The organism is Mesorhizobium sp. M0185 (assembly GCF_040322175.1).
Classification (GTDB): domain Bacteria; phylum Pseudomonadota; class Alphaproteobacteria; order Rhizobiales; family Rhizobiaceae; genus Mesorhizobium.
Genome location: NZ_JAMYSY010000045.1, coordinates 1 through 50,324, shown reverse-complemented (window position 1 = coordinate 50,324; position 50,324 = coordinate 1). Strand labels below are relative to the sequence as shown.

Below are 50,324 nucleotides of genomic sequence, written 5' to 3'. Positions count from 1 at the left end.
ACGCCGGCCAAATCCCACGTGCTCCCCCACGCGGTCCGCGGCCGGCCGGTCGACCAGGGCCCGTCCATCGTGGTATACCCCCCCCGACTGAGACCTCGGCCCCCGCCAGTTGGCGCGGCCGGACAAAGCAAACCTCCGTACGCTCAAAGAGAGCGACCGGCCAGACAAGGAAGCGGACCGACCGATGTTGCGATTCCTGCTCACGCGCATAGCGTCGGCGATCCCGGTCCTCGCCATTCTGAGCCTGGTCACCTTCGCCATCATCCAGGCGCCGCCGGGCGACTATGCCGACTACATTCGCTCGCAGTTGATCAATCAGGGCGGGGCCTCATTCGCCGAAGCCGACGCGCAGGCCAAGGCCTATCGGATAGAACATGGTCTCGATAAGCCGCTGCCCGTCCAGTATCTCAACTGGATCGGCGGCATCATCACCCGCGGCGATTTCGGCTATAGCCTCTATTACAATAAGCCGGTGGCCGATGTGGTGGGCGAGCGGCTGCCGCGCACGCTGCTCCTGGCGCTGGTGTGCCATCTGTTGGCCTCGGTCCTCGGTATCACCTTCGGCATATGGGCGGCGACCAGGCAGTACAGCTGGATCGACAGTACGCTGTCAGCGATTTCCTTCCTCGGCATGACGGTGCCGCGCTTCCTGATGGCGCTGATCATCGTCTATCTGCTGGTCTTCCAGTTCAACGTCTCCGAGATCGGCAGCTTCTTTTCGCCGCAATTTGGCGGGGCGCCGTGGTCTTGGGCGAAGTTCGTCGATCTCGTCCGGCATGTCTGGCCGGTTGTCGCCATCGCCACCTTCGGCGGGCTCGCCTACAACATGCGGGTGATGCGCGGCAATCTGCTCGACACGCTGAACGCGCAATATGTCGAGACCGCTCGCGCCAAGGGCCTCAGCGGCGGTGCGGTCGTGATGCGCCATGCGGTGCCCAATGCGCTGCATCCGCTGGTCATGTATCAGGGCGTGGTGCTGCCCTATATGCTGACCGGCGAGATCGAGACCGCGATCATCTTTGCCCTGCCGACCGTCGGCCCGGCGATCGTTGGCTCGATGGCGGTCGGCGACGTCTATGTCACGGCGACATTCATGATGGTGCTGTCGGCGACGCTGATCGTCGGCAACATCATCGCCGACATGCTGCTCGTCATGCTCGATCCGCGTGTGCGCCAATATGCAGGGTCCTGAGATGCTTGCTTTCGAGCCCTCGCTGCCGCCACTTGCCGAGGAACCGGCCAAGATCAAGCCGCGCGGCAATGAGAGTTACATCGCACTCGTCTGGCGCCGCCTGAAACGGTCCTGGACCGGCATGGCCGGGCTCATCCTGGTCGCGTTTCTGGTGCTGCTGGCGGTGTTTGCCGACTTCTTCGCACCGATGGATCCCAAGGTGACCGATGTCGGCTTCGCCCCGCCGCAGATGATGAGCTTCCATGACATGGACGGCAACTTCGTCTTCCAGCCACGCGTCTATGCCCTGGCGGATTCGGAAGACCTCGACCCGGTTACCTTCCAACCCGTCGTCGGGCCGGACTACGACCATCCGCGGCTGCTCGGCTTCTTCGTCAAGGGAGCGGAGTACAGACTGCTCGGCCTGCTTCCCGCGAACCGGCACTTCTTCGGCTCGACCGACGGCCAGCCGGTGCACTTCCTTGGCACCGACAAATTCGGTCGCGATGTGCTGGCTCGTGCGATCTATGGTTCGCGCATCTCGTTGATGATCGCATTGACCGTGGTCTTCATCGTCACCGTGATCGGCACGACGGTCGGCATGGTGTCGGGCTATTTCGGCGGCACATTCGACGTCTGGGTCCAGCGCTTCGTCGAACTGGTGCTCGCGTTTCCGCAATTGCCGCTTTATCTGGCGCTGACCTCGCTGGTTCCGGTGACGGCGCCGACGAATGTCTTCCTGGCCTTCGTGATCGTCGTCATGTCGGCGCTCGGCTGGGCGCAGATGTCGCGCGAGGTGCGCGGCAAGACCCTGGCACTGGCGCGGATCGATTACGTTCGTGCGGCGATGGCGGTCGGCGCCACAGATGGCCGCATCATCATGCAACACATTTTTCCAAACGTGATGAGCCACGTGATCGTTGCGGTCACGTTGGCAATCCCCAGCGTGGTCCTGCTCGAATCCTTCCTCGGTTTTCTCGGCTTCGCGGTGAAGCCGCCGCTGATCTCCTGGGGCCTGATGCTGCAAGACACCGCGACCTATTCGGTCATCGGCACTTATCCCTGGATCCTTTCGCCGGTCGGCTTCGTGCTTGTCACCGTCTTCGCGTTCAACGCGCTTGGGGATGGACTGCGCGATGCGGTCGATCCTTATTGAGCATGACATGATGCAACACGCGCTCGTCAAATCCTTCGCACCGCCTGTCCGGCTCGACCATGACGGCCGTTCGGAAAACCCGGTCATTGATGCCCGCAACATCGCCGTCGATTTCAAGGTCGAACACGGCATGATCGAAGCCGTCAAGGACATCTCCTTCCAGCTCTATCGCGGCGAGACGATCGCCATTGTCGGCGAGTCGGGATCGGGCAAGTCGGTGACGGCGCGCACCGTCATGGGACTGTTGTCGAAGCGCGCAGTCGTGTCGCCGAAATCGACTGTCGAATACAACGGGGCCAACATCCTGAAATTTTCCGAGCGTGCGCGGCGCAAACTGCGCGGCGACCGCATCTCGATGATCTTTCAGGAGCCGATGAGTTCGCTTAACCCGATCTACACGATCGGCAGCCAGATCGTCGAGGCGATACGGGTGCATCGCAAGATGAGCCGCAGGCAGGCCGAAGCAAGAGCGCTCGAGCTGCTGCAGCAGGTACAGATTCCTGAGCCCCAGGCGCGGCTGAAACAATACCCGCACCAGCTTTCCGGCGGCCAACGCCAGCGTGTGATGATCGCCATGGCGCTGGCCAACGATCCCGATGTGCTGATCGCCGATGAGCCGACGACGGCGCTCGACGTCACGGTTCAGGCGCAGATCCTCAATCTCATCCGAAACCTGCAGAAGAAACTGCGCATGGCGGTGATCCTGATCACGCATGACCTGACCGTGGTGCGGCAGTTCTCCGACTATGTCTACGTCATGCAGCATGGGGAGATGCGCGAGCACAATGTGACGGAGAAGCTGTTCACCAATCCACAGCATCCCTACACCTGTCACCTGCTTGCCTCCGAGCCGCGCGGCCAGGCAAATCCGTTGCCGGAAGGCGCCGACGTTATTCTTGAAGCTAGGAATGTGCGCGTCTCCTTCATGCTGCGGCATGGCACGTTCATGAGGCCGGACCTGCGCGAACTCGTTGCCGTCGACAGCCTCAGCCTGACCCTTCGACGGCACGAGACGCTGGGTCTCGTTGGCGAATCCGGATCGGGCAAGACCACCTTCGGCGAGGCGTTGCTCAGGCTCAACACCACGGACAGCGGTGAGATCTATTTCGATAGCCAGCCGATCCATGGCTGTTCGCGGGCGCAGATGCGGCCGTTGCGGTCGCGCATGCAGGTCGTCTTCCAGGATCCGTTCTCGTCGCTCAACCCGCGCATGACGATCGGCCAGATCATCGAGGAAGGGCTGGTCGTCAACCGCATGGGCGCCACCAGGAACGATCGGATCGAGCGGGTGCGCGAGGCGCTGATCAGCGCCGGCATGCCCGGCGATATCCTGTCGCGCTTCCCGCACGAGTTTTCCGGCGGCCAGCGCCAGCGTATTGCGATTGCCCGCGCCGTCGCGCTCGAACCGGAATTCATCGTACTCGACGAGCCGACATCGGCGCTGGATCTCTCGGTCCAGGCGCAGATCATCGAATTGTTGCGCAAGCTGCAGCGCGAACGGGGCCTGAGCTACATCTTCATCTCGCACGACCTCAAGGTCGTGCGAGCGCTGTGCCACCGCGTCATCGTCATGCAGCACGGCAAGATCGTCGAAGAGGGGCCGGTCGACGAAGTCCTGTCCCATCCCAAGACCGCTTACACCGAACGGCTGGTCAAAGCCGCTTTCGAGGTAGCCTAATTGCTTATGCCGGAGGTTGTTGTGGCAAGAAATCCCAAGGTCGCTTTCATCGGAGCTGGCTCGACGGTGTTCATGAGGAACATCGTCGGCGACATATTGCAGCGTCCGGCTTTATCCGGCTCGACGATCGCGCTGATGGACATCAATCCGCAACGGCTCGAGGAAAGCGCAATCGTCGTCGGCAAGCTGATCTCGACGCTTGGCGTAAAGGCCAAAGCCGAAACCTATTCGGACCAGCGCAAGGCGCTGGCGGGCGCCGATTTCGTCGTCGTCGCCTTCCAGATCGGCGGCTACGAGCCCTGCACCGTAACTGATTTCGAAGTTCCGAAGAAATACGGGCTGCGCCAGACCATCGCCGATACGCTCGGTGTCGGCGGCATCATGCGAGGCTTGAGAACCGTGCCGCATCTCTGGAAGATCTGCGAGGACATGCTCGCGGTCTGCCCGCAGGCGATCATGCTGCAATATGTCAACCCGATGGCGATCAACACCTGGGCGATCGCGGAGAAATACCCTGACATCAAGCAGGTCGGCCTCTGCCATTCGGTGCAAGGCACGGCGATGGAACTGGCGCATGATCTCGACATTCCCTACGAGGAGATTCGCTACCGCTCGGCCGGCATCAATCACATGGCCTTCTACCTGAAGTTCGAGCATCGCCAGCCGGACGGCTCCTACCGCAATCTCTATCCGGATCTGCTGCGCGCCTACAGCGAAGGGCGGGCGCCGAAGCCTGGATGGAATCCGCGCTGCCCGAACAAGGTGCGCTACGAGATGCTGAAGCGCCTCGGTTACTTCGTCACCGAGAGCTCCGAACATTTCGCGGAATACACGCCCTATTTCATCAAGGACGGGCGCGAGGATCTGATCGAGAAATTCAGTATCCCGCTCGACGAATACCCGAAGCGCTGCATCGAGCAGATCGAACGCTGGAAGGGGCAAGCGGAAGCCTATCGCTCGGCTGACAAGATCGAAGTGGAGCAGTCGAAGGAATATGCGTCCTCGATCATGAACTCGGTCTGGACCGGTGAGCCGTCGGTGATCTACGGCAACGTCCGCAACAATGGCTGCATCACGTCATTGCCGTATAATTGCGCAGCCGAGGTGCCATGCCTCGTCGACGCCTCCGGCATTCAACCCACGTTCATTGGCGACCTGCCGGTGCAGCTCACCGCGCTGATCCGCACCAATATCAACGTCCAGGAGCTGACGGTCCAGGCGCTGATGACCGAGAACCGCGAGCACATCTACCACGCGGCGATGATGGACCCGCACACGGCGGCCGAGCTCGACCTCGACCAGATATGGTCGCTGGTCGATGATTTGCTGGTTGCGCATGGCGATTGGCTGCCGGCCTGGGCGCGTGGAGCGCGCAGCGTTCGGGCGGCCTGAGGCGCAGGGCTGTCTGTTTCACTCACCTATGCCGACCATAGGGCCGGCTTTGAAAGCGGAGCGGCGTTGCCGGCAGATGTTTCGAAATCAAAGAGTTTCTGCGTTACGAGAGCAGCCGCTCCCCTTGCCCAGGAATTGTCCTCCCAGTCCAGCAGCATTGGTGGTGCCGCGCGAAAGGTATTTTTCCCAAGCGTCAGCCGCATTGGGCCAAACAGCGCATCGCCAAACGACACGGCTTCACCGCCGACGACAATGACCTCCGGGTCGGTGATGTTGACAAGATTGGCGAGATGCCGGCCGATGCCATGTCCGGCTTCTTCGAGAATGGCGACGGCTCGCGGTTCGCGGTCTGCCAAGGCTGCCATAAGGCTGACTTTGCTATCCGTTTCGTCGTGCCCGGTGGCTTCGCGCCAGGTGCGCAGGATCGCCGGCTCGGCGTAATAGGCCATCAAGCAGCCGCGTTTTCCGCACTCGCAAAGGCGGCCGTTCTCTTCATAAGAGCTGTGGCCGAACTTGCCGGCGGCACCGTTCGCGCCGCGATAGAGTTTGCCATCGAAGACGAGCGCGCAGCCGATTCCGACGCCGATCGCCAGCACAGCCATATTGCGGTGCTGGCGTCCGAGGCCGAAGAGTTGCTGGGCAATGGCATAGGCATTGGTGTCGTCCTCAAGCCACACGGGGACGTCTACCAGTTCGGCCAGCATCGGGCCAAGGGGAACGTTGTCCCAGTTGTAGCGATTGCTGCGGATACACACAGCCTTCTGGTTGTCTATGACGCCAGGCATTGAAACGCCGATCCCGGCAAGCTTGGCAGCGGGCCGATCGACAATGGAAATCAGCTCCGGTACCGCCTTGGCCAAGGTCGCTATGATATGGTCGGGATCGCTGTCCGAGAGCTTGACGCGCAGAGACCCCAGCGGATTGGTCGCAAGATCGGTGACCACGCATTCGACCGATCCGACCATCAGCTTGAAACCTATGGCAAGGCCGTTGGCATAGTTGATATCCACCGGGATAGGGCGGCGCCCAGCCGATCCCACGACTGTCTTGCCTTCGATCAGCAGGCCATCCTCGATGAGGTCGGCCACGACGAAGGTGACCGCTGCCGGACTAAGGCCGGTAACTGACGCTATGTCGGCCCGGCTGCGCGCTCCTTGCTGCCGCAAGAGATTGAGGATCAGTCTGCGGTTCATCGCCCGAGTCGTGCTCGGGTCACCCTTGAGCTTCACGGATCTGCTTTCTTAATTTTGTAAATTAATTATTGCCTCTCGAGAAAACATATGCGTAAGTTTGCCCGACTGTTCAACACCCGAACCGGGGGTCAGCGAAATTAATCCGGTTAGCAATGTCACCGCGCTCTGAAGCAGCGGGCAAGCATGTTCCCTTGCCCGGGAGGTGAGCCGTGCCGTTGAGAAGAACAACCGCGCCGGCCGGTGTGCCAGTAGAGAATTGACAACACGGGAGGAGTAACAATGACGTTCAAGTGGATTGAAAAGCCGTCGACGCGGCGCAATTTCCTGAAGGGAGCCGGGGGCATTTCTGCTGGAGCTCTCGCGGGCTTCCCGATGCCGGCACTCAGCCAGTCGAGCGAAGTCACCATCATTTCAGACGAAAACAATGCCGATGCCCTGCGGATCTTGCGGCGCATCGCGGCCGATTTCGAGAAGCAGTCCGGCACCAAGGTTGTGATCAACAATATGGATCACGAGGCCCACAAGACCGCGATCCGCAACTACCTTGTCGCCGGCGCGCCGGATGTCTGCTTCTGGTTCTCCGGAAACCGCATGCGCGCCTTCGTCACCCGCGGCCTGTTCGACGACATCTCGGATCTGTTCGAGAAGGAAAAGTACAAGGACGTGCTGGGTGCCACGACCGGTGCCGTCACTGTCGACGGCAAGCAGTATGGCCTGCCGACTGGCGGCACGATGTGGGGCATGTTCTATCGCAAGGACGTCTTTGCCGAGCACGGACTGACGGTGCCGGCGACCTGGGACGAATTCCTTGCTTACGGCCAGAAGTCCAAGGCTGCCGGCCTTATTCCCGTCAGCATCGGCACCAAGGAACTCTGGCCGGCGGCCGGATGGTTCGACCAGATGAACCTGCGGATCAACGGTCTCGACAAGCATTTTGCCTTGATGAACGGCAAGATGGCTTACACCGACCCGGCGCTGACGCCTGTTTTCGACCACTGGGAAGAGCTGATCAAGCAGGGTTTCTTCACCCCGGATCAGACGTCGTTCGGCTGGCAGGAGGCCGGCGCCTTCCTCGCCCAGAAGAAGGCCGGCATGATGAACCTCGGTGCCTTCGTGAAAGCTACTTTCCCTGAGCAGGATCTCGAGCAGCTGACATTCGCCCCTTTCCCGAAGATTGACGGCGCCCTCGACCGCTACGAAGAATTCTCGGTCAATTCGGTCCACATCCCGGCCAACGCCAAGAACAAGGCGGGTGCCCGCGAGTTCCTCGCCTTCTTCTACCAGCCGGAAAATTTCGGCCCCTATCTGGAACCCGGCGGCAACGTTCCGCCGCGCAACGACCTTCCGGCCAGCAAGGACCCGCTGGTCAACGCGGCTGTGGAAAGCCTGAAGACGGTGGCCGGCACGTCGCAATATTACGACCGCGATACTGATCCCGACATGGCCCAGGCCGGCCTGGTCGGCTTCCAGGAATTCATGGCCAAGCCGGATCGCCGGGACGCCATTCTTCAGCGTCTCGAGGGAACCCGTCGCCGGATCTTCAAGATCTAGCGCCTCCCAGCGGAGGGGAGCGGGGTTCGTGCTCTGCTCCCCGATGCATTCCGTGAATGAGGTCTCCCAAAATGACGAAGCTTTGGCGCCGCCATCGCTGGTGGCTGACACCGACACTTCTGATTCTGCCAGCCGCTGTGCTGTTTTCCGTCGTCATTCTGGCCTCTGCGGTCGAGAGCCTATGGATCAGCCTGCACGAATGGGACGGCTTCAGCCCGATGGTCTGGATCGGCCTTGGCAACTACCGCGAATTGTTCGCCGATCCACAGTTCTATGTTTCGCTGAAGAACAATCTGATCTGGTTGGTAATGTTCATGCTGGCGCCGCCGGTCGGCCTCGCCATTGCGCTGCTCGTCAACCAGAAAATCCGCGGCATGCGCCTGCTCAAATCGCTGTTCTTCATTCCGCTGGTGCTGGCTTCGGTTGCCGTCGGCGTGGTCTTCACCTGGGTCTATACGCCGGAATTCGGACTTCTCGCCCTGATCTTCCGCACCTTCGGCGCGACCGCCCCGGCAGTGCTGTCGGATGAAAATTTCGTCACCTTCGCCGTCGTGATCGCAGCGTTGTGGCCGCAGATCGCCTTCTGCATGGTGCTCTATCTCGCCGGCCTCAACAATCTCAGCGAGGACCTGATCGGCGCCGGGCGGGTCGACGGCGCCAGGGGCTGGAACATGCTGCGCCACATCGTGTTGCCGCAGCTGACGCAGGTCACCTTTATCGCCATCGCCGTCACTGTCGTCGGCGCACTGCGTTCCTTCGACATGGTCTCGGTGATGACCAGCGGCGGCCCCTTCGGTTCGTCCGAGGTGCTTGCCTATCAGATGTTCGAGCAGTCCATATTTTCCTACCGCTTCGGCTATGGCGCGGCCATTGCCTCGGTGCTGTTCGTGATCATGGCGGTCTTCATCGCCTGGTACCTGACGCGGATGATCCGCGCCGATGAAAGAGGCGGCTGATGTTTCCCCGCCCGATTCCCGAGACTGCTATTTGGCAGCGTGGCCTCTATGTCGTGCTGGTGGTCGGCATCCTGATTGTCTGGCTGGCGCCGCTCTTTGCCATCATCCTTACCTCGTTCCGCTCTACGCAGGATGTCATGGGCGGCAATCTGTGGGGCTGGCCGACCCAATTCGGCCTGGTCGACAACTACACGGCGGTCTTCACCCAGACGCCGATGGCCCGCTACTTCCTCAACAGCCTGACGATCACCATCCCCTCGGTGATGGGCGTTCTCATCTTGAGCACGGTCGCGGGGTTCGTGCTCGCCCGTTACCGTTTTCGCGGCAACATGCTCGTCTTCGCCCTGTTCGTCGGCGGAAACTTCCTGCCGCACCAGATCATGATGATCCCGGTGCGCGATCTCATGGTGCGGCTCAACCTCTACGACACGATGGCCGCCCTGATCATCTTCCACATCGCCTTCCAGACCGGGTTTGCGACACTGTTCATGCGCAACTTCATCGCCGCGTTGCCGGGAGAACTGTTTCAGGCCGCCAGAGCCGAGGGCGCGACACCGTTTCAGACATTGGTACATGTCGTGGTGCCGCTGGTGCGGCCGGCTCTTGCGGCGCTGGCGATCCTGCTCTTCACCTTCATCTGGAACGATTATTTCTGGGCGGTCGTGCTCACCATCAGCGATACCGTCAAACCGGTAACCGCTGGCCTGGCCAACCTGCGCGGCGAATGGGTTTCGGCCTGGAACCTGATCTCGGCCGGCACCATCGTCGTGGCTTTGCCGCCGGTTGCCATGTTCTTCCTAATGCAGAAGCACTTCATCACCGGCCTCACCATGGGAGCGGTCAAGGGATGAGCGACCATGGCTTCAAGGCGTCGCCCACCCGATCCGAAACTGATTTCGCAAGCAGGGCTCCATGACCAGTCTTGAACTCCGGCAGATACAAAAGAATTATGGCAGCTACCACGCGCTGCGCGGCATCGATCTCAGCGTCGAACAGGGCGAGTTCATTGTCACCGTCGGGCCGTCCGGCTGTGGCAAGTCAACGCTGTTGAAGATCATCGCCGGGCTTGAAACCGTCTCGACCGGTAAGATTCTGATCAACGGCCGTGATGTCACCACCACCGAGCCGGGTGAGCGCGGCATTGCCATGGTCTTCCAGTCCTATGCGCTTTACCCGCATATGACCGTCGCCGAGAACATGGGTTTCGGCCTGCGCATGGCGCATCGCCCCAAGGCCGAGATCGATGCCGCCGTGCTGCGAGCCGCCAAGATCCTTCGCATTACCGACCAGCTCGACAAGCGGCCGAAACAGCTTTCCGGCGGCCAGCGTCAGCGTGTGGCGATCGGCCGTGCGATAACCCGCTCGCCCGACGTGTTCCTGTTCGACGAACCATTGTCCAACCTCGACGCAGCGCTGCGCACGCAGATGCGCGTCGAGCTTTCCGATCTGCACGCCAGGCTCGGCGCCACCATGGTCTATGTCACGCACGACCAGACCGAGGCGATGACAATGGCGAGCCGTATCGTCGTGCTCAATCGCGGCTCGGTCGAGCAGGTGGGCGCTCCGCTCGAACTCTATCGCAATCCGGCCAACCTTTTCGTCGCGGGCTTCCTCGGCGCACCCCGGATGAATTTTTTCGAAGTGACCGTCGCCGCTGTCTCCGGCGGCGCCGCCACGCTGTCGACCGCCGGTCTTTCTCCTTTGACTGTCGAACTGACGGAAGCGGCATCCGTACAGGTCGGCGATAGGGTGACGATGGGGATTCGGCCGGAGAGCATCAGCTTGGCCGCGGAAGGGACAGCGAGTTTTGCCGCACGGGTGCGGCTGGTCGAGCATCTCGGCCGCGAGACCATCCTCTATGCCGACGCCGGCCCGCTGCAATGCGTCAGTTCTGAAAGCGGCAGCGGCAACGTCACCGTCCAGATCGGCCATGCGAGTGCCGTCGCTGCCGATGCGACCGTCGGCTTCAAGGTCGAGCCGCGTGACGTCTATCTCTTTTCCTCTGTCGATGAGCGGACAATCAGTGCCCGCAAATCCACCATCACCGACTGATCTGCAGGAGTATCCTTCGTGAACAAGACTTCAAGAGGCCGCGCCCTGTCGGTCTGGCGCACGATCCAGACCGACCGCTTTCTGGTCGGCGCGCCGCACTACCCCGAACATGTGGACGAGAGTTACTGGGACAACGACGCCCGGCGCATGGCCGAGGCCGGCTTCAACGTCGCCCGCCTCGGCGAATTCGCCTGGCACATTTTCGAACCGCGTGAAGGCACCTTCGATTTCGACCTGTTCGACCGGGCAATCGAGGGCCTCGCGCGTCACGGCGTCAACACGATCCTGTGCACGCCGACCGCCACCCCGCCGCGCTGGCTGACCGCAAAGCATCCGGAAATCCTGCGGCTTGATGGAAATGGCCGGTCGATGGGCCACGGCTCGCGCCAGTATGCCGACACCAGCAGCCCGGTGTTTCGCGACTATAGCCGCAAGATTACCAGGGCGATGGTGGACCACTACCGCGACAACGCAAATGTCATTGGCTGGCAGACCGACAACGAACTCAACACCAGCATGCCGGAATCCTACTCGCCGTCGGCATTGAAGGAATTCCAGGCTTATCTCCAGGAAACCTACCAGACGATAGACAGGCTGAACTTCGCCTGGGGTGGCGACTTCTGGGCGACGGCTTACGGCGATTTCAGCGAAATTGTCTTCCCGCTGGAATTCTCACCGTCCTTTCCCGGTCCCGGTCACCTCCAGGACTACCACCGTTTTCTCGCCTTTTCGACAGCACGGTTCCAGCACGACCAGGTCGAGATCCTGAGAAAAGCGAATGCCGGTTGGTTCATCTTCCACAATCTCGGCGGATTGCGTGACATCGACTTTCGCGGCCAATTCTCCACCGATCTCGACTTCGTCGGCTACGACATCTATCCGTTCCTCTATGACGAGTTCTTTCGCCTCGGCAATCACGCCAAGATCCAGGCGCTGCATCTCGACATCTGCAGGGGATTTTCCGGCAACTACATAGTGCCGGAACAACAGTCGGGCTTTGGCGCCCAGCCGGGCTTCTGCACGCTGACGCCGGAGCCGGGCGAAATGCGACGCATGGCGATGTCGTCGGTTGCGCGTGGCGCCGATGGGATCATGTTCTTCCGCTGGCGTCCCGCACATTTCGGCGCCGAGATATACTGGATGGGCATCATCGATCACGATGATGTCGCTCGCCGCCGCTATGACGAAGCCAGGCAGTTCGCCACCGAGATGACGGCGCTTAAAGACAAGATCCTAGGCACCCATGTGCGGATGGATGTCGGCATCGCCGGCTCGGACTTCGACAATCAGGAAGCCCACAAGACCTTCCCCATCGGCCTGCCAAGTCCGCAGGATGATGCAACCTTGCTGCATCAGTATTGCTATGACCGCGGCATCGCCTGCGGCTTCATCCACCCGGAAGACGATCTGTCGAAGCTCAAGGTGTTCTACGTGCCGCATTGGGTGATCTGGAAGGACAGCTGGACCGAGCGGCTGCAAGTCTTTGCCGAAAATGGCGGTACCGTCATCATCGGCGCGCGCACGGGAACCCGCGACGAAAACAACCACGTCATCCGCGAGACAGCGCCGGGCCAGTCGCTCTCGAAGCTGACCGGCGTTCGCGTCGAGGATTTCGGGCGGCTGGCGGCACCTGGGGCCAATGGCCTGTTCAATACCATGTCGCGCTCCGGCGGGCTCGTCATTCCTCCCGACAGACCGGCCGAATCCAGCCGCCGTATCCGTCGTTTCACCGTCGGAAACCACGAGTTCGATGCCGGTTATTTCTATGAGAACCTTGCAGTCGAACCGGAAGTCGAAATTGTAGGGGTTTGGTCGAACCGCTACGCGGCAGGAACGCCTGCAATTACCTCCCGCGCCGTCGGCAAGGGCCGTGTGCTCTATGTCGGCACTTATCTAACCCCGGAGCTGACAGCTCAACTCGCTACGCGCACTTTCGTGGATGCGAATGTGGAGCCTCTGGTTCCGGATCTGCCGGACGGCGTCGAGGTCACGATGCGCGAGAATGACGAACGCCGGCTGTTGTTCGTGCAAAACATCAAAGACACGCCCGTTACGGTAACCGGCGTTCCCTTCGGCAGCAACTTGCTCGATAGCGAAGGGCCTGTCCCCGGAGTGTTGACGCTGGACGGCTATGGCTGCGCTGTCCTCGAATTGATCTGAGCATTGTAGCGGACGTTAGCCATACGAAACCTGAGTACTCTTTGATCCTGGAATTCGACCGCCATCGGCAGCACGCCGGGCATCGATCCATATCGAACCGGCGCTTTGAACGTGCGCAAGGAACGGCCGGCGAACTGCTGTTGCTCCCATTCAACGACGGCAGTTCCACTACCGGCGCGACCATCGGAGCCGATGGCGGCATCTCGTTTCATCCTTGTGAGCGCCATGAATTTCGGCATTTCCGTCCGAACCGAGGCCTTCCGCAGCCGGATCGCCGATTTCGTCGAGCGCGAAATCCTGCCGCTCGAGGCTGACAAGGCTTGCTATGACGGCCATGGCAATATTGCGCTGCCGCTGCTTGAAACGCTGCGGGGCAAGGCGAAAGCAGCCGGCCTGTGATGCCTGCAGCTGAAACCCGAGACCGGCGGGGCCGGCCTTTCCAAGGTGGATATGGCCGTCTGCTATGAAGAGATGAACCGCTCGATCTTCGGTCCGGTCGTGTTCAATTCCGCGGCCCCCGACGATGGCAACATGATGGTGCTGGAGCGACTGGGAACGCCGGAGCAGAAGCAAAGATGGCTGAAGCCGATCGTCGAGGGCAAGGTGCGTTCGGCCTTCGCAATGACGGAACCGCATCCGGGCGGCGGCTCCGACCCGTCGATGATCATGACCAGAGCCGAACGGCGCGGCGACAGATATGTCGTCAAAGGCCGCAAATGGTTCATCACCGGCGCGCAAGAGGCGAGCCACTTCATTCTCATTGCGCGCACTTCGGACGATCCGCGTCACGGCCTTTCGGCCTTGCTGTTCCACAAGGACCAGCCGGGCTGGCGGATCGTGCGGCGCATCGAGATCATGGGACCGGAAGAACATGGCGGCCATTGCGAGCTGGAGTTCGACGGCCTGGAAGTCCCGGTCGAGGACGTGCTTGCCGGCGAAGGCAGCGGCCTCATGGTTACCCAGGTCCGGCTCGGTCCGGCGCGGCTCACCCATTGCATGCGTTGGCTCGGGCTTGCCAAGCGCTGCATCGAGATCGCGCGCGCCTATGCCGCCGAGCGTAGCGGTTTCGGGCAGCTTTTGGCCGACCATGAGAGTATCCAGCTGATGCTCGGCGACCTTGCCATGCGCATCGAGATCGGGCGGCTGCTGGTGATGAAGGCGGCCTGGGAGCTCGATCGCGGCGGCTTTGCCCGCAAGGAGGTCTCCATGGCCAAGATCCAGGTCGCCAATGTGCTGCATGAAGCCGCCGACGTGGCGATCCAGATCAACGGCGCCCGCGGCTATTCGAAAGACACTGTACTCGAATGGATCTACCGCTACGCCCGCCAGGCTCGCCTGGTCGACGGCGCCGACGAGGTCCACAAGATGGTGCTCAACCGCTTTCTCAACGAGGAAGGTGCGGGCTTCTGGCGCTGGCATGTCGAAGCCGGCAGACAAGACGAAACAGGTCGCGGCGGGAACCGCTGAGCCGGCAATGAGGATGGATTTCGATCCAGTACGCCTGGAGGATTTTCTGAGAGCGCATTTTGGCGATGGCCAAATGTCGCTTGAGCGGATCGTCGGCGGCCAATCCAACCCGACCTATTTCGTCGACTATGGCGGCCGCCGCATGGTTCTGCGCAAGAAACCTCCGGGACCGATCCTGCGCGGCGCTCATGCGGTCGATCGCGAGTACCGGGTGATCGAGGCGCTAGCGTCGACAAAGGTGCCGGTGCCGCGGCCGGTGCTCTATCACGACGGCGACGAGCCGCTCGGCACGCCGTTCTATCTGATGCAGCGGCTCGACGGCCGGGTGTTCCACGATGGCTCGTTGCCGGGACTGGCGCCGGACGAGCGGCGCGGCATCTATTTCGGCATGGCCGAGGCGCTGGCAAAGCTGCACGCAGTCCGGCCGGAAGAGGTTGGGCTCGGCGACTATGGCCGTCCCGGGAACTATTTTGAGCGACAGATCGCGCGCTGGACCAGACAGTTGCGGGAATCGCCGAGCGAGCGCATTGCCGCGCTCGAAGCCGTCGCCGAATGGCTGCCGCGACATCTTCCGCCAGATGACGGCCACGTTTCGATCGCGCATGGCGATTTCCGTCTCGGCAATCTCATCTTCCATCCCGAGCGGCCCGAGGTGATCGGCATACTCGACTGGGAGTTATCGACCCTCGGCCATCCGCTTGCTGATCTCGGCTTCTGCTCGATGCCCTGGCATTCCTCATCGGACGAATATGGCGGCATCCTCGGCCTTGATCAGGCAGCGCTCGGGATTCCGACACAGCGCGAATTCCTCGATCATTACTTCGCCCACGCCGTGCCGACGGCGCCGCTGCAGCGGTTCCATCTGGTGTTTGCCATGTTCCGCTTTGCCGTGATCTTCGTCGGCATCGCCGACCGCGTGCTGGCCGGCAGCGCGGTTGCGGCCGATGCGGCGGATGTGGCACCGCTGGCCGGCTGTTTTGCTCTACGCGCCATGGAAGTCATCGACGGCGCGCGGCCCTGGTGACGCGAGGCTGGCGGTCGGCTGAGCGAGTTGCAGCGATACGCGTTCAGTTCATGCGGACTTCCGGTTCGGCAAGCAGTGGAATCTCCAGGCCACGCCGCAAGCCGGTCGCCACGACCGACACCCTGAATTTTCCGGCGAGTGCCTTGTCGAAGATGGCGCCGACGATGATGTCGGCATCGTTGTCGACCTCCTCGCGGATGCGGGTAGCGGCTTCGTCGACCTCGAACAGCGTCATGTCCATGCCGCCCGATATCGAGACAAGGACGCCCTTGGCGCCCATCATCGAAGCTTCGTCGAGCAGCGGGTTGGCGATTGCCGCTTCCGCTGCCTTCTTGGCGCGGCCTTCTCCGGCGGCTTCGCCGGTTCCCATCATGGCGCGGCCCATGTCGCGCATCACCGACTTCACATCGGCGAAGTCGAGATTGATCAGGCCTTCCTTGACGATCAGATCGGTGATGCAGCCGACACCCGCATAGAGGACCCGGTCGGCCATGGCGAAGGCGTCGGCGAACGTGGTTCTGGCGTCGGCGATCCTGAACAGGTTCTGGTTGGGAATGACGATGACGGTATCGGCGCTTTCGCGCAGGCGCTCGATGCCCTCATCGGCAGCGTACATGCGGCGCCTGCCTTCGAAGACGAATGGCTTGGTGACGACGGCAACGGTCAGTATTCCGGCTGCCCGCGCTGCCTGCGCTATAACAGGCGCGGCACCGGTGCCGGTTCCGCCTCCCATGCCGGCGGTCACGAAGCACATGTGCGTTCCAGCAAGGTGATCCATGATCTCGTCGATGGATTCCACGGCCGCGGCACGGCCGACCTCGGGCAGGGACCCGGCGCCGAGACCTTCGGTGATATGAGCGCCCAACTGGATCAGCCTCGTTGCCTTCGACATGGCAAGGGCCTGGGCATCGGTGTTGGCGACGATGAATTCCGCGCCCTGCAGGCCTTCGGCGATCATGTTGTTGACGGCGTTGCCGCCGCCGCCGCCGACCCCGACGACGGTGATCTTGGGCCTCATCTCCGAGATTACCGGCCTCGTCGCGGTGTTCATTGCCGTTCTCCCTGGATACGCCGAGTGGTCGCTGGAAGCTTGTCCCGGGCGCACTGCGAAAACTTTGAACCGGGCAGTGCGAATCAGGACAGCCCAGCACGAAGGGAATCAGAGCGCGGAGCGGGCTGCAAGTGCGCGATGTGCCTCATAGGCGACTTGCGTCTGAAAATTCACGCAATGCGCCTTGATACAGTGCAGATCGCGGCGCGGGGCGCCGCACGCTACAACTTCGGCGCGAGGCACTGCGCGACATGGTCGGCAATTGTCAGGCAGGAGGTCAGGCCCGGGCTTTCGATGCCGAACAGGTTGACCAGGCTATCCACGCCGTGCACCGCCACGTCCTGGACGACGAAGTCGGCGTTGGCCGCACCGGGACCGGACAGTTTTGGCCGGATGCCGCTATAGGCGGGCTGCAGGCTGCCATCGGCCAGGGCCGGCCAGTATTTGCGGATCTCGCTGTAGAAGCGTTCGCCACGAGCCGGATCGACGCGATAGTCGAGTTGATCGGTCCATTCGACGTCCGGCCCGAAGCGGGTGACGCCGTTGAGGTCGAGCGTCAGATGAACACCGAGCCCGCCGGGTTCGGGCACCGGATAGACCAATCGCGAGAACGGCGCACGGCCGGCCACCGAAAAATAATTGCCCTTGGCATAATGGAGCTTTGGCACGAATTGCTGATTGAGCCCTTCAAGCGAACCGGCAAGGGCTGCGGCGCCAAGCCCGGCGGCATTGACGAAACGCGGAGTGGCGATCTCGAAGCGCTCGCCGCCGGCAGCGTCCACCGTCTCGAGCACGACGCGGCCTGCTTCGATGCGGCCGGAGGCGATGCGCGTGTTGAGACTAAGTGCCGCCCCGTGCTCCTCGGCGTCGCCCAACAGGGCGAGCATCAGGGCATGGCTGTCGATGATGCCGGTGGCGGGCGACAGCAGCGCCGCCGTGCACTTAAGGCTGGGCTCCAGCGTATGCGCCTCGGCTTCGCTCAAGCGCAACAGGTCGCCGGCGCCGCAAGTGCGTGCATTGGCCCGGATTGAGGCGAGCACCGGCTCCTGTTCGGCATTTGTGGCAACGATGAGCTTGCCGCAGCGCGCGTGTGGGACCGCCCGCTCCTCGCAATAGCGATAGAGTCTTTCCCGGCCGGCCACGCAGAACCGGGCTTTCAGCGATCCAACCGGATAGTGGAGGCCGGCATGGATGACCTCGGAATTGCGCGAACTTGTCCCGGTGCCGATAGCGTTCTCGGCTTCCAGGACCAGCGTATCGATGCCGCGCTGCGCCATCTCTCGCGCGATCGCCAGGCCAACAACGCCGGCGCCGGCGACAATGCAGTCGACATGGTCCACGGTTAGGTCAAGCCGAAGTTCTGCATGCGTCCATCCATCCGCTGGCCCTGTCGAAAGCGCTTGACACTATACCGTTCGAGAAAGATGCATCAAACGGCATAACGCACGGGGACCTGCTGAGCCGGACCGGCGGCAGGATTGTTCCGCGTCAGCATCAGGAGCCGTCATGGACGCAAGACCGAATTCACCCGAAGCCCGCGACATAAGCTTTCACATGCATGGCTATACGAATGCGCGCAAGCATCAGGAGTCGGGGCCGCTCGTCATCGAGAAGGGCGACGGCATCTATGTCGAGGACCTTGCCGGCAACCGCTATATCGAGGCGATGGCGGGGCTCTGGAGCGTCGCGGTCGGCTTTTCGGAGAAGCGGCTGGTCGATGCGGCAGTACGGCAAATGTCGAAGCTGCCTTACTATCACGATTTCGGCTCCAAATCGCATTCGCCGCTGATCGATCTCGCCGAGAGACTGGTGCAGATGGCGCCGGTGCCGATGAGCAAGGCGTATTTCAGCAATTCCGGCTCCGAGGCCAACGATACGGCCATGAAGATGATCTGGTACCGGTCGAATGCGCTCGGCCAGCCGGCGCGCAAGAAGATCATCAGCCGCAAGAAGGGCTATCACGGCGTCACCATCGCCTCGGCAAGCCTGACCGGACTGCCCAACAACCACACTTCCTTTGACCTGCCGATTGCCAATGTGCTGTATACCTCGACGCCGCACCATTGGCGCGAGGCGCTGCCGGGTGAAAGCGAGGAGCTGTTTTCGACGCGGCTTGCCGACGAACTGGAAAAGCTGATCCTCGCCGAAGGACCGGAAACCATCGCCGCCTTTTTCGGCGAACCGATCATGGGCGCCGGCGGCGTCATCGTACCGCCGGCGGGCTACTGGGAGAAGATACAGGCGGTCCTGTCGAGATACGACATCCTGCTCATCGCCGACGAGGTGATCTGCGGCTTTGGCCGAACTGGTGAGATGTTCGGCTCGCAGACCTTCGGCATCAGGCCCGACATCATGGTGTTATCGAAACAGATCTCTTCGTCCTACCTGCCGATCTCAGCCCTGCTGATCAATGACAAGGTATTCGAGCCGATCGCCGACGAAAGCAACCGTATCGGCACCTTCGGCCACGGTTTCACCGGCGGCGGCCATCCTGTTGCGGCAGCGGTCGCGCTCGAGAACCTGAAGCTGATCGAGGAGCGCGACCTTGTCGGCAATGCGCGTGCGGTCGGCGCGCATATGCTGAAGCGGCTGCGCACGCTCGCTTCGCACCCGCTTGTCGGCGAGGTGCGCGGCATCGGCCTGATTTCGGCGGTCGAACTGGTCGGCGACAAGGCGAACAAGGCGCCGTGGGGGAAGACCAGTGAACTGGGCGGGCTCGTCAACGGCTTCATGCAGCAGAACGGCGTCATCTCGCGCAATATGGGCGATGCGCTGGCTTTCTGCCCGCCGCTGATCATCACCGAGCCGCAGGTCGACCAGGTGATCGACGCGTTTGAACGGTCGCTCGAGGCTGCCGCCAAGCAGATCCGATCGCAGAGCTGAATAGGCAAAGTCGATTTTTGAAACCTGAAAACAAAAACGCCTCGGCGACGGCTGGCAGAAGGTTACCCTCCACACCCGTTGCTGCCGTTTAGTCTCCGTGCTTTGTTTTCGCAGATGAGCCGCTGAATCCTTCCAGTTCCTCGCCGATTCCTGAAAGTGCGTTGACGATCGTCGCCTCGACGTCGCCACGCTGTTTCTGGGGAATCAAGCCAAGTCCTTTTTGTATCGCTTCACGCCAATGTTTCCCCCTGTCCCACGCTTCCGAAAACGCGACGGCGAGATCGTCCTGGCGACGGGTAGCTTCCAGTGCCTCGACCAGAAGTGCTGCCTGGCGGAAATCCTTTTCCCGCTTGCCCACGCCGTTTGCGTTGTTCTGTCGGCGCGAGGCAACGATCAGCTTGTGAACCGCATATCGTCCGGGCGACGGTACCACGACAGGCACTCCCGATCGATGCAGCAGCACAGTTCTGATTGGTTCGTGGATCAGGAAATCGAGAAACCGAAGAGGCTGCGCGGATGCACCGCCCAAAGACGGCATCGAGGTTGCATGATCGGCGTAGTCATCGCTGCCCGTGTTCGGTGTAAGGAACTCGACCTTGTATCGGACTGCGTTCTCGAATTGCGTCGCGTGTCCGGGATCTGATCTGTAAGGGATTTCCCTGAAGGTTGGGTCGATCTCCCTCAAGATTTCGAGGATGGGCGGCAGGCTGTCCTCGACCGCGGCCGACACGGAATGGAATAGGGCGAAGTCTGCATCGCCCGTCTGCAACGCTGCACCGGGCAGCTTCACGCCCAGATAGCCCGCGTAGGACTGAAAGGCGACTGTGCCGACCAGGACGCCGCGTAAGCGGAAGATGCCAGCCTTCCCCAGCGCCTCGACGACATCCCCGGTGAACCTTTCGGGTTCTGTCAGCCCTGCCTCGCGCACGAGCGTGGATACCAACTTCCTGCGGGCGCGAAGGTCGTCCTTGATCTGACGGAAGGATTCGACGCGTTTTGCAATCTCGGGATCGCTGTCAGGCCCGACATACCGTCGCGTTTTCGTCGGTTGCGTTTCCTCGAAATACCAGTATACCTTGCCCTTGACGGGCACCTTGACGAGATTGCCCGTCGTAGGGAAATCGGTTTCGAAGGCTGCGTCCAAGGATCGCTGGACGAGTTCCGCATACATCGTGCGGTAAACGAGGTCGACCGTCTTCATGTCGGGCGGCTCCGGTTATAAGAAAAATGCGGTTCTCTTATAGCGGCATGACCTCAAGGGACGCAAGCGGGTGTTATAAGAAAATCGCGAAAACCTTATAATGCCGCAGGAGAGGGTCAGGAATCCTTGTCGCCGGCGTGCAGCCAAATCAGAATGGGTTTTGCTCATTCAGATAAACAAAGCCATCACGAAAACGCTGCTTGGATGTGGCGCTCGACCTCACCGCGTCTGCGAACGGCCCGAGCCTGTGATAGGCGTTTTTGGTCGACGCGCTATTTTGGCGACCGCATCCGGCACGACCACCAGCTTGCCAACGAAATCCTTGGCGATGAAATCGGCCTGGGCGCGATGGAAATCGGACAGCTTGTAGACGCCGCCGACCAGCGGCCGGATCTTCTTCTCCTCGATGTAGCGCACGATGCGGCGGAAATCCGCCCGTGTGCCCTGGCTCGAGCCATGCAGTTGCAGCTGTTTCAGATACATGGTGCGCAGGTCGAGCTGCACGACCGGGCCGGCGATCGCGCCGGCCGTGGTGTAGCGGCCTTCGGGCCTCAAGATGCGCAAGAGGTCATTGAAGATGGCGCCGCCGACCAGATCGGCGACCACGTCGATTGGCCGCCCGCCGGTCGCCGCGCTGACGGCGGCCGGCAGATCGGCAACGCCACGGGTGATCACCGCCTCGGCGCCGATCTCACGCACGGCCTGTTCCTTGCCCTTGCCGGCAACCGCATAGGGAATGGCGCCGCGCGCCCGCGCCAGCTGCACGATGCCGGAGCCGACGCCGCCAGAGGCGCCGGTGACAAGCACACGCTCGCCGGCTTTCAATGCGGCGCGTTCCAACATCTGCTCGCCGGTGAGATAGGCGCAGCAGAAAGTGGCAAGCTCGACATCGCTCAGATCGGTGTCGACGACATGGGCGTTTTCGGACGGTACTGCCTGGTATTCGGCATAGCCGCCGTCGCGGCCATGGCCCATATAGTCGATGTCGGCGAGTGAATCGTCGTCGCGATTGTAGATGGAGAAATCGACCATCACCCGCTCGCCGATGCGGGCCGGCGACACGCCGTCGCCGACGGCAATGATGTTGCCGACCGTGTCGGTGCCCTGGATGCGCGGGAAGCTCAGCGTATTGCCCTGACGACGCCAGGTCGACACAGCGGCGGCATCCTCCTCCGTGCCATAGGCGCCCTGGCGCACCCAGACATCGGTGTTGTTCATGCCGCAAGCGGTGACCTTGACCAGCACCTCGCCCCGGGCGGGCGAGGGCACTTTCACGTCGGTGCGATAGACGAGCTTTTCCGGCCCGCCGTGCCCGATCAGCTGCACGGCGGCCATGGTGGCGGGGAGGGTTTTGGTCATGGCATTCATGTCGGCTCTTCAGATGTTTGCAAACACGCTCTTCACCGCGTCGGCCGTCTTCGACACGACGATATCAGCCTCTTCCCGCGTCAGGCAGAGCGGCGGCGCGAAACCGAGAATGTCGCCCTGCGGCATGGCGCGGCCGATGACGCCGCTTGCCGCAAGCGCGGTCGCGACCTGCGGTCCGATCTTTTGCGAGGCGTCGAAGAATACGCGGTCGTCCCGGTCGGCGACGAACTCGATCGCCGCCAGCATGCCGTCGCCGCGCACCTCGCCGACGTTTTTGTGGCCGCCGACGGCTTTCGTCAGCTCGGCGCGGAGATAGGCGCCGGTCTCGCCGGCGTTCCGCACCAGGTCCATCTCGTCGATCAGTTCCAGGTTGGCGACGCCGGCGGCGACGCAGATCGGGTGCGCCGAATAGGTCCAGCCATGGCCGAGCGAGCCGAGCTTGTCGGAGCCTTGGACGAGCACCTGCCAGACCTTGTCTGAGACTATGACGCCGGAGAGCGGCGCATAGGCCGAGGTCAGGCCCTTGGCGATGGTGATCAGGTCAGGCTTGATGCCGTAATGGTCGGAGCCGAACATGGTGCCCAGCCGGCCAAAGCCGGTGACGACCTCGTCGGCAACCAGAAGCACGTCGTACTTCTTCAGCACCGCCTGGATCTTCTCCCAGTAGCCGGCCGGCGGCGGCACGATGCCGCCGGTGCCGAGGATAGGCTCACCGATGAACGCGGCGACCGTCTCCGGCCCTTCGGCGAGAATCATCTCCTCGAGCTTGTCGGCACAGTATTGCGAAAACTGCTCCTCGCTCAGCGAGCGGTCGGCGCGGCGGAAATAGTAGGGCGCCTCGGTGTGCAGGACCGGCGCACGCGGCAGATCGAAGGCGTTGTGGAACAGGTCGAGGCCGGTCAGCGATCCGGTCATGATCCCGGAGCCGTGATAACCGCGCCAGCGCGAGATGATCTTCTTCTTCTCGGGCCGGCCGAGCACATTGTTGTAGTACCAGATCAGCTTAATGTTGGTTTCGTTGGCATCGGAACCGGAGAGGCCGAAATAGACCCTCGACATGCCCTCGGGCGCGCGGTCGATGATCATCTTGGAAAGCGTGATCGATGCCTCGGTGCCGTGCCCGACATAGGCGTGGTAATAGGCGAGGTTCTTGGCCTGCGCGGCGATGGCGTCGGCTATCTTCTGGCGGCCATAGCCGACATTGACGCAGTAGAGCCCGGCGAAGGCATCGATGCTCTTGCGCCCATTATTGTCCCAGATGGTGACGCCTTCGCCGCCGGCGATCACGCGGGTCGGTGATTCACCCCGCGCATGCGTTCCCATATGGGTCGAGGGATGGAAGAAATGATCGCGATCCCAGGCGGCGAGTTCGTTTGACTGGTCGAGCATTTTTTTAACTCCTAAGGGAAAGTGTCGGGCGCGGCTTACGCTACGTCGAGGCAGAGATATTTGAGATCGGTAAAGGCTTCGAGCCCGTGACGCGAGCCCTCGCGGCCCATGCCGGACTGTTTGACGCCGCCGAAGGGGATCGGCGCGCCGGTGATCTTCACGCGGTTGATGGCGACCATGCCATAGTCGAGCGCGCGGCCCATGCGCAATTGCCGGCCGCCGTTTTCAGTGACGACATAGGCGACGAGCCCGTATTCTGTCGCATTGGCGCGGGCGACAACTTCCTCTTCGCTGTCGAAAGGCGTCACTGCCGCAACCGGACCGAAGGTCTCCTCGCGCATGATCAGCGCGTCGTCTCCAACGTCGGCGAGCAGGGTCGGCTGGTAGAACAGCGGCCCAGCCACATGGCGGCCACCGCCGGTGAGGCAGCGCGCGCCACCAGCCAGCGCATCGGCGACCTGCTCTTCGATCTTCTTGACGCCGCGCTCGTGCATCAACGGCCCGATGTCGGTGTCGTCAGCCAGGCCATTGCCGGTCCGCAACGTCTCGATGCGCTTGGTGAAGGCGGCGCAAAAACGGTCGTAGATCGGGCGCTGGACATAGATGCGGTTGGCGGCGAGGCAGTCCTGGCCGGAGGTCGCGAATTTAGCGTCGACGGCGATGGTCACAGCCTTGTCGAGATCGGCGTCGGCGAAGACGATCAGAGGCGCATGACCGCCAAGCTCCATCACAAGACGCTTCATCGTCGGCGCACTTTGCGCGGCGATCAGCCTGCCGATCTCGGTCGAGCCGGTGAAGCTCATGGCGCGAACGCGCGGGTCTTCGCACATCCGCCCGACGATGATCGAAGCCCTGCCGGAGAGGACGTTGAACACGCCAGCCGGCAGGCCGGCACGTTCGCCAAGCTCGGCCAACGCCAGTGCAGACAGCGGCGTTTCCGAGGAAGGATGCGCGACGATGGTGCAGCCGGCGGCGAGGGCGGCCGCCGCCTTGCGGGTCAGCATGGCCGCGGGAAAATTCCACGGCGTGACGACGCCGACGACACCAAGCGGTTCGCGTCGCACCACCATCTCGGCATTTGGCAGATGGCTGGTGAAGCCTTCGGCGTTGAGACGTTTGGCCTCCTCGGCATACCATTCGACAAAAGAGGCGGCATAGTCGATCTCGCCGCGCGATTCCTTCAGCGGCTTGCCTTGCTCTAGCGTCATCAGCAGGGCCAGGTCATTTTTGGCGGCGACGATCAGATCGAACCATTTTCGCAAGATTTTCGACCGTTCCTGCGGCAGCAATGCGCGCCAGGCAGGAAGGGCGCGCGATGCCGCATCGATCGCCAATGTGGTCTGCCGGGCATCGAGCGCGGCAACGAAAGCGACGGTGGATCCGGTGGCCGGATCGGTCACCTCGAAACTCTCCGCCGTCTCGCTCGCCGTCCAGTGGCCAGCGACATAGGCGAGTTCGCGCAGCAGCCGCCGATCGGCGAGGCGATCAAGTGCTTCATGGCGGTGCGAGCGGGCAAAATGTGCGGACATCATCGGGCTCCCGGTTCGGGTGATGCCGCAAGACTATCTCTGCCGCGCAAACAGAGAGGCTGTTTGCGTGCCTGCACGTAGAGAGATTGTCTCTATTGCCCTGCCCAGCCAGACGATCTCTCCGGTATCAGGAAGATGCCGGCAACAGGTCCGCCACCGGCAGTACACTCTCCTCCTTCACCGTCTTGGTGACGATATAGGTGAAATAGCGGTCGATGCCGATCTCGCGCTCGAGCAGAGTGTCGACCAGCCGCTGATAGGCGTCGATGTCGCGCGCCATCACCTTCAGCAGGTAATCGACGCCGCCGCCGACAGACCAGCAGGCGACGATCTCGGGGATGTCGCGGATGACGCGCTCGAAACGGTCGAAATCGGCCTGGCGGTGGCTAGCCAGCGTCACCTCCATCAGCACGGTGGCGACCGGTGCGATGGCGCGCATGGCGATCCTGGCATGATAGCCGCAGACGATGCCGGCTTTTTCCAGCTTGCGCAGTCGCATCCAGCAAGGCGTCGGCGACAGGCCGACCTTCTCGGCCAACGCCAGCTTGGTGATGCGCCCGTCGCGCTGGATGGCGTCGAGGATTTTCAGGTCGATCGGATCGAGTTTCGCTGCAGCCATGATCGTCCACTTCTAGTGCCGGACACCATGACGGCGCATTATTTCGATTGTCAATTGCACTGATTTCGATCTCTAATAAGTCATGACATTTTGGCGACCAGATCCCGCTCTTATCCGGCGGCCGGCCTATCAATCGCTCGCCGACCAGTTGGCGCGCGCCATCCATGACGGGCGCCTGGCCAATGGCGCGCGCTTGCCGACGCACCGGCAGTTGGCTGACGATCTGCAACTTTCCGTGCAGACGGTCAGCCGCGCCTATGAGGAGCTGATCCGCCGCGGGCTGGTGTCCGGTGAGGTCGGCCGCGGCAGCTTCGTGCAGACGCAGCGCCGCGAGCCGGAGCCGCCCTATCTGCCGGAGCGGCTGGGCGAGGTCATCGATCTCTCCATCCTGAAGCCGGTCTGCGAACCGATGCATCTGGAGCGGCTGAGACAGGCGCTGGGCTGGCTCGCCGAAAACCTGCCGTCGAGCTCGGCGCTGTCGTTCAGGCCGAACATGGTGTTCCCGCGCCACCGCGCGGTGGGTGTCGAGTGGCTACGCCTCTGTGGCCTCGACGCGTCGCCGCAGAACATCAGCCTGACCAACGGCGCCACCGCAGGGATGACAGTGGCGCTGATGAGCGTGGCGCCGCCGGGTTCGACCGTCGCCACCGAGGCGATCGGCCACCACACGCTGATCCCGCTGGCGCGTTATCTCGGCTTCAACCTTGAGGGTTTGCCGATCGACGACAATGGGCTGATCCCGGAAGCGCTGGACGAGGCCTGCCGGCTGTCGGACATCCGCGCCGTGTTCGTGCAGCCGTCGGTGATCAACCCTACGGCCACCCTGATGGATGCCGGCCGGCGCGAACAGATTGCCGCCGTTGCGCGCAGGCATGACATCGCCATTATCGAAAACGACGTCCTCGGCCCGTTGGTCGAGGACCGGCCGCCGCCGGTAGCCGCCTTCGCGCCCGAGCGCACGCTCTACGTCACCTCCTTCACCAAGATCGTGGTGCCGGGCCTGCGCATCGGCTATCTCGCGGCGCCCGATCGTTATGTCGCCGCGGTCGCCAACCGCCATCTCGTCTCGAACTGGATGGCGACGCCGCTGGTGGCCGAGATCGCCACCAAATGGGTGGCCGACGGCACCGCGATGGAACTCGTGCGATGGCAGCGTATGGCTTTGCGGCGGCGTCTGGACATCGCCGCCGAGGTGCTCGCCGGAGTGGACTATCGGGCTCATCGCGACGGGCTGCATGTCTGGCTGCAACTGCCCGATGATCGCGGCGAGGAAAGCTTTGTTTCCCAGGCCCGCCTGCAGGGCGTGGCGATCGCGCCCGGTACGTCGTTTCGCATTTCGCAGACGCCTTGGCATCCAGCTGTCCGGATTTCGCTTGGCTCGACCACGGAGGGGGAACTGCGTGCCGGTCTCGGCGTTGTCACCAAGCTTCTGCTCGGCGATCCCGAGCATCTCCTGCTTGCGATCTAGACGGCGAATGGCGCGAAATTGTGCGGAATCCGAAATATTGTCATGATATTATTTTCTTGATTGACATGATTTGCCGCGATCCGCATCGTTAAAGGCAAGCTTCTCCAGCACGGGAAATCCATTGTCGGCGCCCATCATCAAGATCGACGGCATTTCAAAAAGCTTCGGCACCTTCAAGGTGCTGGACGGCCTCTCGATGCAAGTCATGCCCGGCGAGAAGCTGGCACTGATCGGCCCGTCGGGTTCGGGCAAGACGACGATCCTGCGCATCCTGATGACGCTGGAGCGTATCGACAGCGGCCACATCCAAGTCGACGGCGAACAGTTGTACCACATGGAGCGTAACGGCCGGCTGCTGACGGCCGATGAACGGCATTTGGCAAAGATGCGCCAGAAGATCGGCATGGTCTTCCAACTGTTCAATCTGTTTCCGCACAAATGCGTCATCGACAATGTGACGCTGGCACCGATGCTGACCAAAGGCGTGCCGCGGGCCGCCGCCGAAAAGCGGGCGATGGAACTGCTCGACATGGTCGGCATGGTCGACAAGGCCAAGGCGATGCCGGCGCAGCTTTCAGGCGGCCAGAAGCAGCGCGTCGCGATTGCGCGGGCGCTGGCGCTGTCGCCGAAGATCATGCTGTTCGACGAGGTCACCTCGGCGCTCGACCCGGAACTCGTCGACGAGGTGCTCAACGTCATGCGCAAGCTCGCGGCCGAGACCGACATGACCATGCTGCTGGTCACCCACGAGATGGGTTTCGCCCATGACTTCGCCGACCGGGTGCTGTTCTTCGATCGCGGCAGAATAGTCGAGGAGGGCAAGCCCGACGAGATTTTCCGCCATCCCAAACAGGAGCGCACGCAAGGTTTCCTGAAGAAGATCATTGCGGCCGGACATCGGGTCTGACTGCCATGCGAGGCGGCGACGCCTCAAGCAAGCCAAGAAGACAGACAAACAAGGAGTTGGGAACAATGAAGAAATTTGCCATTTTGGCCGGCGTCGCCGGTATCGCGCTGACGGCGGTGCTGGCCGCCTCGACGGCCGGCTCGGCCGACGACAGCAAGCTCGAAGAGCTCAAGGCGCAAGGCTTTGCCCGCGTCGCCATCGCCAACGAGCCGCCCTATACGGCGGTCGCTGCCGACGGCAAGGTTTCGGGTGCGGCGCCTGACGTTGCCCGTGAAATCTTCAAGCGCCTTGGCGTCAACGATATCGTCGCCTCGATCTCGGAATATGGCGCGATGATTCCCGGCCTGCAGGCCGGCCGTTTCGACGTCGTCACTGCCGGCCTGTTCATGAAGCCGGAACGTTGTGCTGCGGTCGCCTATTCGGAACCGGTGCTGTGCGACGCCGAGGCGATGCTGGTGAAGAAGGGCAACCCGAAGGGCTTCAAGAGCTACGAGGACGTCGCGAAGGACGCGAGCGCCACGATCGGCGCGCCGGGTGGCGGCACCGAAGAGAAGCTTGCGCTCACCGCAGGTGTGCCGCGCGAGCGCGTCATCGTCGTGCCGGACGGCCAGAGCGGCCTGAAGATGCTGCAGGACGGCCGCATCGATGCTTATTCGCTGCCCGTGCTGTCGATCAACGACCTGGTCAAGAAAGCCAATGATCCGAACCTCGAAGTCATCGCGCCGGTGGTCGGTGCGCCGGTCTATTGCGACGGCGCGGCCTTCAAGAAGGGCGACGAAGCGCTGCGCGACGCCTATGATGTCGAGCTGGCGAAACTGAAGAAGTCCGGCGAGTTCGCCAAGATCATCGAGCCTTACGGCTTCTCGGCGGCGGCGGCAATGTCGACGAGCCGCGACAAGCTCTGCTCGGCGAAGTAGGTGCGTTCTTCCTTCTCCCCGTTCACGGGGAGAAGGTGGCCCGAAGGGCCGGATGAGGGGCGGCGCCATACTCCGGTTGGTTCGCGCTGCCCCTCATCTGCCTGCCGGCATCTTCTCCCCGTGAACGGGGAGAAGGACGCTGGAACCAACGTGTCGCTAGACATTCAACGCGGAAACTTTCGACCCAATGACCCAATGGTCCGGCTATTTCGGCCTGATATTGCAAGGAGCGCTTGTCACCATCGAGCTGACGCTGATGGGGTCGGTGCTGGCCTTGGTCATGGCCTTTCTTGCCGGGCTCGGGCGGCTGTCGCGGTTTTTCGTGCTACGCGCGCTGGCCACCGCCTATATCGAGTTCTTCCGCGGCACCTCGATTTTCGTGCAGCTGTTCTGGGCTTATTTCGTGCTGCCTTTTGCCGGCATTTCGTTGACGCCGCTGCAGGCCGGGGTGCTGGCGCTGGGCCTCAATGTCGGCGCCTATGCGGCGGAAGTGGTGCGTGGCGCCATCAAGTCTATCGGCCGCGAACAATATGAGGCCTGCACCGCCCTCAATCTCGGCCGCTGGCAAGCCATGCACCATATCATCTTGCCGCAGGCGCTTCTGGTGATGCTGCCAACCTTCGGCAACAACGCCATTGAATTGCTCAAGGCCACCGCCGTCGTTTCGCTAATCTCGCTCGCCGACCTGACCTTCCAGGCGCAGGTGGTGCGCTCGCAGACCGGCAATACTCTGGTGCCGTTCAGCACCATCCTCGTCATCTATTTCGTCCTGGCGCTGCTCATCTCATGGGGCGTGCGGTCGCTGGAACGCCGCATGGCTCGTGGCCTCGACGGGGTGCGCGTATGATGGACCGGGCCTGATAATGGAATGGGATTGGGATTTTGTCCGGCAGATCCTGCCGACGCTGATCGAGGGGGTGAAGATCACCATCCTGGCGACGCTGCTTGGCTCGGTGCTGGCGGCCATCGTTGGGTTGGGCATCGCATTGGCGCGCCGGTCGCCGAACAGGGCTCTGTCGCGCACCGTCGGTTTCCTTGCCGAGTTCATCCGTGGCACGCCGCTGTTGGTGCAGCTCTATTTCATCTTCTACGTGCTGCCGGATTTTGGCATCCTGTTGCCGCCGCTTGTCGCGGGCGTCATCGGTCTCGGGCTGCATTACGGCACTTACACGGCCGAGGTCTACCGCGCCGGCATCGATAATGTTCCGCGCGGCCAGTGGGAAGCGGCCAAGGCCTGCAATCTGAACGCCACCCAGACCTGGACGCACATCATCATTCCGCAGGCGATCCCGCCGATGATCCCGGCGCTTGCCAATTATTTCATCGCCATGTTCAAAGAGACGCCGCTGCTGTCGGCGATCACCGTGCTCGAACTGATGAACCAGGCCAAGAGCGTCGCCAATACCTATTATCGGTATATCGAACCGATCACCTTGGTCGGCGCCTTCTTCCTCGCCATCAGCCTGTTCTCGGTGGTGCTGCTGCGCTGGCTGGAACACCGTTATGGGCGGATCGAAAGATGAGCGCTGCACCCGAAATCCGCCTGCGCCCGGCCCGGCCGCCGCTCGATGCGCGTCCGCTGGAAAAGCGGGTCGGCCTGATCATCCTTGCCACCGACCATACGAGCGAACCGGATTTTCACCGCATGGTGGCAAGCGATCGTATCGGCGTCTATGTCGCGCGCATCCCCTACGCCAACCCGACGACGCCGGACAATTTGCGCAAGATGCAGCCGTCACTGACGGCGGCCGCGGCCCTGATCCTGCCCGACGAGCCGCTCGATGCGATCTGCTATTCCTGCACCTCAGCTTCCGTCGTGATCGGCGATGCCGAAATCGAGGCGGCGGTGCAGGCCGCCAAGCCCGGCGTGCCGGTGGTCACGCCGCCGATGGCCGGGGTGCGCGGCCTGAAGGCGCTGGGCGCCAAGACGATCAGCATCCTCACGCCCTATACGGTCGAGACCAGCCGGCCGATGGCGGCCTATTTCACCGAGCATGGTTTCGAGATCGCTAGCTTCACTTGCCTCGGCTTCGAGGATGATCGCGAGATGGCGCGGATTGCGCCGAAATCCTTGGTCGATCTGGCTCGCGAGGCGATGGCCGAACACTCGGACGCGCTGTTTGTCTCCTGCACGGCACTGCGGTCCGCGGCGGCAGTTGTCGGCATGGAAGAAGCCATCGGCCGTCCTGTCGTCACCAGCAACCAGGCGACAGCCTGGAATTGCCTGCGGCTTTGCGACGACGACGAGCCGCGCCCTGAATTCGGCCGTCTGATGACGCTGCCGCTGAACTGATTGATAAGCCATGACCACGTCCAGGATAAGCCTCTCCGATATCCACGCCGCGCGCGAGCGCATCGCAGACAAGGTCGAGCGTACGCCGACCGTCACTTCCCGGAGTCTTTCCCAGCACTTGGACGCTCCTGTTTATCTCAAGCTCGAACACCGGCAGACCACCGGCGCCTTCAAGCTGCGCGGTGCCTCGAACGCTATCGCTTCGCTGACAGAAGAGGAGAAGGCGCGCGGCGTCGTCGCTGCCTCGACCGGCAACCACGGCCGGGCGCTGGCTTATGCCGCTCGACTGCAAGGTATCGACGCGACGATCTGCATGTCGCGGCTGGTGCCGCAGAACAAGCTGGACGAGATCCGTCGGCTCGGCGCCGAGATCCGCATCGTCGGCAACAGCCAGGACGATGCGCAGCGGGAGGTCGAACGGCTGGTCGCGGAAGAGGGGCTGATCATGCTGCCGCCCTTCGACCATCCTGCCATTGTCGCCGGGCAAGGCACGCTCGGGCTGGAGATCATCGAACAGGTTCCGGACGCCGCCTTGGTGCTGGTGCCGCTTTCCGGCGGTGGGCTGGCGGCTGGCGTAGCTGCTGCCGTGAAGGGCGTCAGCCCGGCGACGAAGGTGATGGGCGTTTCAATGGCGCGCGGTGCGGCGATGAAGGCGAGCCTCGACGCCGGACATCCGGTTTTGGTCGAGGAACTGCCGACACTGGCCGATTCCCTCGGCGGCGGCATAGGCCTCGACAACCGGCTGACCTTTTCCATGTGCCGCGACCTGCTCGACGATGTGATCCTGCTCAGCGAGGGCGAGATCGCCACCGGCATCCGCCATGCCTATGAACAGGAGCGCGAGATCGTCGAAGGCGCCGGCGCGGTCGGCATCGCAGCCGTGCTTGCCGGCAAGGTCAGGGCGAGCGGCCCGACGGTGCTCGTGCTGTCCGGCCGCAACATCGATATGACACTGCACCGCAAGATCATCTGCGGCGAAGCAATTGCGGAGAGCGCAGCATGAGCCGGATGACGATCCTCACCGAAGCTGAATTGCGCAAGATCGTGAAGCTCGATCTTGATGCCATCGCCTGCGTCGAGAACGCGTTTCGGGCGCTCGCTACCTTGCCGGTGGCGATGCCGCCGATCCTGCGGCTGGACATTCCAGAGCATCGCGGCGAGGTCGACGTCAAGACCGCCTATGTACCGGGTATCGACGGTTTTGCTATCAAGATCAGCCCTGGCTTTTTCGATAATCCCAAGCTCGGCCTGCCCAGCGTCAACGGCATGATGGTGCTGCTGTCGGCGAAAACCGGATTGGTCGAGGCGCTGCTGCTCGACAATGGCTATCTCACCGACATCCGCACGGCCGCCGCCGGTGCGGTCGCCGCCAAACATCTGTCGCGGCCGGGTTCCTCCGTTGCCGCGATCTTCGGCGCCGGTGTTCAGGCCGGACTGCAGCTCGAAGCGCTGATGCTGGTGCGGCCGATCACCGAGGCTCGCGTCTGGGCAAGGGATGCCGCCAAGGCCGAGGCCGCGGCCGACGCATTGTCCGAAAGACTGGGCATCGCCGTTCACGCCGAGCCCGACGCGGCAAAGGCTGCGGCCGATGCCGACATCATCGTCACCACGACGCCGTCGACCGAGCCGCTGATCAAGGCCGGCTTCGTTTCCGCCGGCCAGCATATCACTGCCATGGGCTCGGATGCCGAGCACAAGAACGAGATCGCGCCGGCGATCCTGCGCATGGCCGATCTCTACGTCGCCGATAGCGCCAAACAGACGCGCCGGCTGGGCGAACTGCACCATGCTATCGCGGCGGGCGTGATGGCGTCCGATGCCGAAATCACCGAGCTTGGCCACATCATCGCCGGCGAAAGGCATGGCCGGCGCTCGGACAGCGACATCACCATTGCCGACCTGACCGGCACCGGCGTGCAGGACACGGCGATCGCCACGCTCGCCCGCGACCGTGCGCGTGCAGCCAAGACCGGTACGATTTTCGAAAGCTGATGCTGGCCGCAAGGCCCAACAAACGAGGACCAAGAACAATGCAGCCCAATTTGAAATTCTCGCGCGGCGAATATGCGAAGCGCCTCGCCAAAACGCGGAAGGTCATGGAGGCCAAGGGCGTCGATCTATTGATCGTCAGCGATCCGTCCAACATGGCCTGGCTGACCGGCTACGACGGCTGGTCGTTCTACGTGCACCAGGCTGTCATCGTGCCGCCGTCGGGCGAGCCGGTGTGGTACGGGCGCGGCCAGGACGCCAACGGCGCCAAGCGCACCGCCTATCTCGCGCACGACAACATCATCGGCTATGCCGACCACTATGTGCAGTCGACCGAGCGCCATCCGATGGATTTTCTGTCCAGCGTGCTCTCCGATCGCGGCTGGGGCAAGCTCAGCATCGGCGTCGAGATGGACAATTACTGGTTCTCGGCCGCTGCCTTCGCAGCGCTGCAGAAGCACTTACCCAATGCCCGCTTCGTCGACGCCACGGCACTCGTCAACTGGCAGCGCGCGGTGAAGAGCCCGACCGAAATCGACTACATGCGCAAGGCCGCCCGCATCGTCGAAGCGATGCACCAGCGCATCGTCGATAAGATCGAGGTCGGCATGCGCAAATGCGACCTGGTCGCCGAGATCTACGATGCCGGCACGCGCGGCGTCGACGGCATCGGCGGCGACTATCCGGCGATCGTGCCGCTGCTGCCGTCAGGCGCCGACGCATCGGCGCCGCATCTGACCTGGGACGACCGGCCGATGAAATCGGGCGAGGGCACCTTCTTCGAGATCGCCGGCTGCTACAACCGCTATCACTGCCCGCTGTCGCGGACCGTGTTCCTTGGTAAACCGACGCCGGAATTCCTCGATGCAGAAAAGGCGACGCTGGAAGGCATGGAGGCGGGACTTGCCGCCGCCAAGCCCGGCAACACATGCGAGGACATCGCCAACGCCTTCTTCGCGGTGCTGAAGCGGTACGGCATCGTCAAGGACAACCGCACCGGGTACCCGATCGGGCTTTCCTATCCGCCTGACTGGGGCGAGCGCACGATGAGCCTGCGTCCAGGCGACCGCACCGAGTTGAAGCCCGGTATGACCTTCCATTTCATGACCGGCTTGTGGCTTGAGACGATGGGGCTGGAAATCACCGAATCCATCCTGATCACCGAGACGGGCGTCGAGTGCCTGGCGAATGTGCCGCGCAAACTGGTGGTGAAGAATTGAGTCCGATGTCCAGCCTTCGCCCGTCACCGATCACGCCGACCGTCGATTTCGAGCGCGACGGCGTGCAGCACGGTTTCCTGCGCCTGCCTTACAGCCGCGACGATTCCGCCTGGGGGTCGGTGATGATCCCGATCTGCGTCATCCGCAACGGCAAGGGGCCGAGCGCATTGCTCACCGGCGGCAATCATGGCGACGAGTACGAGGGGCCGCTGGCGCTCTATGACCTCGCCCGTACGCTCGACCCGAAGCAAGTCAGCGGCACGATCATCATCGTGCCGGCGATGAACTATCCGGCGTTCCGCGCCGGCACGCGCACCTCGCCGATCGACAAGGGCAATCTCAACCGCAGCTTTCCCGGCCGGCCCGACGGCACGGTGACCGAGAAGATCGCTGATTATTTCCAGCGCGAGCTTCTGCCCCGTACAGACATCGCGCTCGACTTCCACTCCGGCGGCAAGACGCTCGACTTCGTGCCGTTCTGCGCCGCCCACATCCGGCCCGACAAGGTGCTGGAAGCGAAGGGTTTCGCTGCGGTTGAAGCCTTCTCCGCACCATGGTCGATGAAAATGCTGGAGATCGACGCGGTCGGCATGTTCGACACTGCCGCCGAAGAGATGGGCAAGCTGTTCATCACCACAGAGCTTGGCGGCGGCGGGACTTCGCGCGCGGAAACGGTACGGATCGCACGTCGCGGCGTGCTCAATGTGCTGCGCCATGCCGGCATCGTCGCCGGCGCGGTCGAGATGCAGCCAACCCGCTGGCTCGACATGCCGTCCGGCGATTGCTTCTCGTTCGCCGAGGACGACGGGATGATCGAAACCATGATCGATCTCGGCGAGCCGGTGGCAGAGAACCAGGTGCTGGCACGTATCCATTCCATAGGCCGCACCGGCGGCGCTCCGCAGGAGATCCGGGCCAAAATGTCCGGTCTGTTGGCGGCGCGGCATTTTCCGGGGCTGGTCAAGGCCGGCGACTGCGCTGCCGTGGTCGCCGTGCTGGTCGATTGACGGTTAGGAAGCCGATGTCGGGAACGGCTCGGTCCTGCCTTTGGGGCGATCGCCGATCGCAAAGACGGCGCTCGCCTCGCTGACGATCGAGACATGATCCTTGGCGGCTGTTCCGGCCGCCGCACTGTCGCCGCGCATGATTGCGGTGACGATGGCGTCATGTTCTTGCCAGGACTGGGCCAGCCGCCCGGGCAGCATGAATTGCGCGCGCCGGAACGGCGCCAGGCGGCCGCGGGTCATGACGGTCAGTTCATAAATGTGCTTGCTGTGGGCGCCGCGATAGAGCCGGGTGTGGAATTCGGTGTTGAAAAGCTCATACTCTTCTTCGGCACCGAGCTGCACGAAGCGCGCCGAGGCCTGGTGCTCGGCCTCCAGCGTGCGGCGCTCGCCAGCGGTCATGCGCTCGGCCGAGAACCGCGCGCAGATCGCTTCAAGCTCGGCCATGCTTTCGAACATCGAGGCGAGGTGCTCCTGCGTCACCACGGCGACGGTGGCGCCGCGGTTCGGCCGCCTTTCGACCAGCCCCATGGCGCTGAGCCGGCTGAGCGCTTCCCTGATCGGCGTGCGTGAGACGTCGAAGCGGGCGGCGAGCGAGGCCTCGTCGAGCTTTTCGCCCGGGCGCAGGAAACCGGTGACGATCCGGTCGCTGATCGCCCTCACCATCTGATCGACGGTCGTGCCCGACCTGATCAAATTGCGCTTTCCCGACACCTCTCCTCCGTCCAGTCTTTTCGCTAGAGCCGTAAGCCACTCACCGGCTTCGATTCCTCCGCATCTCTGTATGCCTATGTTTTAGCCTTCATGTCAAATTGGCGATTTTGGAGGCAAAAAGTGTATGCAATTGCTCCGGCTTTGTGCAGTCCACATCGGAACACTCATTGATATTACTGAATAAATCTCATTTCTGAAACTGGCATGCTGATTGCATACACTTCTTTCATTGAGGTGTTAACCGGCCCCAAAGGCCCCACAGAGGGAGCATTCAATGTCCAAGAGATTCATGCTTAGCCGCCGCGACCTGCTCAAAACCTCCGCCGCCGGAGCGGCGCTCGGCCTTGCGTCCGCATCGTTTCCGATCAGCAGGGCCTTCGCCGCGACGGCCACCGTCGGCTTCATCTATGTCGGGCCAAAGGACGACTACGGCTACAACCAGGCGCATGCCGAAGGGGCCGCCACGCTGAAGGGGATCGAAGGAATTTCCGTCGTCGAGGAGGAGAACGTGCCGGAGACGGTCGACGTTCAGAAGACGATGGAATCGATGATCAATCTCGACGGTGCGTCGCTGATCTTCCCGACCTCGTTCGGCTATTTCGATCCGCACATGCTCGCCATGTGCGCGAAATTCCCCGACGTGCAGTTCCGCCATTGTGGTGGCATGTGGAACAAGGACAAGCATCCGATGAATGCCGGTTCCTATTTCGGCTATATCGGCATGGGCCAGTATCTGAACGGCGTCGTCGCCGGTCACACCAGCAAAACCAAGAAGCTCGGCTTCGTCGCGGCAAAGCCGATCCCGCAGGTGCTGCTCAACATCAATTCCTTCCTGCTCGGCGCGCGCTCGGTCGACCCGACCATCACCTGCCAGGTGATCTTCACCGGCGAGTGGTCGCTAGCGGTCAAGGAGGCCGAGGCCACCAATGCGCTGGTCGACCAGGGTGCCGACGTCATCACCTGCCATGTCGATAGCCCCAAGGTGGTGGTCGAGACGGCGGCCGGGCGTGGCGCCTTCGTCTGCGGCTATCATGCCAACCAGAGCCCGCTGGCGCCGGAAAAATACCTGACCGGCGCGGAATGGAACTGGGCCAAGGTCTACAAGATGTTCGTCGACGATCTGGTGGCCGGCACGCCGCTGCCCAATTTCACGCGCGGTGGCCTGGCCGACGGCTTCGTCAAGATGAGCCCGCTCGGCCCCGCTGTCGGCGAGGCCGCCCGCAAGCAGTTCGACGGCACGCTGGCCGAAATGATGAAAGGCGGCTTTTCCGTCATCAAGGGTCCGCTGAAGAGCAACAAGGGCGTCGTCGTCGCGACCGAAGGCCAGGCCTTCGCCGAGACCGCGCTCGAACTCGAAAGCATGGACTACCTGGTCGAGGGCGTCGTCGGTTCGACCGCCTGAACCGGATCGGAGACGGGGCCATGGCAGACACTGTCAGCACTGCGGGCGCACCGGCGCTGTTTGGCGCCAGGAATTATCCGGCGGCGCTCGAATGGGCGGCGCGGCGGGCGGAAGCCTTCGTCATACCGCTCGCGGCGCTGATCGTCGGCATGGCGCTGTTCAGCGTGTTCATCGCGCTGGTCGGCAAATCGCCGGTGCAACTCTACGAGACGATGTGGCGCGGCGGCTTCGGCTCGTGGTTCTCGATCCAGAACTCGCTGTCGCGGGCAGCACCGCTCTTATTGGCAGCGCTCTGCGTGGCGCTGCCGGCCCGGCTCGGCCTCGTCGTCATCGGCGGCGAAGGCGCGATCGTGCTGGGCGGCGTCGCCGCCGCCGCCATCGGCGTCGCGGCGAATGGCGCGCCGGCTTTTGTGGTCATCCTGCTGATGGGCGTGGCGGGCGCGGTCGCCGGCGGCATCTGGATAGGTGCCGTCGGCGCACTCCGCCACTACCGCGCCGTCAACGAAACCATCTCCAGTCTGCTGATGGCCTATATCGCCATCGCGCTGATGAACCATCTGGTCGAAGGGCCGCTGCGCGATCCGGCTTCGCTCAACAAACCCTCGACCGAGCCGCTGGCGGATGCCTACCGCATCGGCAACATTCCAGGCATGGACGTGCACTGGGGCCTCGTCGTCGGCATTCTCGCTTGCGTCCTGTCCTGGCTGTTGATCGAAAAGACGCGCTGGGGGTTTGCCGCCCGCATCGCCGGCGGCAATGTCAGGGCAGCTCAGGTGCAAGGGCTTGCCGTCGGGCCGCTGATCGTCGGCTTCACCGGGCTCGCTGGCGGCTTCGCCGGGCTGGCCGGCATGCTGGAGGTCGGCGCCGTGCAAGGCAGCGCCAACGCCTCGCTCGCCGCCGGCTATGGGTATACCGGCATCCTCGTCGCCTTCCTCGCCCGCCACAATCCGCTCGCCATCATCCCGGTCGCTTTCCTGCTCGGCGGTATCGGCGCTTCCGGCGGGCTGATCCAGCGCCGCATGGACCTGCCCGACGCCACCGTGCTGGTGCTGCAAGGCATGCTCTTCGTCGTCATCCTGTTCAGCGAAACCTTTTACGGCCGCTTCAAGGTCTTCAATCCCGATCTGTGGAAGAGAGGCTCCTGATGGACGCGACCGAGATCGGCCTGTGGGGCGTGCCGCTCGCCATTCTCGGCGGCGCCATCCGCGTTTCGACGCCCTTCATCTTCGTCTCGCTCGGCGAAGCCATCACCGAACGCTCCGGCCGCATCAATCTTGGCCTCGAAGGCACGCTGGTCTTCGGTGCGATGACTGCCTACGCCGTCGCGGTGATGACCGGCTCGCCATGGCTCGGCCTGCTGGCTGCCGCAGGTGCCGGTCTTTGCTTCGGGCTGTTCCACGGCTGGATCTGCAAATTCCGCGGGGTGAACGACATCGCCATCGGCATCGCGCTGATGCTGTTCGGCTCCGGTCTCGCCTTCTTCTTCGGCAAGCCGTTCATCCAGCCCTCGGCACCAGACCTGCCGGCCATCGCCTTCGGTGGCTGGTCGGATATCCCGCAGGTGCAGGCGGCGCTCAACGTCAATGTGCTGTTCCTGATCGGGGCCGCACTTGCGCTGTTCCTGTGGTGGGCCTTCCGCAACACCCGCGCCGGCCTGATCGTGCGCGTCGTCGGCGACAGCTCCGATGCGGCGCGCGCCATGGGCCTCAATCCCAACACCGTGCGCCTGCTTGCGACAGGTGTCGGCGGTGCGCTCGCTGGCATCGGCGGCGCCTATCTGTCGCTTTATTACCCCGGCAGCTGGACCGAACGCATCTCGTCGGGGCAGGGCCTGATGGCGGTGGCGCTGGTCATCTTCGCGCGCTGGAATCCGCTCGGCTGCTTTGCCGCGGCACTGTTGTTCGGCGGTGCGGGCGCGCTGGGCCCGGCGTTGCAGTCGGTCGGGGTGACGCAGGGCTACTATCTCTTCTACGCCGCACCTTACATCCTCACGCTCATCATCATGATCGCCACCTCGTCGCCGAACCGCTCGCTTGCCGGCGCGCCGGGCGAGTTGTCGATCACCAAATGACTGGAGTTTTTCCGATGAACGCCAGAGCCGAGATCACCCAGCGCTACATCGATGCCGACCCCTATCCATGGCCTTATAATGGCGAGCTGCGGCCGGACAATACGGCACTGATCATCATCGACATGCAGACCGATTTCTGCGGGCCGGGCGGCTATGTCGATCATATGGGCTACGATCTTTCGCTGGTGCGGGCGCCGATCGAGCCGATCAAGTCGGTGCTCGCAGCCATGCGGGCCAAGGGCTACACCATAATCCACACGCGCGAGGGCCACCGGCCCGATCTCGCCGACCTGCCGGCCAACAAGCGCTGGCGTTCGCGCCGCATCAATGCCGGCATCGGCGACCCCGGACCTTGCGGGCGCATCCTGGTGCGCGGCGAACCCGGCTGGGACATCATCCCCGACCTCTATCCGGCGGCGGGCGAACCGATCATCGACAAGCCGGGCAAGGGCTCGTTCTGCGCCACCGACCTCGAGCTGATCCTGCGCCAGCGCGGCATCGACAACATCGTGCTGACCGGCATCACCACCGATGTCTGCGTCCACACGACGATGCGCGAGGCCAACGATCGCGGCTTTGAATGCGTCATGCTGGAGGATTGCTGCGGCGCGACCGATTACGGCAACCATCTCGCCGCGATCAAGATGATCAAGATGCAGGGCGGCGTGTTCGGCGCGGTGTCGAATTCGGCATCCTTCGTCGCGCAGCTGCCGTGAGGACACGATCTTGAGCGGAAGCATCGGCAAGAAAGCCGTCGGCGTCGAGACCATCGGCATGACCATGCGCTTCGGCGCCTTCACCGCGCTGGACGACGTCTCGATCAAGGTGCCGGCGGGATCGTTCCATGCGCTGCTCGGCGAAAACGGCGCCGGCAAGTCGACGCTGGTCAAATGCATGATGGGTTTTTACCATCCGACCGCCGGCGACATGCTGGTTGATAGCCGCGAGGTCGCGATCGCCAGTCCGAAGGATGCCTCGGCATTGGGGCTCGGCATGGTCTACCAGCATTTCACGCTCGTCCCGTCGCTGACCGGCGCGGAGAACCTGGTCATTTCGCGCGAGAAGGTGCCCGGCGTCATCGACTGGCGCAAGGAGCGCGCCACACTTGCGCAATTCATGCAGCGTATGCCGTTCAAGCTGCCGCTCGACGTCAAGGTGGCGGAACTTGCGGCCGGCGAGAAGCAGAAGCTCGAAATCATCAAGCAGCTCTATCTCGGCCGCAGTTTCCTGGTGCTCGACGAGCCGACTTCGGTGCTCACTCCCAGCGAGGCACACGAAGTGCTTGGCCTGGTGCGCGACATGACCAGGACCGGCGACCTCACCGTGCTGATGATCTCGCATAAATTCCACGAGGTGACGGCCTTTGCCGACGATATCACCGTGCTGCGCAAGGGCAGGCTGACCGGAACCGGAAAGGTCTCCGAACTTTCCCACAAGCAGATGGCGGCGATGATGATCGGCGACCAACCGATCGCCGCACTCGACAGCCGCGCCCCGGTGCCGGCCGGCGCCAGACAGGTGCTGACGGTAAAGTCGCTGAAGGCGCCCGACCGCACCGGTTTGAAAACCATCGACATCGGCGAACTCGATGTGAAGTCGGGTGAGATCGTCGGCATTGCCGGCATCTCCGGCAACGGCCAGAAGGAGTTTCTCGAAGTCCTTGCCGGACAACGGGCGCGCAATGGCGGCGACGTTCTGGTGAAAGGCTCGCCCTATGGCGCCAGCCGCAGCGAGGCGCGCACGCTCAATGTCCGCTTCATTCCGGAGGAGCCGTTGCGCAATGCCTGCGCACCGAAGATGACGGTGGCGGAAAACATGGCCTTCCGGACCTTCGACCTCAACGAGGCCGGCAAGCCGGTCAACTGGATCAGGATGAGTGCGATCAGGGACTACGCGGCCCGTCTGGTCCAACAGTTCAAGGTCAAGACGGCATCCCTCGCTTCGCCGATTTCGTCGCTCTCGGGCGGCAATGTGCAGCGCGCGGTGCTGGCGCGGGAACTGACCGGCGAGGTCGATTTGCTCATCGTGTCGAACCCCTGCTTCGGCCTCGACTTCTCCGCCGTCGCCGAAATACGCGCCCGCATCATGAAGGCGCGCAATGCCGGCGCCGCGGTGCTCCTTATGTCGGAGGACCTTGATGAGCTGCTCGAGCTCTCGGACCGCATCTTCGTCATGTCCGACGGCGCGCTGGTCTACGAGACGCCGATCGCACAAGCGAGCGTGCAGACCATCGGCGAGCACATGGCGGGACATCACTGATGGCGGAGATCGAGGCGCTGCCGTTTCCGTTTGTGTTCAAGCCTGAGGCGATGGCGCTGGTCGTCATCGACATGCAGCGCGACTTTGCCGAACCCGGCGGCTTCGGCGCCAGCCTCGGCAATGACGTCAGCCGGGTCACGGCCATCGTGCCGACGGTGAAGAGGCTGATCGAGGGGTTTCGCGCCGCTGGCCTGCCGGTGATCCACACGATGGAGTGCCACAAGGCAGACCTTTCGGATCTGCCACCGGCCAAGCGCAATCGCGGCAATCCGTCGATCAGGATCGGCGATGTCGGGCCAATGGGTCGTGTGCTGATCGTCGGGGAGCCGGGAACGGCGATCCTCGATGAACTTGCCCCACTGCCTGGCGAGATCGTCATCGAAAAACCCGGCAAGGGCGCGTTCTATGCCACCAGCTTCGGCGACGACCTCAAGCGGCTTGGCGCACAGCAACTGGTCTTTGCCGGGGTGACGACGGAGGTCTGCGTGCAGACGACGATGCGCGAGGCCAACGACCGCGGCTATGAATGCCTTCTGGCGGAGGATGCCACTGAGAGCTATTTTCCGGAGTTCAAGGCGGCAGCCCTTGCCATGATCAGGGCGCAGGGCGCCATCGTCGGCTGGACGGCAACGACGGACCAGGTGCTCGAGGGGATTGCCAATGCCTAACCTTGCCTTTGCCGGCCTCCTCAATTGTGGCTGGCGCGGTCTGCCGTTCGAGCCTTTCCGCGATGGCATTACGGCGCATTGGCTGCTCAAGGGCGGACCGACGGAACCGTCGGTCGCCATCCTGAACTACCGGCCCGGCGCCGGCGTGCCGCGCCATCGCCATGCCGGGCTGGAAACGATCCTTGTGCTGGAAGGCACACAGAGCGACGAGAACGGCGATCATGCCGCGGGCAGCGTGATCCTGAACCCGGTCGGAACCGAGCATTCGGTGTGGACGAAGGATGGCTGCGTGGTGCTCATCCAGTGGAACCTGCCGGTAGTCATTCTGGGCGAGGCCAAATGAGCGACATCCGCTTCGACATAGCGAGCCTGCACGCTGCCTATCAGGCCGGCGTCAGCATCGGCGAGATGATCGATGCGGTCGATGCGCGGCTCGCGGCGGCCGATGACCCCGGCATCTTCATCCATCTGGCGAGCAGGGCGGAGTTGCTTGCCGAGGCGGAAAAGCTCGGCCCGTTCGATCCCGTGGCAAAGCCGCTGTGGGGCGTACCGTTCGCGGTCAAGGACAACATCGATGTTGCCGGCATGCCGACCACGGCGGCTTGTGCGGAATATGCCTACTTGCCGGCGAAAGACGCCACCGTCGTCGCGCGGCTCAAGGCCGCCGGCGCACTGGTCGTCGGCAAGACCAACCTCGACCAGTTCGCCACCGGCCTGGTCGGTGTGCGCACGCCCTATCCGATCCCGAGGAATGCGATCGACCCGAAACTGGTGCCGGGCGGCTCCTCATGCGGCTCGGCCGTCGCAACCGCGCGCGGCATCGTCTCGTTCGCGCTCGGCACCGACACCGCCGGTTCTGGGCGCATACCCGCCGGCCTCAACAACATCGTCGGGCTGAAGCCGAGCGTCGGCGCGCTATCAGCCGCCGGCGTCGTGCCGGCCTGCCGGACGCTTGACTGCGTCTCGGTCTTCGCGCTCACCGTCGATGACGCCTACAGCGTGTTCGAGGTCGCGGCGGCAAAGGACGACGCGGATCCCTATTCGCGCGACCTCTGCATTCAGGCTCTTGCCGCGCGCCCGCCGGTGCTGACGGTTGGCGTGCCGGCCAGGGCCGACTGGACCTTTTTCGGAGACCAGGCGATGCAGGCGGGTTTCGAGGCCGCCCTTGCCTCGCTGGAGACGCTGGGCTGCCAGCTGGTGGAAATCCCGTTCGCCGATTTCTACGCCACCGCCAACCTGCTTTACGAAGGCGCCTGGGTAGCCGAGCGTTACGCCGCGATCAGGGACTTCATGGATGCCAACGAGGCCGCCATGCATCCGGTGACGCGGCAGATCATCGGCGGTGCGCGAAAACTTTCCGCCGCGGACGCTTTCAACGGGCTCTATGCCCTGCAAGGCTATAAGGCCAGGCTTGCGCCGGTCATCGCCTCGGTCGACGTTTTCTGCGTGCCGACCGCGCCGACGCACTACACAGTCGAAGCGGTGCTGGCCGATCCGATCGTCACCAACAGCCGGCTCGGCACCTACACCAATTTCGTCAATCTGCTCGACATGTGCGGCATTGCCGTGCCGAGCGGAACCCGCAGCGACGGTCTGCCGATGAGCGTCACCTTGCTTGCCGCGGCGGGCAAGGACCATCTGCCGGCGTCGCTTGCGCGCGATGTCCATGCGGCAAGCGGCCTTGCGCTGGGCGCTACAGGCTGGCCGCTGCCGCGTGGCGACGTTCGCGTCGACGTGGACGAGGGCACGATCGAGCTGGCCGTGGTCGGCGCGCATCTGTCGGGGATGGCGCTGAACGGCCAGTTGCAGCAGCTCGGCGCGATTTTCGCCCGGGCGGCAAGAACGGCGCCGCTGTACCGGCTTTATGCACTCGCCGGCCAGTCGGTGTCGCGACCGGGGCTCGAGCGCAGCTGCAATGGCAAGGGGGCAGCGATCGAGGTCGAAGTCTGGCGGCTCTCGCCACAAGCCTTCGGCCGCTTCGTTGCCGCGATCCCGCCGCCGCTCGGCATCGGGACGCTTCTACTCGATGACGGAACTTCGCCGAAAGGCTTCCTCGTCGAAAGTGCCGGCCTTGCCGATGCAAAGGAAATTTCGCATTTCGGCGGCTGGCGCAATTTCATGGCGGGTCAGCTGCAGCGGAGCTGACGCTATCACTCTACCTTTTGCCTGAACTTCGAATGGCAGCTCGAGCAATCCTGCAAGATGAGATGCAGGAGGTGCTCCGCCGGCAATTTAGTGGGATCGGCTTCCGCGAGTGATGGTCGCTTGCCAAGCAGGCTGCCACCGCCCATTGCCAGGCCGGAACCCATTCTCATGTCGTCGGTGATATGCGGTGGTGCCCGCTCGGCGTCGGAGGCCAGGGCGCTGGCCAGCGTCCCGATGTGGCGAGCCAGCTCTTCGAACTCCGCGCGGGCGGGGTCGATATCCGGCTTGGCGCCTGAAGGCGCGCCCAATGTCGCGCTGGGGAATTCGGCAATCAGGGCAGGGCCGGTGCGGGCGCGGATGGTCTCGGCCGCCGCCTTGAAGGCTGCGGCGTCGTACGCCTGCTTGCCGTCGAACATCCCGGCGATCGCCTTTGCCGCCGCGGCCATTTCCTTCATCGAGGCCTGGCGAGCCTGGATGACCGCATCACGACCCGAATGGGCGGCGGCGAGCACGACAGAGGCGCAGGCAAGCGACAGGACCGCTATGATAGCTGCTCGTCTCATCGTTGGCACATAAGGAGCTAGAGAATTCTTGTGACCAGATTGTCCAGTCGGGAGTTCTCGCGATAGGCCAATCGGACCACAACGGCACCTAAGACGCCAGTGATGGCACCGCCTATCACGTCGGTGAGATAGTGGGTGCCGATATAAATTCTCGACCAGCAGATCAGCAATGCCATGATGGAGAGGGCCAGCGTCCGGCGCGGCAGACCTTGCATTGCAAGAGCCGCAACAACCGCAAAGCTGGCTGTCGCGTGGTCGGAGGGAAACGACCAGTCGGCGCTGGGCGCAATCAGCAGATGCGTCACGCCGGCATCGTAGGGCCGCAGCCGGTGGACGAATAGCAAAATGAACTGATTGATCGCCAGACCGAGCAGGAACGCCAAGCCGGCGGACAAGGCAGCATGGCGCACATGGTAGCGGTCGGCCTTTGCCCACCATTGCAGGGCAACAGCCAGCACCATCAGCGGAACGCCGATTTGTGAGACAGCGATCATTGCCTTATCAAGAAAAGGGCTGATCCCGGCTGCCGCGTTGATCCAGTGGGTTAGGGCTGCATCCATCGTTTCTCGTTTCCGCTGTTGTCGATCGCAAGGTGAATTTTGTGAAAGCAGTAGACGAACGCCGCATCCATCAGATTTTCGAGCTCAGCATCTGGCTTAAAGGGGCGCATGCCCTGATCGAATGCGTGGGCGGGATCCTGCTTTATGTCGTCACCACCGACGCCATTGCCTCCTGGGTCAATACATTCACCCAAGAGGAATTGATCGAAGATCCGAACGATTTCATAGCTGGCTATCTGTCGCAGATGGCAAGCCACTTTTCCGTCGCCAGCAAGGAGTTTTATGCCTTCTACCTGCTTAGCCACGGCCTGATAAAGCTGCTGCTCGTTGTCGGGCTTTTGAGAGGCAAGCTGTGGTCGTATCCGGCATCGCTTGCGGCGCTGGGCGCATTTATGATCTACCAAGTCTACCGCTACTCCTACACCCATTCGTTCGGCCTGCTTGTCCTGACCGTCTTCGATGCTGTCGTCATGGTGCTGATCTGGCATGAATGGAAGATCGTGCGGCAGCACAAGCCGGCATGACAGCGAAGTTTGCACGTCAGCCGCTCCGATTTTCAATCCACCTCACTGGGCGACGCCTTGTCCTGCCAGCTCGTCGATGATCGGGCAATCCGGCCGCTCGTCGCCGTGGCAGTGACTGACCAGATGGTGGAGCAAGCCGCGCAATCCGACCAGTTCGGCGATCTTCCTGTCGATCTCCACCAGCTTGGCTTTCGCGATCGCCTTCACGTCGGCGCTGTCACGTTCCCTGTCTTGATACAGCGAGAGCAACTGGCGGCATTCGTCGACCGAAAACCCCAGGCTTCGCGAGCGCTGCAGGAAGCGCAGCCGGTGAATATCGGCCGTCGAGTAATCGCGATAGCCATTGTCTGTCCGAGCCGGATGCAAGAGCCCGATATCCTCGTAATAACGGATCGTCTTGGACGGCAGGCCGGATTTTTCGGATGCGATACCGATGTTCATGGCGGAAATCTCCTTTGTCGGAGGAAATAGACCTTCCAGTAGATGGAAGGTCAACATGATGTGGCGATTTTGGATGCCTGACGCAACCGCCCGCCCGCTCCAACCGTTTGCCTGCCAACAGCGCACACTGAACCTTCGGGAAGAAATCAGTTTTCGGAAACGTTTATCGAACAGCGCTCAAAACCCGGTGTTCGACACCGGGCAAAGATGAGCAAGGACCCTCCGGCGGCACGTTACACCGTGCACCCGCCGAGGAGACAGAATATGCCCGTCAACGCCTATATCAACCGGATCGCGACGGCGGTGCCGGAGCACGAGGTTCATCAATTCTACCTGCGTTTCGCGGCCTCTATGCTCGCGGCCGATCGCCGGAGGATCTTCGAACGCATGGCCGATCTTGCCGGCATCGAGCACCGCTATTCCTGCTTTGCGCCGGCGTCCGACCCCGAAGGACCAACTGCCGACCTGGCCGGGACCTTCATCCGGGGCGCGTTTCCCGGAACGGCCATGAGAATGGCGATGTTCGACGATGCCGCACCTGTTCTGGCGCAAAAGGGCATCGACGGATTGCAGCTTGGCGACGACGCTTCCCGCATCACCCATCTTATCGTCACCACCTGCACTGGCTTTTCGGCGCCGGGCATCGATCTGGAGCTGATCGCGCGTTGCGGGCTTCCCGATAGTGTCGAACGCACGATGATCGGTTTCATGGGTTGCTACGCGGCGATCAACGGCCTCAAGCTGGCCCGCCACATCGTCCGCTCCGACCAGCAGGCCAAGGTCCTGCTGGTCAATATCGAGCTCTGCACGATGCATCTGCGCGAAACCACCGAACTGGAAAAACTGCTGTCGTTCTGCCTCTGGGGCGACGGCTGCGCGGCTGCGCTCATCACTGCCGAGCCGGCCGGCATCGAGCTCGATAGCTTTCACTGTCTGGTGGCGAGGGAACGGCGGGACCTGATGCGCTGGAACATTCGCGACCACGGCTTCGAAATGGTTCTTTCCGGCCAGGTGCCGGCAGCGATTCATGAAGCGTTGCGGAACAGCCAGGCCGCCATCCTCGGAGGCCGATCGGCGAAAGACATCGACCTTTGGGCCGTGCATCCGGGTGGACGTTCGGTGCTCGACGCCGTCGAAAGGGCCCTGGAACTGGAGCCCACCGCGCTGGAACCATCGCGCGAGGTGTTGCGCCAGTATGGGAACATGTCGTCGGCGACCGTCATGTTCGTGATGAAGGAGATGCTGAAGGCGCCACCCGGCCTGCTCGGTTGCGGCATGTCGTTCGGACCCGGGCTGACGGCCGAAACCATGCTCTTTCGAACGGTGTCATGAGCGGCCTGGAGCACCGGCAGCTTGCGCCGGAAATCCTCGACGGACTTGCGGCCGAAGATCCGCGAGCGCTGGCCGCGCGCCGCGACCTTCGGCGCATCAATATGCTGATGTTTCAGGTGCCGATCATGACGTCGTTGCTCAGGAGGTTTGTGCCAAAGCCGCCACGCCGCATTCTGGAGATCGGCGCGGGCGATGGCTCCTTCATGCTGGCGGTGGCGCGGCGCATGGCCACGCATTGGCCCGGGGTCGAACTGGTAATGCTCGACCGCGTCGGCCTCGTCACCGCGCAATTGCGCGGTGATTTTGACAGGCTGGGATGGAAGGCCGAAGGCGTCACCGCCGATGTCTTCGACTGGGCAGGAAAGATCGAGGGTGCGCCGTTCGACGCCGTCACCGTCAATCTGTTCCTGCATCACCTCGACGATGCGCAGCTCGTGCGTCTGTTTTCGCTGATCAGGCCGAAAGCCCCGTTGCTCATCGCGACAGAGCCGCTGCGGGCGAAACTGCCGCTGGCCGCGACCCGTCTTCTGCCGGCAATCGGCGCCAACGACGTCACACGAAACGACGCGGCGCAAAGCGTGCGTGCCGGCTTTCGCGGCAGCGAGCTTTCCGGTCTCTGGCTTGCGGCCAACGGCAAACCGGTCGAGGAGCGGCGCGCCGGCCTGTTTTCCCACATCTTCGTCGGCGCCAGTGCCGGCAACGACCCATGACGGGATTGTCGACCCATGACGCGATCGTCATTGGTGCCGGCCCGGCGGGCACCTCCGTCGCGCTCACGCTGGCCCGGCGCGGGTGGGTCGTGGCCATTGTGGAAAAGACCGCATTTCCGCGCCGCAAAGTCTGCGGCGAATACATCTCGGCAAGCAATCTTGCGCTTCTCGACCGGCTCGAGATCGGCGATGCCTGGCGTACCAATGCCGGCCCCGAAATCCGCCGCGTCGGTTTGTTTTCCGGGGAGACCTGTGTCGAGGCGGCAATGCCACGTGCAGGAGCTGGGCCTCGTGCGAAAGACAGCTTCGGCCGGGCGCTCGGCCGGGACATTCTCGACTCTCTGCTTTTGCAAGCGGCGCGATCGGCGGGTGTCGAAATCTTTCAACCTTGCCGCGCCGTCGCCATCGAGCCGGACGGTGAGATGCGAAGGGTGCGAATTCAGGCCGGGGATGAAGCGGCGATGTTGCGTGCGCCGGTGATTGTCGCCGCTCACGGCTCTTGGGAACCGGGACCATTGCCCAGCCAGCTCGGAAAGGCCAATCGCCCGTCGGACCTGCTCGGCTTCAAGGCGCATTTCACCGGGTCGTCCCTGGCGCCGGATTTGATGCCTCTGCTGGCCTTCCCCGGCGGCTATGGCGGCATGGTTTCGGCGGATCATGGCCGGTTGTCGGTCTCGTGCTGCATTCGCCGCGATATGCTCGCGCGGCTGCGTAAACAATATGGCCCCAAACAACGGAGCCACGTGTCGGCCGCCGATGCGGTCTCCCGGCATCTCGTGAATTCATGCCGGGGCGTCAGGCACGCCCTGGAACCGGCTCTCCTCGACGGTCCGTGGCTTGCCGCAGGTCCGATCCGGCCGGGAATTCGCTCGTGCTACGAAGGGGACATCTTCCGCGTCGGCAATGCAGCCGGAGAGTCTCATCCTGTCATCGCCGAGGGCATCTCGATGGCGCTTCAGTCCGGCTGGCTGCTGGCTTGCGAACTCGCATGCGCGCCAAGTGGCCGGGCGGGGCGCAAGGCTGCCGCCACACGCTACGAGGCGGCCTGGAAAAGACTGTTTTCGACACGGGTCTACGCCGCCGCGGCCGTTGCCGGAATTGCCCTTCGCCCCGGCAGCGCCACCTTGATGGCGGCGATCGTCCAGAATTTCCCGCAGGCACTGACGCTGGGCGCGCAACTGAGCGGCAAGACCAAGCCGGTTCCAGGCTTCGTCTAGAGCGGCGGACTTTCATGTGAGTCCATACCCTGCGGCTGCGAAGTAATTTCTGCATTCTGTTGGAGAGAAGAGATTGCAGA

Annotated in this window: 45 protein-coding genes and 1 pseudogene; 34 read left to right on the top strand and 12 right to left on the bottom strand. The window is 62.9% G+C overall.

Features of this window, described 5'->3' with window-relative positions:
* Nucleotides 1-184 precede the first annotated feature (184 nt).
* Genes NKJ20_RS26825 through NKJ20_RS26810 form a run of 4 tightly spaced genes read left to right on the top strand, consistent with a single transcriptional unit; the run spans nucleotide 185 to nucleotide 5,397 of the window.
* A complete protein-coding gene (locus NKJ20_RS26825; protein WP_031211897.1) occupies nucleotides 185-1,192 on the top strand; it encodes an ABC transporter permease in 1,008 nt (335 codons plus the stop codon).
* A gap of 1 nt (nucleotide 1,193) precedes the next feature.
* Entirely contained in the window at nucleotides 1,194-2,327 is a 1,134-nt protein-coding gene (locus tag NKJ20_RS26820; protein ID WP_352748226.1) for an ABC transporter permease, read from the top strand.
* A gap of 10 nt (nucleotides 2,328-2,337) precedes the next feature.
* A complete protein-coding gene (locus tag NKJ20_RS26815; RefSeq protein ID WP_352748228.1) occupies nucleotides 2,338-4,005 on the top strand; it encodes an ABC transporter ATP-binding protein in 1,668 nt (555 codons plus the stop codon).
* A gap of 21 nt (nucleotides 4,006-4,026) precedes the next feature.
* Complete coding sequence (locus NKJ20_RS26810) at nucleotides 4,027-5,397, top strand: alpha-glucosidase/alpha-galactosidase (protein WP_352748223.1); 1,371 nt, start codon at nucleotides 4,027-4,029, stop codon at nucleotides 5,395-5,397.
* Between the two features lie 26 nt (nucleotides 5,398-5,423).
* Here NKJ20_RS26810 and NKJ20_RS26805 read toward each other — a convergent pair whose 3' ends face one another.
* Nucleotides 5,424-6,626 (bottom strand): ROK family transcriptional regulator, encoded by a 1,203-nt coding sequence (locus NKJ20_RS26805; protein WP_352748221.1) that lies wholly within the window; start codon nucleotides 6,624-6,626, stop codon nucleotides 5,424-5,426.
* A gap of 243 nt (nucleotides 6,627-6,869) precedes the next feature.
* On the opposite strand from NKJ20_RS26805, the gene NKJ20_RS26800 reads away from it, so the two are divergent.
* From NKJ20_RS26800 to NKJ20_RS26770, 7 genes and pseudogenes are all read left to right on the top strand, one after another.
* Complete coding sequence (locus NKJ20_RS26800; RefSeq protein ID WP_352748218.1) at nucleotides 6,870-8,141, top strand: ABC transporter substrate-binding protein; 1,272 nt, start codon at nucleotides 6,870-6,872, stop codon at nucleotides 8,139-8,141.
* A gap of 71 nt (nucleotides 8,142-8,212) precedes the next feature.
* On the top strand, nucleotides 8,213-9,097 hold the full coding sequence (locus tag NKJ20_RS26795) for a carbohydrate ABC transporter permease (protein ID WP_352748217.1): 885 nt from the start codon (nucleotides 8,213-8,215) through the stop codon (nucleotides 9,095-9,097).
* The gene (locus tag NKJ20_RS26790; protein ID WP_352748216.1) at nucleotides 9,097-9,948 is read left to right on the top strand and encodes a carbohydrate ABC transporter permease; all 852 of its coding nucleotides are present in this window, start codon (nucleotides 9,097-9,099) and stop codon (nucleotides 9,946-9,948) included. The genes NKJ20_RS26795 and NKJ20_RS26790 overlap by 1 nt, the downstream gene beginning before the upstream one ends.
* Nucleotides 9,949-10,009: 61 nt before the next feature.
* On the top strand, nucleotides 10,010-11,149 hold the full coding sequence (locus tag NKJ20_RS26785) for an ABC transporter ATP-binding protein (RefSeq protein ID WP_352743577.1): 1,140 nt from the start codon (nucleotides 10,010-10,012) through the stop codon (nucleotides 11,147-11,149).
* Nucleotides 11,150-11,167: 18 nt separating this feature from the next.
* On the top strand, nucleotides 11,168-13,309 hold the full coding sequence (locus NKJ20_RS26780) for a beta-galactosidase (RefSeq protein WP_352748213.1): 2,142 nt from the start codon (nucleotides 11,168-11,170) through the stop codon (nucleotides 13,307-13,309).
* Nucleotides 13,310-13,534: 225 nt separating this feature from the next.
* A pseudogene (locus tag NKJ20_RS26775) lies at nucleotides 13,535-14,776 on the top strand (acyl-CoA dehydrogenase family protein).
* Between the two features lie 7 nt (nucleotides 14,777-14,783).
* The gene (locus NKJ20_RS26770; RefSeq protein WP_352452367.1) at nucleotides 14,784-15,800 is read left to right on the top strand and encodes a phosphotransferase family protein; all 1,017 of its coding nucleotides are present in this window, start codon (nucleotides 14,784-14,786) and stop codon (nucleotides 15,798-15,800) included.
* Nucleotides 15,801-15,843: 43 nt separating this feature from the next.
* On the opposite strand, the gene ftsZ is transcribed toward NKJ20_RS26770, so the two are convergent.
* Both ftsZ and NKJ20_RS26760 read right to left on the bottom strand, forming a co-directional pair.
* The gene (gene ftsZ / locus NKJ20_RS26765; protein ID WP_023677189.1) at nucleotides 15,844-16,851 is read right to left on the bottom strand and encodes a cell division protein FtsZ; all 1,008 of its coding nucleotides are present in this window, start codon (nucleotides 16,849-16,851) and stop codon (nucleotides 15,844-15,846) included.
* Between the two features lie 221 nt (nucleotides 16,852-17,072).
* Nucleotides 17,073-18,191 carry an NAD(P)/FAD-dependent oxidoreductase gene (locus NKJ20_RS26760; RefSeq protein ID WP_352748211.1) on the bottom strand — a complete coding sequence of 373 codons (1,119 nt, stop codon included), beginning with the start codon at nucleotides 18,189-18,191 and terminating at the stop codon, nucleotides 17,073-17,075.
* A gap of 166 nt (nucleotides 18,192-18,357) precedes the next feature.
* On the opposite strand from NKJ20_RS26760, the gene NKJ20_RS26755 reads away from it, so the two are divergent.
* The gene (locus NKJ20_RS26755) at nucleotides 18,358-19,734 is read left to right on the top strand and encodes an aspartate aminotransferase family protein (protein WP_352748209.1); all 1,377 of its coding nucleotides are present in this window, start codon (nucleotides 18,358-18,360) and stop codon (nucleotides 19,732-19,734) included.
* 88 nt (nucleotides 19,735-19,822) lie between these two features.
* On the opposite strand, the gene NKJ20_RS26750 is transcribed toward NKJ20_RS26755, so the two are convergent.
* From NKJ20_RS26750 to NKJ20_RS26730, 5 genes are all read right to left on the bottom strand, one after another.
* Nucleotides 19,823-20,935 (bottom strand): nucleotidyltransferase family protein, encoded by a 1,113-nt coding sequence (locus tag NKJ20_RS26750; protein WP_352748207.1) that lies wholly within the window; start codon nucleotides 20,933-20,935, stop codon nucleotides 19,823-19,825.
* 219 nt (nucleotides 20,936-21,154) lie between these two features.
* Nucleotides 21,155-22,303 carry an alcohol dehydrogenase family protein gene (locus NKJ20_RS26745; RefSeq protein WP_352748205.1) on the bottom strand — a complete coding sequence of 383 codons (1,149 nt, stop codon included), beginning with the start codon at nucleotides 22,301-22,303 and terminating at the stop codon, nucleotides 21,155-21,157.
* A 9-nt stretch (nucleotides 22,304-22,312) separates the two neighbouring features.
* Nucleotides 22,313-23,692: an aspartate aminotransferase family protein gene (locus NKJ20_RS26740; RefSeq protein WP_352748204.1), complete on the bottom strand. Its 1,380-nt coding sequence runs from the start codon at nucleotides 23,690-23,692 to the stop codon at nucleotides 22,313-22,315.
* Nucleotides 23,693-23,727: 35 nt separating this feature from the next.
* A complete protein-coding gene (locus NKJ20_RS26735) occupies nucleotides 23,728-25,221 on the bottom strand; it encodes an NAD-dependent succinate-semialdehyde dehydrogenase (protein ID WP_352748203.1) in 1,494 nt (497 codons plus the stop codon).
* A 127-nt stretch (nucleotides 25,222-25,348) separates the two neighbouring features.
* A complete protein-coding gene (locus NKJ20_RS26730; RefSeq protein WP_031211913.1) occupies nucleotides 25,349-25,840 on the bottom strand; it encodes an Lrp/AsnC family transcriptional regulator in 492 nt (163 codons plus the stop codon).
* 82 nt (nucleotides 25,841-25,922) lie between these two features.
* On the opposite strand from NKJ20_RS26730, the gene ehuR reads away from it, so the two are divergent.
* The 10 genes from ehuR (at nucleotide 25,923) to doeB (ending at nucleotide 35,641) form a co-directional block, all read left to right on the top strand.
* Nucleotides 25,923-27,308, top strand: coding sequence for a MocR-like ectoine utilization transcription factor EhuR (gene ehuR / locus NKJ20_RS26725; protein ID WP_352748201.1), 1,386 nt, complete (start codon nucleotides 25,923-25,925; stop codon nucleotides 27,306-27,308).
* A 121-nt stretch (nucleotides 27,309-27,429) separates the two neighbouring features.
* On the top strand, nucleotides 27,430-28,215 hold the full coding sequence (gene ehuA / locus NKJ20_RS26720; protein ID WP_023677199.1) for an ectoine/hydroxyectoine ABC transporter ATP-binding protein EhuA: 786 nt from the start codon (nucleotides 27,430-27,432) through the stop codon (nucleotides 28,213-28,215).
* A gap of 65 nt (nucleotides 28,216-28,280) precedes the next feature.
* On the top strand, nucleotides 28,281-29,132 hold the full coding sequence (gene ehuB, locus NKJ20_RS26715) for an ectoine/hydroxyectoine ABC transporter substrate-binding protein EhuB (protein ID WP_023677200.1): 852 nt from the start codon (nucleotides 28,281-28,283) through the stop codon (nucleotides 29,130-29,132).
* A 187-nt stretch (nucleotides 29,133-29,319) separates the two neighbouring features.
* Nucleotides 29,320-29,979 (top strand): ectoine/hydroxyectoine ABC transporter permease subunit EhuC, encoded by a 660-nt coding sequence (gene ehuC / locus NKJ20_RS26710; protein ID WP_023677201.1) that lies wholly within the window; start codon nucleotides 29,320-29,322, stop codon nucleotides 29,977-29,979.
* Between the two features lie 16 nt (nucleotides 29,980-29,995).
* On the top strand, nucleotides 29,996-30,655 hold the full coding sequence (ehuD, locus tag NKJ20_RS26705; RefSeq protein WP_023677202.1) for an ectoine/hydroxyectoine ABC transporter permease subunit EhuD: 660 nt from the start codon (nucleotides 29,996-29,998) through the stop codon (nucleotides 30,653-30,655).
* Nucleotides 30,652-31,425, top strand: a complete 774-nt coding sequence (gene eutA / locus NKJ20_RS26700; RefSeq protein WP_352679172.1) for an ectoine utilization protein EutA — start codon at nucleotides 30,652-30,654, stop codon at nucleotides 31,423-31,425. Before ehuD ends, eutA begins: the two co-directional genes overlap by 4 nt.
* A gap of 10 nt (nucleotides 31,426-31,435) precedes the next feature.
* Nucleotides 31,436-32,428, top strand: coding sequence for a hydroxyectoine utilization dehydratase EutB (eutB, locus tag NKJ20_RS26695; protein WP_023677204.1), 993 nt, complete (start codon nucleotides 31,436-31,438; stop codon nucleotides 32,426-32,428).
* Nucleotides 32,425-33,417: a cyclodeaminase gene (locus NKJ20_RS26690; RefSeq protein WP_352452347.1), complete on the top strand. Its 993-nt coding sequence runs from the start codon at nucleotides 32,425-32,427 to the stop codon at nucleotides 33,415-33,417. The genes eutB and NKJ20_RS26690 overlap by 4 nt, the downstream gene beginning before the upstream one ends.
* A gap of 38 nt (nucleotides 33,418-33,455) precedes the next feature.
* Nucleotides 33,456-34,634: an ectoine hydrolase DoeA gene (doeA, locus tag NKJ20_RS26685; RefSeq protein ID WP_352748199.1), complete on the top strand. Its 1,179-nt coding sequence runs from the start codon at nucleotides 33,456-33,458 to the stop codon at nucleotides 34,632-34,634.
* A 5-nt stretch (nucleotides 34,635-34,639) separates the two neighbouring features.
* Complete coding sequence (doeB, locus tag NKJ20_RS26680; protein ID WP_023677207.1) at nucleotides 34,640-35,641, top strand: N(2)-acetyl-L-2,4-diaminobutanoate deacetylase DoeB; 1,002 nt, start codon at nucleotides 34,640-34,642, stop codon at nucleotides 35,639-35,641.
* A 3-nt stretch (nucleotides 35,642-35,644) separates the two neighbouring features.
* Here the strand turns inward: doeB and NKJ20_RS26675 are convergent, their stop codons facing one another.
* Nucleotides 35,645-36,304, bottom strand: a complete 660-nt coding sequence (locus tag NKJ20_RS26675; RefSeq protein WP_023677208.1) for a GntR family transcriptional regulator — start codon at nucleotides 36,302-36,304, stop codon at nucleotides 35,645-35,647.
* Nucleotides 36,305-36,626: 322 nt separating this feature from the next.
* Between NKJ20_RS26675 and NKJ20_RS26670 the strand changes: the two genes are divergently transcribed.
* The 8 genes from NKJ20_RS26670 to atzF are packed head-to-tail and all read left to right on the top strand — an operon-like array spanning nucleotide 36,627 to nucleotide 44,897.
* Nucleotides 36,627-37,754, top strand: a complete 1,128-nt coding sequence (locus NKJ20_RS26670) for a BMP family ABC transporter substrate-binding protein (protein WP_352704022.1) — start codon at nucleotides 36,627-36,629, stop codon at nucleotides 37,752-37,754.
* A 20-nt stretch (nucleotides 37,755-37,774) separates the two neighbouring features.
* Entirely contained in the window at nucleotides 37,775-38,899 is a 1,125-nt protein-coding gene (locus NKJ20_RS26665) for an ABC transporter permease (protein WP_352704020.1), read from the top strand.
* Nucleotides 38,899-39,825: an ABC transporter permease gene (locus tag NKJ20_RS26660; RefSeq protein ID WP_352569074.1), complete on the top strand. Its 927-nt coding sequence runs from the start codon at nucleotides 38,899-38,901 to the stop codon at nucleotides 39,823-39,825. The genes NKJ20_RS26665 and NKJ20_RS26660 overlap by 1 nt, the downstream gene beginning before the upstream one ends.
* Nucleotides 39,826-39,839: 14 nt before the next feature.
* Nucleotides 39,840-40,541 (top strand): biuret amidohydrolase, encoded by a 702-nt coding sequence (gene biuH, locus NKJ20_RS26655; RefSeq protein ID WP_352587282.1) that lies wholly within the window; start codon nucleotides 39,840-39,842, stop codon nucleotides 40,539-40,541.
* Between the two features lie 10 nt (nucleotides 40,542-40,551).
* Complete coding sequence (locus NKJ20_RS26650; protein ID WP_352748194.1) at nucleotides 40,552-42,084, top strand: ABC transporter ATP-binding protein; 1,533 nt, start codon at nucleotides 40,552-40,554, stop codon at nucleotides 42,082-42,084.
* Nucleotides 42,084-42,752, top strand: coding sequence for a cysteine hydrolase family protein (locus NKJ20_RS26645; RefSeq protein ID WP_352748192.1), 669 nt, complete (start codon nucleotides 42,084-42,086; stop codon nucleotides 42,750-42,752). Before NKJ20_RS26650 ends, NKJ20_RS26645 begins: the two co-directional genes overlap by 1 nt.
* A complete protein-coding gene (locus NKJ20_RS26640) occupies nucleotides 42,745-43,095 on the top strand; it encodes a cupin domain-containing protein (RefSeq protein ID WP_352748189.1) in 351 nt (116 codons plus the stop codon). Before NKJ20_RS26645 ends, NKJ20_RS26640 begins: the two co-directional genes overlap by 8 nt.
* Entirely contained in the window at nucleotides 43,092-44,897 is a 1,806-nt protein-coding gene (atzF, locus tag NKJ20_RS26635; protein ID WP_352748187.1) for an allophanate hydrolase, read from the top strand. Before NKJ20_RS26640 ends, atzF begins: the two co-directional genes overlap by 4 nt.
* A gap of 5 nt (nucleotides 44,898-44,902) precedes the next feature.
* Here atzF and NKJ20_RS26630 read toward each other — a convergent pair whose 3' ends face one another.
* Nucleotides 44,903-45,460: a cytochrome c gene (locus NKJ20_RS26630; RefSeq protein ID WP_352748184.1), complete on the bottom strand. Its 558-nt coding sequence runs from the start codon at nucleotides 45,458-45,460 to the stop codon at nucleotides 44,903-44,905.
* A gap of 17 nt (nucleotides 45,461-45,477) precedes the next feature.
* Nucleotides 45,478-46,020 carry a phosphatase PAP2 family protein gene (locus tag NKJ20_RS26625; protein WP_352748182.1) on the bottom strand — a complete coding sequence of 181 codons (543 nt, stop codon included), beginning with the start codon at nucleotides 46,018-46,020 and terminating at the stop codon, nucleotides 45,478-45,480.
* Between the two features lie 41 nt (nucleotides 46,021-46,061).
* Here NKJ20_RS26625 and NKJ20_RS26620 point away from each other — a divergent pair, with 41 nt between their 5' ends.
* A complete protein-coding gene (locus tag NKJ20_RS26620; protein WP_352748179.1) occupies nucleotides 46,062-46,544 on the top strand; it encodes a DUF2127 domain-containing protein in 483 nt (160 codons plus the stop codon).
* A gap of 42 nt (nucleotides 46,545-46,586) precedes the next feature.
* On the opposite strand, the gene cueR is transcribed toward NKJ20_RS26620, so the two are convergent.
* Complete coding sequence (gene cueR, locus NKJ20_RS26615) at nucleotides 46,587-46,985, bottom strand: Cu(I)-responsive transcriptional regulator (protein ID WP_352452335.1); 399 nt, start codon at nucleotides 46,983-46,985, stop codon at nucleotides 46,587-46,589.
* 264 nt (nucleotides 46,986-47,249) lie between these two features.
* On the opposite strand from cueR, the gene NKJ20_RS26610 reads away from it, so the two are divergent.
* From NKJ20_RS26610 to NKJ20_RS26600, 3 genes are read left to right on the top strand one after another with little or no spacing between them, the layout of a single operon-like run.
* A complete protein-coding gene (locus tag NKJ20_RS26610) occupies nucleotides 47,250-48,317 on the top strand; it encodes a type III polyketide synthase (RefSeq protein ID WP_352748174.1) in 1,068 nt (355 codons plus the stop codon).
* Nucleotides 48,314-49,027 carry a methyltransferase domain-containing protein gene (locus NKJ20_RS26605; RefSeq protein ID WP_352748172.1) on the top strand — a complete coding sequence of 238 codons (714 nt, stop codon included), beginning with the start codon at nucleotides 48,314-48,316 and terminating at the stop codon, nucleotides 49,025-49,027. Before NKJ20_RS26610 ends, NKJ20_RS26605 begins: the two co-directional genes overlap by 4 nt.
* Nucleotides 49,024-50,244, top strand: coding sequence for an NAD(P)/FAD-dependent oxidoreductase (locus tag NKJ20_RS26600; RefSeq protein WP_352748170.1), 1,221 nt, complete (start codon nucleotides 49,024-49,026; stop codon nucleotides 50,242-50,244). Before NKJ20_RS26605 ends, NKJ20_RS26600 begins: the two co-directional genes overlap by 4 nt.
* The last annotated feature ends 80 nt before the right edge of the window (nucleotides 50,245-50,324 follow it).

Bases quoted from the DNA above. Each gene is read 5' to 3' on its own strand.
- NKJ20_RS26825 (WP_031211897.1), top strand. From the start codon at position 185: ATGTTGCGATTCCTGCTCACGCGCATAGCGTCGGCGATCCCGGTCCTC.
- NKJ20_RS26820 (WP_352748226.1), top strand. From the start codon at position 1,194: ATGCTTGCTTTCGAGCCCTCGCTGCCGCCACTTGCCGAGGAACCGGCC.
- NKJ20_RS26815 (WP_352748228.1), top strand. From the start codon at position 2,338: ATGCAACACGCGCTCGTCAAATCCTTCGCACCGCCTGTCCGGCTCGAC.
- NKJ20_RS26800 (WP_352748218.1), top strand. From the start codon at position 6,870: ATGACGTTCAAGTGGATTGAAAAGCCGTCGACGCGGCGCAATTTCCTG.
- NKJ20_RS26795 (WP_352748217.1), top strand. From the start codon at position 8,213: ATGACGAAGCTTTGGCGCCGCCATCGCTGGTGGCTGACACCGACACTT.
- NKJ20_RS26790 (WP_352748216.1), top strand. From the start codon at position 9,097: ATGTTTCCCCGCCCGATTCCCGAGACTGCTATTTGGCAGCGTGGCCTC.
- NKJ20_RS26785 (WP_352743577.1), top strand. From the start codon at position 10,010: ATGACCAGTCTTGAACTCCGGCAGATACAAAAGAATTATGGCAGCTAC.
- NKJ20_RS26770 (WP_352452367.1), top strand. From the start codon at position 14,784: ATGAGGATGGATTTCGATCCAGTACGCCTGGAGGATTTTCTGAGAGCG.
- ftsZ (WP_023677189.1), bottom strand. From the start codon at position 16,851: ATGAACACCGCGACGAGGCCGGTAATCTCGGAGATGAGGCCCAAGATC.
- NKJ20_RS26755 (WP_352748209.1), top strand. From the start codon at position 18,358: ATGGACGCAAGACCGAATTCACCCGAAGCCCGCGACATAAGCTTTCAC.
- NKJ20_RS26750 (WP_352748207.1), bottom strand. From the start codon at position 20,935: ATGAAGACGGTCGACCTCGTTTACCGCACGATGTATGCGGAACTCGTC.
- NKJ20_RS26745 (WP_352748205.1), bottom strand. From the start codon at position 22,303: ATGAATGCCATGACCAAAACCCTCCCCGCCACCATGGCCGCCGTGCAG.
- NKJ20_RS26740 (WP_352748204.1), bottom strand. From the start codon at position 23,692: ATGCTCGACCAGTCAAACGAACTCGCCGCCTGGGATCGCGATCATTTC.
- NKJ20_RS26735 (WP_352748203.1), bottom strand. From the start codon at position 25,221: ATGTCCGCACATTTTGCCCGCTCGCACCGCCATGAAGCACTTGATCGC.
- NKJ20_RS26730 (WP_031211913.1), bottom strand. From the start codon at position 25,840: ATGGCTGCAGCGAAACTCGATCCGATCGACCTGAAAATCCTCGACGCC.
- ehuR (WP_352748201.1), top strand. From the start codon at position 25,923: ATGACATTTTGGCGACCAGATCCCGCTCTTATCCGGCGGCCGGCCTAT.
- ehuB (WP_023677200.1), top strand. From the start codon at position 28,281: ATGAAGAAATTTGCCATTTTGGCCGGCGTCGCCGGTATCGCGCTGACG.
- ehuC (WP_023677201.1), top strand. From the start codon at position 29,320: ATGACCCAATGGTCCGGCTATTTCGGCCTGATATTGCAAGGAGCGCTT.
- ehuD (WP_023677202.1), top strand. From the start codon at position 29,996: ATGGAATGGGATTGGGATTTTGTCCGGCAGATCCTGCCGACGCTGATC.
- eutA (WP_352679172.1), top strand. From the start codon at position 30,652: ATGAGCGCTGCACCCGAAATCCGCCTGCGCCCGGCCCGGCCGCCGCTC.
- eutB (WP_023677204.1), top strand. From the start codon at position 31,436: ATGACCACGTCCAGGATAAGCCTCTCCGATATCCACGCCGCGCGCGAG.
- NKJ20_RS26690 (WP_352452347.1), top strand. From the start codon at position 32,425: ATGAGCCGGATGACGATCCTCACCGAAGCTGAATTGCGCAAGATCGTG.
- doeA (WP_352748199.1), top strand. From the start codon at position 33,456: ATGCAGCCCAATTTGAAATTCTCGCGCGGCGAATATGCGAAGCGCCTC.
- doeB (WP_023677207.1), top strand. From the start codon at position 34,640: ATGTCCAGCCTTCGCCCGTCACCGATCACGCCGACCGTCGATTTCGAG.
- NKJ20_RS26675 (WP_023677208.1), bottom strand. From the start codon at position 36,304: ATGGTGAGGGCGATCAGCGACCGGATCGTCACCGGTTTCCTGCGCCCG.
- NKJ20_RS26670 (WP_352704022.1), top strand. From the start codon at position 36,627: ATGTCCAAGAGATTCATGCTTAGCCGCCGCGACCTGCTCAAAACCTCC.
- NKJ20_RS26665 (WP_352704020.1), top strand. From the start codon at position 37,775: ATGGCAGACACTGTCAGCACTGCGGGCGCACCGGCGCTGTTTGGCGCC.
- NKJ20_RS26660 (WP_352569074.1), top strand. From the start codon at position 38,899: ATGGACGCGACCGAGATCGGCCTGTGGGGCGTGCCGCTCGCCATTCTC.
- biuH (WP_352587282.1), top strand. From the start codon at position 39,840: ATGAACGCCAGAGCCGAGATCACCCAGCGCTACATCGATGCCGACCCC.
- NKJ20_RS26645 (WP_352748192.1), top strand. From the start codon at position 42,084: ATGGCGGAGATCGAGGCGCTGCCGTTTCCGTTTGTGTTCAAGCCTGAG.
- NKJ20_RS26640 (WP_352748189.1), top strand. From the start codon at position 42,745: ATGCCTAACCTTGCCTTTGCCGGCCTCCTCAATTGTGGCTGGCGCGGT.
- atzF (WP_352748187.1), top strand. From the start codon at position 43,092: ATGAGCGACATCCGCTTCGACATAGCGAGCCTGCACGCTGCCTATCAG.
- NKJ20_RS26630 (WP_352748184.1), bottom strand. From the start codon at position 45,460: ATGAGACGAGCAGCTATCATAGCGGTCCTGTCGCTTGCCTGCGCCTCT.
- NKJ20_RS26625 (WP_352748182.1), bottom strand. From the start codon at position 46,020: ATGGATGCAGCCCTAACCCACTGGATCAACGCGGCAGCCGGGATCAGC.
- cueR (WP_352452335.1), bottom strand. From the start codon at position 46,985: ATGAACATCGGTATCGCATCCGAAAAATCCGGCCTGCCGTCCAAGACG.
- NKJ20_RS26610 (WP_352748174.1), top strand. From the start codon at position 47,250: ATGCCCGTCAACGCCTATATCAACCGGATCGCGACGGCGGTGCCGGAG.
- NKJ20_RS26605 (WP_352748172.1), top strand. From the start codon at position 48,314: ATGAGCGGCCTGGAGCACCGGCAGCTTGCGCCGGAAATCCTCGACGGA.
- NKJ20_RS26600 (WP_352748170.1), top strand. From the start codon at position 49,024: ATGACGGGATTGTCGACCCATGACGCGATCGTCATTGGTGCCGGCCCG.